Source organism: Nocardioides daedukensis, assembly GCF_013408415.1.
Taxonomy (GTDB): domain Bacteria; phylum Actinomycetota; class Actinomycetes; order Propionibacteriales; family Nocardioidaceae; genus Nocardioides; species Nocardioides daedukensis.
In genome coordinates, this window is the sequence record NZ_JACCAA010000001.1 from 3,228,163 (window position 1) to 3,285,458 (window position 57,296).

The window sequence follows — 57,296 nt, forward strand, 5'->3', positions numbered from 1 at the left end:
CATGGCCAAGATCCTCTACACCTACACCGACGAGGCGCCGATGCTGGCGACTCACTCCTTCCTCCCGATCATCTCGGCCTACGCCTCCACCGCCGGCGTGGACGTGGAGACCCGCGACATCTCCCTGGCCGCGCGCATCCTGGCCCAGTTCACCGACCTCCTCCCTGCGGAGCAGCAGGTCGAGGACACGCTCGCCGAGCTCGGCGCGCTGGCCAAGACCCCCGAGGCCAACATCATCAAGCTGCCCAACGTGAGCGCCTCGATCCCGCAGCTCAAGGCCGCGGTCAAGGAGCTCCAGGCCCAGGGTTACGCCCTGCCCGACTATCCCGACGAGGTCCGCTCGGACGAGGACAAGGACATCCGGGCCCGCTACGACAAGGTCAAGGGCTCGGCCGTCAACCCAGTCCTGCGTGAGGGCAACTCGGACCGCCGCGCCCCCGCCTCGGTCAAGGCCTACGCCCGCAAGAACCCGCACTCGATGGGTGCCTGGACCGCGGACTCCAAGACCAACGTGGCCACGATGGAGGACGGCGACTTCCGGCACAACGAGAAGTCGGTGATCATCGCGGCCGATGACGAGCTGCGCATCCAGCACGTCGCCGAGGACGGCACCACCACCGTCCTGCGCGAGTCCGTCCCGGTCCTGGCCGGCGAGGTCATCGACGGCACGGTCATGCACGTGGCCCAGCTGCAGGAGTTCCTCAAGGCCCAGATCGAGCGCGCCAAGGCCGACGACGTCCTGTTCTCGGTGCACCTCAAGGCGACGATGATGAAGGTCTCGGACCCGATCATCTTCGGTCACGTCGTCAAGGCATTCTTCGCCGACGTCTTCGAGCAGTACGGCGACCAGCTCGCCGCCGCCGGCCTCTCGGCCAACGACGGTCTCGGTGGCATCCTGGCCGGCCTCGACAAGCTCGAGAACGGTGCCGAGATCAAGGCCGCGTTCGACAAGGGCATTGCCGAGGGTCCCCGCCTGGCGATGGTCGACTCCGACAAGGGCATCACCAACCTGCACGTGCCGAGCGACGTGATCGTCGACGCCTCCATGCCGGCGATGATCCGCACGTCGGGTCACATGTGGGGCCCCGACGGCAACGAGGCCGACACCCTCGCCGTCCTCCCCGACAGCAGCTACGCCGGCATCTACCAGGCCGTCATCGAGGACTGCCGTGCCAACGGCGCCTACGACCCGACCACGATGGGCTCCGTGCCCAACGTCGGGCTGATGGCCCAGGCAGCCGAGGAGTACGGCTCGCACGACAAGACCTTCGAGCTGGCCTCGGCCGGCAAGGTGCAGGTGGTCAACAAGGCCGGCGAGGTGCTGATCGAGCACGACGTCGAGACCGGTGACATCTGGCGTGCCTGCCAGACCAAGGACGTCCCGATCCGCGACTGGGTCAAGCTCGCAGTGACCCGGGCCCGTGCCTCGCAGACCCCGGCCGTGTTCTGGCTCGACGAGACCCGTGCCCACGACGCCAACCTGATCGCGCTGGTCAACGAATACCTCGCCGAGCACGACATCGACGGCCTCGACATCCGGATCCTCTCGCCGATCGAGGCGACCAGGTTCTCGGTCGAGCGGATCCGCAAGGGTCAGGACACCATCTCGGTGACCGGCAACGTGCTGCGCGACTACAACACCGACCTGTTCCCGATCCTCGAGCTCGGCACCAGCGCCAAGATGCTCTCCGTCGTCCCGCTGATCAACGGCGGTGGCCTGTTCGAGACCGGCGCCGGCGGCTCTGCGCCCAAGCACGTGCAGCAGCTGGTCAAGGAGAACTACCTGCGTTGGGACAGCCTCGGTGAGTTCCTGGCACTCGCTGTCAGCTTCGAGCACTTCGCGCAGACCAACGACAACGCGCGGGCGCAGATCCTGGCCGACACCCTGGATCGCGCCACGGGCACGTTCCTCCTCGAGAACAAGTCCCCGGCGCGCAAGGTCGGCTCGATCGACAACCGTGGCTCGCACTTCTACCTCGCGCTGTTCTGGGCCGAGGAGCTCGCCAAGCAGACCGAGGACGCGGAGCTCGCCGCTGCGTTCGCGGAGCTCGCGGGTGCGCTGCGCAGCAACGAGGAGAAGATCAACGCCGAGCTGATCGGTGTGCAGGGCAGCCCGGCCGACGTGGGCGGCTACTACAAGGTCGACCAGGCCAAGGCCGACAAGGTGATGCGTCCCTCGGACACGCTCAACGCGCTGATCGACGCACTCAGCGTCTGAGCCACACCGAACCGGTCCGTCCCGACACCTGTCGCGACGGGCCGGTTCGGCATTTCAGCGGCTCAGGCACTGCAGGACCGGAACGGCAACCCGTGCGACGTGCCCGACGCCACGGAATAGGTCGGATACGCGCCGAGGTTGGAGACTGGGATGAGTATGACGACCGCAGCCCCCGCCACCCGCGACGCCACCCGATCGCACTTCGGCCTCGCCGTGCTGGCGCTGGCGATGGGCGGCTTCGCCATCGGCACCACCGAGTTCGTCACGATGGGGCTGCTGCCGCAGATCGCCGAGGGCGTCTCGGTGTCGATCCCCAGGAGCGGGCACGTGATCTCGGCGTACGCCGTGGGCGTGGTCGTCGGCGCACCCGTCCTGGCCTTCCTCGGGGCCAGGTTCCCGCGACGGGCCCTGCTGGTCGCCCTGATGGTCGCGTTCGCCGTCGGCAACGGGCTGAGCGCGCTCGCCGGGAGCTATCAGCTGCTCGCCCTCGCCCGGTTCCTCTCCGGGCTGCCGCACGGTGCCTACTTCGGGGTTGCGTCGCTGGTGGCCGCCGAGATGGCCGCGCCGGGTCGGAAGGGTCGCGCCGTTGCACTGGTCATGCTGGGTCTCTCGGTCGCGAACGTGATCGGCGTCCCGGCAGCCACCTGGATGGGGCAGAACCTCGGCTGGCGCTCGGCATACATCGCGGTTGCCGTGCTCGGGGTCGCCACCGTGGCGATGATCCTGGCCTACGTGCCGTCGTTCGCCGCCGACCGCGAGGCGACCGGGCGACGCGAGCTCGCCGCCTTCTCCCGGATCCAGGTCTGGCTGACCCTGCTGGCCGGTGCGATCGGCTTCGGTGGGATGTTCGCCGTCTACTCCTACATCGCCCCGACACTGACCGACGTCGGCGGTCTCGCTGAGTCCTCGGTGCCGATCTTCCTGCTCGCCTTCGGGCTCGGGATGACGTTCGGGACCTGGCTGGCCGGTGAGCTGGCCGACTGGTCCGTCTTCGGGACGCTGCTCGGCTCCGCACTCGGGATGGGGTTGGTGCTGCTGCTCTTCGCGCTCGTCGTTCCGCACGGCTGGTGGGCGATCCCGGTCGTCTTCGCGATCTCCACGCTCGGCTCGGTGCTCGTGGTCAATCTGCAGCTGCGGCTGATGGAGGTTGCCGGCGACGCCCAGACGCTCGGTGCGGCGATGAACCACGCGTCGCTCAACGCTGCCAACGCGCTCGGCGCCTGGCTCGGTGGTCTGGTGATCGCTGCCGGGTGGGGCTACCGCTCGCCGGCACTGGTCGGCGCCGGACTGTCCGCCGCCGGCTTCGCCGTGCTGGTCGCCGCCTGGCTGCTGCACAACCGCACGGCAGCACTCAGCGACACCGAGGGCTCGATCAGTTGGTCGACTCCCCGCTGACCGGTCGGCGGACCAGGGGCTGGGTGGCCGGGCCCTCCAGCACTGTGCCGTCGGGAGCGAACCGGGAGCCGTGCCAGGGGCAGTCCCAGGTCTGCTCCGCGTCGTTCCACTTCAAGGTGCCCCCGACGTGGGTGCACAGCGCCACCACCGGGCAGGTCTGGCCCTCGACCCGCGAGCTGCCGACCGGGAGGACACCCGCGCGGCCGACCTCGCCGGTGCCCGGCAGCAGCTCGTCCGGAGCGGTCCGCGACTCGGCACGCAGCAGCGAGAGCGCGTTCGCCCCCACCGCCCGGGCGTTCATCGAGAGGATCCGGGCGGCGCCACGCGGACGGGTCACCCGTCGGCCCAGGGTCCGCGCCCACGGGACCTGCTGGCCGAGGATCGACCCGGAGATGTTCCGTGCCGCGGCCACCCCGTTGGTCATGCCCCACTTGTCGAAGCCGGTGGCGACGTGGATCCGGCCAGCTCCACGCGGCAGCAGGCCCACATAGGGAACCGTGTCGTGCGAGGTGTAGTCCTGCGCCGACCAGGCATGGGTTTCGACGGCGCCGGGGAAGTGACGATCGGTCCACCGGCGCAGCTCCTCGACGTGCGCCAGCTCGGAGCCGGTCCGCCCGACTCCGTGCCCGCTCCCACCGACCAGCAGGTGACCGGCCTCGCCCGGGGCACCCGGTGCGTCACGAACAGAGCGCGACGAGCTCCCGGCCGACAGGTACATCGCCTCGAGCTCGCCGATGGACCCTGCGGCCCGGTAGGAGAGCACGTAGGAGCGCTTCGGCTCAAGCTTGGCGAAGTAGAGACCGCGATCCAGGACCGGGGCACCGGTCGCCAGGATGACCTCATCGGCCTCGAGCTCGGAGCTGGACGGGACATCGTTCGCGGCAGCCTCTGCTCCCGCGGTGTGCTGCAGCGTGGCCCGGGCCCGCCCCAGCCAGCTCACCCCGGTCAGCCGGACCCCCTGGTGCAGCGTGCCGCCGTGGCTGCGCAGCTGCTCGACCAACGCCTGGAGCACATCCATCGGATCGAACTGCGCCTGGTCGTCGAGGACCACGGCACCGTGGTTGGGGAAGGGGGTGTCCAGGCGCTCGTGCCAGGCCACGTCGAGCCCGAGCCGGCGGGCGGCGTCGTACTCGGCTCGCACCGACGAACGCTCGCCGGTCGAGGCCGCGAAGGTGACCGCGGCACGGGACTGCACCGGGACCTCGTGGTCGCGGCAGAACCGGAGCAACCACTGTTGGCCCTCGCGGTTTGAGTCGAGATAGGCAGCCGCCACGTCGTGGGACTGGTGCTGCAGCAGCGTGGAGAGCTTCGTGCCCTGAAGGAGGCTCAGCTTGGCCGAGGTGTTGCCGGTGGCCACGGCCCCGACGTACCGGGCTTCGACCACGGCGACGCGGCGACCCGCGCGGGCCAGCAGCAGTGCGGTGGTGAGCCCGGTGATGCCGGCTCCGACCACGAGGTCGTCGACGCCGCTCTCCGGCAGCGGGTCGCTGGCAATGGGTCGGGCGCGGTCCAGCCACAGTGAGGTCACCACAGAACTCCTCGCGTCGGGTGCGGTGTCGATCTGGTACCCCACCCCGGGGTGGGCATGCATGATCCGGTGAGCCCGGCACAGGTGAGCCCGGCACAGGTGAGCACGCATCAGGTGAGCAGAGCACCCGGTGAGCACAGGGCCCGGCGCAGTGAAAGAATGTGCCCATGTCCACCGCCGCGCCCGCTCGCCCCCGCGTCCTCTCCGGAATCCAGCCGACGGCTGACTCGTTCCACTTCGGGAACTATCTGGGTGCGCTGCGGCAGTGGGTCACCATGCAGGACGAGTTCGAGCCGTTCTTCTTCATCGCCGACCAGCACGCCATCACCGTCGAGCAGGACCCCAAGCAGCTGCGGGACCGTTGCCTGCGCGCGGCCGCCCAGCTGATCGCGGCCGGGGTCGACCCCGAGAAGTCGGCGATCTTCATGCAGAGCCACGTGCCCGCCCACGCCCAGCTGGGATGGGTGCTCCAGTGCCTGACCGGCTTCGGCGAAGCGCGCCGGATGACCCAGTTCAAGGACAAGTCCGCCAAGCAGGGCGAGGGCGCTGCCAGCGTCGGCCTGTTCACCTACCCGGTGCTGATGGCTGCCGACATCCTGCTCTACCGGCCGCAATACGTCCCTGTGGGCGAGGACCAGCGACAGCACCTCGAGCTCACCCGCGACCTGGCGCAGCGGTTCAACCACCGCTACAAGAAGACCTTCCGCCTACCCGAGCCGTTCATCACCAAGGAGACGGCGAAGATCACCGACCTGCAGGAGCCGACCGCCAAGATGTCGAAGTCGGCTTCCTCGCCGGCCGGCATCATCGACCTGCTCGACGAGCCCTCGGTCAGCGCGAAGAAGATCCGCTCCGCGGTCACCGACTCCGGCAGCGAGGTGCGCTTCGACGCGGACGAGAAGCCCGGGGTCTCCAACCTGCTGACGATCTACTCCACGATCACCGACACCCCCGTCGCAGCGCTGGAGGAGCAGTACGCCGGCAAGGGCTACGGCGACTTCAAGAAGGACCTGGCCGAGGCCGTGGTCGAGTTCGTGACGCCCTTCCGCAACCGCACCCTGGAACTGCTCGAGGACCGCGACCGGCTCAACGACGTGATCGCTGCCGGCGCGGCGAAGGCTAGCGCGGTCGCCGAACGGACCCTGGCCGACGTCTATGACCGGGTCGGATTCGTTCCCCCCGTGGGGCGTTAGAGTCCTGAACGTGTCCACCATCGGCGTATCCATCGCGATTCCCGAGCCATGGGCGACCCGGTTGCAGAATTACCGGACGTCCATCGGTGACGAGTCGGCGACGAAGATCCCGACCCACATCACGCTCGTGCCGCCCTTGGAGGCCGAGGACATGGACGCGGTCGAGAGCCACCTCAGTGCCGTCGCCGAACGAACTTCTCGCTTCGAGATCCACCTGAGGGGCACCGGCACCTTCCGTCCGGTCTCCCCGGTGGTCTTCGTCGGTGTGGTGCGCGGGATCTCCGAGTGTGAGCAGTTGGCCAACGTCGCGCGCAGCGGCCCGCTGGGACAAGAGCTGGACTTCCCCTACCACCCACACGTGACGATTGCGCACCACCTGCCCAGCGAGGCGCTGGACCGTGCCTTCTCAGAGCTCGCAGACTTCGAGTGCCAGTTCGAGGCGAGCGAGTTCCACCTCTACGTCCATGACGAACAGGTCGGCTGGCGGATCAGCCGGTCCTTCGCACTTGCCGGTGAACCAAGCGGGGTCCCGGCCCCCGACGTGCCCGCCACACCCAACTCGGAAGGGTGAGACACCGTGGCCTCTCTCAAGGAACGCCTGAGCCTCAAGGTGGCCCGACTGCGCGCCAAGCGTGCGTGGTTCGACCACCTGATGCGGATGAACGAGCACTACGGAGCGGTCAAGGGAAACCTCCAGGCAGGTGCGGTGACCTACTTCGCCTTCCTGTCGTTCTTCCCGATCCTCGCCCTCGGCTTCTTCGTGATCGGCTATGTGGCCAAGGTCTATCCCGAGGCCCAGGAGAACCTGACCGAGGCGCTCGGCTCGGTGCTGCCGGGCATGGTGGGGGAGGACGAGGGCCAGATCTCCCTGGAGGCCATCCAGGACGCCGCCGGTGCCGTCGGGCTCATCGGTCTGGCCGGTGTGCTCTATGCCGGCCTCGGGTGGTTGTCCGGCATGCGTGAAGCGCTGCTGGTGATGTTCGAGACCCCCCAGCGCGAGCAGCCCAACTTCGTGATCGGCAAGGCCCGCGACCTGGTCTCGCTGGCGCTGATCGGCGTGGTGATGATCGTCAGCGTCGCGGTCTCCAGCCTGATCTCCCGGTTCTCCCGCGAGGTCCTGGAGCTGCTCGGGCTCGGTCTCGGGCTCAGCCCACTGCTGATGGTGATCTCGGTGCTCGTGGGCGTCGCGGCCAGCATGGTGCTGTTCTTCGCGATCTTCCGGCTCTTGGCGGACCCGGACGTGCCGAAGCGGTCGCTGTGGTCGGGGGCGCTCCTCGGCGCGGTCGGCTTCGAGATCCTCAAGCAGATCTCCACGCTGCTGATCGCCTCGACGAAGTCCCAGCCGGCCTTCCAGGCCTTCGGCATCGCGCTCATCCTCGTGGTGTGGATCAACTACTTCTCCCGCGTGGTGATGTATGCCGCGGCCTGGGCGCACACCTCCCGGGAGGCCCGGGCCCATCGCGCAGGCGTGCAGAGCGGCCACGTGGCCAAGGTCGCCGCCGCGACGCCCGCGCCGACGGCTGCTGGGCAGAACGGCGCGACCGCTGGCGCGAGCTCTGCCAAGACATCTGCCGGGACAGCCGGAGACCGGCCCTCACCCACGCTCGCCTTCGCGGCAGGTGGGGGAGCGATGCTCGGGCTCGTGGCGCTCGTACGACGGCTCTCGCGCCGCTGACGGCCCAACCGGACTCGACCCCCGGCCGAGCCCGACTGGTCCCCTGCCCAGCCGTCCAGCCCCGGCGGCTCAGCCCGGCCGGCCCCAGGCATTCGGCTCCACGCAAAGCACTGAGGGCACCCACCGCCAACGCGGTGGGTGCCCTCTGTGGTGGTGCGTGGATCAGCGACCGTGCAGCATCGCGGTGCGCAGGTCCTTGTTCAGCTGCGAGATCACGTCGAGCGGGATGCCCTTGGGGCAGGCCGCCGTGCACTCGCCGATGTTGGTGCAGCCGCCGAAGCCCTCGTGGTCGTGCTGGGCGACCATGTCGACCACGCGGGACTCCCGCTCGGGCTGGCCCTGGGGGAGCTCGCCGAGGTGGGTGATCTTCGCGCCGAGGAACAGCGAGGCGGAGCCGTTGGGGCAGGCCGCGACGCAGGCGCCACACCCGATGCAGGTGGCGACGTCGAAGGCGCGGTCGGCCTTGGCCTTCTCCACCGGGAGGTTGTTGGCTTCCGGTGCAGATCCGGTGTTGACCGAGATGTAGCCACCCGACTGGATGATCCGGTCGAAGGCGGACCGGTCCACGATCAGGTCCTTGAGCACCGGGAACGGCTCGGCGCGCCACGGCTCGACGGTGATCGTGTCGCCGTCCTTGAACGACCGCATGTGCAGCTGGCACGTGGTGGTGACCTCGGGACCGTGCGCCTCACCGTTGATCATGAGGGAGCATGTGCCACAGATGCCCTCGCGGCAGTCCGAGTCGAAGGCGACCGGGTCCTCGCCCTTCTCGTTGAGGTTCTCGTTGAGGAGGTCGAGCATCTCGAGGAACGACATGTCCTCGGAGACGTCGTCGAGGTCGTACTTCTGCATCGCGCCCTTGGACGAGGCGTTGGCCTGGCGCCAGATGTTGAGTGTGATCTTCACTTGTAGCTCCGTGCCTTCATCTCGATGGCTTCGTATGCGAGGGATTCCTGGTGGAGGACCGGCATGTGGCCGTCCTCGCCGGCCCACTCCCAGGCAGCGACGTAGGCGAACTCCTCGTCGATGCGGGCCGCTTCACCATCAGGTGTCGCGGACTCGGCACGGAAGTGACCACCACAGGACTCGCGGCGGTTGAGGGCGTCGATGCACATCAGCTCTCCGAGCTCGAAGAAGTCGGCCACACGGCCGGCCCGCTCGAGGCTCTGGTTGAGGCTCTCCGCGCTGCCCAGCACCTTGACGTTCTTCCAGAAGTCGGCCTTCAGTTCACGGATGAGACCGATGGCCTTAGTCAGGCCCTCCTTGGTCCGCTCCATGCCGCAGTACTCCCACATGATGTGGCCGAGTTCCTTGTGGTAGCTGTCGACCGAGCGGGTGCCGTTGACGGTGAGGAAGTGGTTGATCCGCTCCTCGACGTCCTTCTTGGCCTCGATGACCGCCGGGTGGGACTCGTCGATCCGCTCGTGGCTGTCAGCCAGGTAGTTGGCGATCGTGTAGGGGAGGACGAAGTAGCCGTCTGCGAGCCCCTGCATCAGTGCCGAGGCACCGAGGCGGTTGGCGCCCTGGTCGGAGAAGTTGGCCTCACCGGCCACGAACAGGCCCTTGACGTTGCTCTCCAGGTCGTAGTCGACCCACAGGCCACCCATCACGTAGTGCACGGCCGGGTAGACGCGCATCGGGACCTCGTAGGGGTTCTCCGCGGTGATCTGCGCATACATGTCGAACAGGTTGCCGTACTTGGCCTCGACGGTGTCGCGGCCCACGCGCTCGATGATGTCGGCGAAGTCGAGGTAGACACCACGGCGTACGCCGTCGACCTCGGGACCGACACCGCGGCCCTCGTCGCACATGTACTTCGCCTGACGCGAGGCGATGTCGCGGGGGACCAGGTTGCCGAACGCCGGGTAGATCCGCTCCAGGTAGTAGTCGCGGTCCTCCTCCGGGATGTCGCGCGGGTCCTTGGCGCAGTCTTCCTTCTTCTTCGGCACCCAGATCCGGCCGTCGTTGCGCAGCGACTCCGACATCAGGGTCAGCTTCGACTGGTTCTCACCGGAGACCGGGATGCAGGTCGGGTGGATCTGCGTGTAGCAGGGGTTGCCCATGTAGGCGCCCTTGCGGTGCGCACGCCACGCGGCGGTGACGTTGGAGCCCATAGCGTTGGTGGACAGGAAGTAGACGTTGCCGTAGCCGCCCGTGGCCAGGACGACGGCGTCACCGAGGTGGGTCTCGATCTCGCCGGTGACCATGTCGCGGACGATGATGCCCTTGGCGACGTTGTCCACCACGATCAGCTCGAGCATCTCGTGGCGGGTGTGGGTGGTGACCGTGCCGGCTGCGACCTGGCGTTCGAGGGCCTGGTAGGCGCCGATCAACAGCTGCTGGCCGGTCTGGCCGCGGGCATAGAAGGTGCGGGAGACCTGCACGCCACCGAAGGACCGGTTGTCGAGGAGGCCGCCGTACTCGCGCGCGAACGGAACGCCCTGCGCGACGCACTGGTCGATGATGCTCGCCGAGACCTCGGCCAGTCGGTAGGAGTTGGACTCCCGTGAGCGGAAGTCGCCGCCCTTCACGGTGTCGTAGAAGAGGCGGTAGGTCGAGTCGCCGTCGTTGCGGTAGTTCTTTGCGGCGTTGATGCCGCCCTGGGCGGCGATCGAGTGGGCGCGGCGGGGGGAGTCCTGGTAGCAGAAGCTCTCCACCTGGTAGCCGGCCTCACCGAGCGTGGCACCGGCGGCGGCGCCGGCCAGGCCGGTCCCGACGATGATCACCTTGATCTTGCGACGGTTGGCCGGGTTGACCAGCTTGGCGTGGGCCTTGCGCTCTTCCCACCGCTGGGGGACGGGGACGTCGGCCGGTGCCTTGGTGTCTGCGATCGGTTCGCCGAGGGTGAAGAAGCCCGCGGCGTCGCTCGTCACGTTCGTGTCAGTCATGGGGATATCAGCCTTCAGTCAACGATGCCGGTGAGGATGGACAGCGGGACCAGCGCGAATCCGCCGGCGATCACCACGGCCAGGAAGACGCCGGCGAAGTTTGCCCGCGCGCGGCTCTTGGCGGTGTTGGTGAGGCCGAGGGTCTGGCTGGCACTCCACACGCCGTGGCGCAGGTGCATGGCCAGCGCGATCATCGCGAGCAGGTAGACCACTGCGACCCACCACTGCTCGGGCTGGAAGGAGCTGACCACGCGCTCGTACGGCGACTCGGGGTCCCCGTTGACGTTGATGGTGTGGGTGGTCAGGTGCAGCAGGTGGAAGACCACGAAGAGCAGCAGCGCGACACCACCCCAGCGCATCATCTTCGACGAGAGGGTCGCGGCCACGGCCTTCTTCACGACGTACTTCTGGGTGCGGGCCTTGGAGGCGCGCGCCCAGAGTGCGAAGGCGGCGTACGCGTGCCCGATCACGGACAGCAGGAGCACCACGCGGAGCACCCACAGCAGACCTTCGTAGGGGAGCATCGGCTCCCCGAAGGTGCGCAGGTGGTGCGCGTACTCATCAAAGGCTTCCTGGCCGGCGAAGACCTTGAGGTTGCCGTACATATGGAGCAGCACATAGCCGATGAAGACCAGGCCGGTGACGGCCATGAGGAGCTTCAGCGCGATCGTGGATCGCGTCGACCGGCTGCCTTTCACGAGAGTCGGAGTTGCCACGGAGGGCAACTTACTCCCATTCGTCGGCGGTGGGCAGCGAAGGTCAGCCTTAGACGATGTGACATTCGCCCGGTTACTGGCCGGTCACAACTTTTCGGGGCCCGTTCACGGTCAGTGCCGCGATCGCCGTCGTGGCCGGAACCGCGAGCACCAGACCGATCGCGGAGGCCAGGGTGCGCATGATCTCGGCGGCGATGTTCTCGTCCGGCAGGGTGTCGAGCAGCGGCCGCTCATAGAGCGAGAGGAGCATCAGCACCGCCAGCGCCGTGCCGGCATAGGCGAACACGATCGTGTAGATCGTCGAGGCGATGTGGTCCCGCCCGATCCGCATGCCGCTGATGAACAGCTGCAGCCGCGTCATCTCCGGGGCCGCGGCCCGCAGCTCCCACACCGCGGAGGACTGGGTGATCGTGACGTCGTTCAGCACGCCGAGCCCGGCGATGATCACCGCCGAGGTGAGCAGCCCCTGGTAGTTCAGGTCCGGCGCATAGAGCATCAGGTATTCGTTGGTGTCGTCGCTGACCCCGCTGAGCCGGGCCGCATGGACCCCCCACATCCCGATCGCCGTGATGATCGCGATCCCGAACAGGGTCCCGGCCAGCGCCGTGCTGGTCCGCACCGAGAGGCCATGGGTCAGGTAGAGCACCACGAACATGATCACGCTCGACCCGACCAGCGCGATCCCGATCCCCGAGCCGCCCTCGAGCAGTCCGGGCAGCATGAACTTCGCCACCACGAAGCCCGCGAAGACCAGGCCGACCAGCGCCATCAGGCCGCGCAGTCGTGCCACCACCAGGGTGACCAGGACGAAGGCGACCAGGAGCAGCCCCAGTGGCGCGTTGCGCTGGGTGCCGACCCAGCCCCACGACGGCTCGGCCCCGTCGACGCCGGCGATCCGGGCCAGCTTCACCTCGTCGCCCTTCTGCAGCCCCGACTTCGCGACGTACGGCGGGACCTGGATGACGACGCGGTCCTTGCCGACCTGTGCGGTCAGCTCGTTGCAGTGCTCCGGGAAGTCCTCGCCCGAGCCCGGCGGGGCGTTCGGGTCGGCCACGATCACCGGGCACGGCTCGCTCACCGAGACCACCTTGCCGACCGGGAAGGTGGTGCCGTCAGCGGCGTACTGCGGGGGCGTCGGCTTCTCGCCGTCCCCGGGCCACAGCACGAACAGTCCGATGATCGTGGCCAGTGCGACCAGGGCGAGCGCGGTCAGCAGGAAGAACCGCGACACGAGCCCGACCTCGACGTCGGGGAGGTCGTGGGAGTGAGAGTGAGAGTGTGCGCCGCCCATGGCGCGAATCCTGCCTCAGTCGCCAAGCGTGCGTGGTGGAAGCTCGCCGCGCTGGATGGCTTCGGCGAGCTGGGCGATCCGGTCGCGGCTGTCGCCCCACCCACCTGCGGCGATCTCGAACCAGGGCGTGAAGCCCTTGCGCGCCTCGACGGTCCAGTGCCGTCCGAACGCGATCCGGCCCAGGATCGCGAACGGCAGCACGGCCAGCAGGAGCAGCAGCTCGAGGCCGAAGAGGACCGCGAGGATCAGGAAGGGGATGGCCAGGATGAACCAGAGGAAGTCGTCGAACATCGAGTCGGGCGCCCAGTCGAATGCGTCGGAGCCGAACCTGCGGCGCCACGGCACCCATCGACGGGTCACGCGCCAGGTGTTGCCCTGCGGATCACGAACCTTCATGGACGCCACCCTGCCCACGCGCGACCGCCTCGACACCTGTGGGGTCGCCGGGCGGCGACGAAGGACTCAGACGGCCACCGGGTGGGCCAGCCGGTAGTGGTCCGCGAAGAGCTCGTCGCAGGCCTCGACCCAGCTCCGTCCCACGGCCAGCTCACGGCCCCGCTCGCCGAGGAGCCGGCGCTGCCGGTCGGCGACGATGCTGGCGATCGCACTGCGCAGGCCTCCCGGAGCAGGGTCGTGGAGGAGTCCCGTCTCCAGGTTGCGCACGGCATCGACGGCGCCGCCGGTGCGCGGTGCCACGACGGGTACGCCGCTGGCCGATGCCTCGCGCAGGGCGTGGGCGCAGGTCTGCTGCTCACCGGGGTGGACCAGCACGTCGAGGGTGGCCATCGCCGTGGCCAGGTCACCCGGCTCGACCTCGCCGAGGAACTTGGCGTCTCCCAGGCGCTCCTCGAGCCAACCGCGCTGTGGGCCGTCGCCGATGACCACGAGCCGCACGCCGGGCACCGAGGCGACCTCGACCAGACGACGTACGCCGTGGCGCTTGTGCAGGCTTCCGACGAATCCGACGACGACGCGCGGTGTGCGCTCCTTGTTCCAGCGCGACCACGAGGCGTGCAGGAAGTCGTCGCGCAGGTTGGGGTTCCAGGCGGCCACGTCCACGCCGGGGCGCCACACGGGAGCCTCGACGCCGAGGGTGTCGAGTCGCTGCTGCATCCAGTCGCAGGTGACCACGACCGTGTCCGCGCGGGCGTGCACCTTGCGCAGCCAGTGCTCCGCGGTCAGCGGCTGGACGGGGGACTGCTGCACCACCAGCGTCTCGGCCCCGAGGCGCTGGGCGTGCTTGAGGGCCTTGCGGCCGAGGATCCCGGGGGAGGCCACGTGGACCAGGTCGGGAGCGAAATCGGCGAGCGCGGCGTGAACCTGGCGGCCGGGCTTGTCGAGGGGACGGATCCGCGAGACGGGCGCATTGCGATAGGTCGCGAGTCCGGGACCGGGCGCGATGATGCGTACGTCGTGGCCCAGCGTGATCAGCCGGTCCACCACCTGCTTGTTGGTGCGCGTGGTGCCGTCGACGGCCGGATAGAAGGACTCGGTGACGATCGCGATCCGGCGGGGACTGCTGTGGAGTTGATCCATGCCCCAAGGCTGCGGCGGCCGGGTGACGCACGGGTGACACGTGCACGAACTGTGGTCGTCGAGTGTCCACCAGATGGGAGATCTCACATCGAGTGGCCCGAGATCGCGGCTTTCCCTATTGTGCGAGCCATGACTTCTGGCCCTGATCCGGACACCGCCCAGGACTCCTTGAGCCTGGCCGGTCCCGAGGACCAGCACTCCGCCGCGGATTGGGAAAAGGCCACCGCGGCCGTGCTGCGCAAGACCCGTCAGCTCAGCGACGACGCACCCGACTCGGCGGTGTGGGAGAAGCTGACCCGGACCACGCTCGACGGGATCGACGTGCTGCCGATCGGTTCGCCGGACACGGCCTCCGGGCTGCCCGCGACCGGCGTCCCGGGTGCCGCGCCGTTCACCCGCGGCCGTCTCGCGGAGAAGCCGGAGCTCGGCTGGGACATCCGCCCGGCGCTCTACGGTCTGCCGGTCAAGGAGCTGAACGAGGCCGTCCTGGCCGACCTCGAGAACGGGTCCACCTCGCTGTGGCTCGAGCTCGGGGCCACGGTTGCCGCGAGCGACCTGCCGGCCGCCCTGGACGGCGTACTCCTCGACCTCGCGCCGGTCGTGCTGGACGCTCCCGGCGACCCGGTCGCCGCAGCCGAGGCCCTGGCCGCACTCTTCGCCGACCGCGGAGTCACTCCCGCCGAGGGCACCAACCTCGGTGCCGACCCGATCGGCGCGCAGGTGCGCGGCGAGGGTGCCATCTCGCTCGAGACGCTCGACGTGGTCGCCCCCATCGCCCGCGAGCTCGGCGCCCTGGCTGTCGTCGTCGACGGCACCGCGGTGCATGACCTCGGCGCCTCCGATGCCCAGGAGCTCGGCTACAGCCTGGCCGTCGGAGCGGCCTACCTGCGTCGGCTCGTGGCCAGCGGCCTCTCCGTCGACGAGGCCCTGGGCCTGCTCGAGTTCCGCTATGCCGCGACCGACGAGCAGTTCCCGACCATCGCCAAGTTCCGCGCCGCTCGCCGCCTCTGGTCGCGGGTCGCCGAGCTCTCCGGTGCCTCGGCCGAGGCCGGTGGCCAGCGACAGCACGCGGTCACGTCGCGACCGATGATGAGCAAGTACGACCCCTACGTGAACATGCTGCGCACCACGGTCGCCTCGTTCGCCGCGGGCGTCGGGGGAGCCGAGGCAGTCACGGTGCTGCCCTTCGACTCCGCGCTCGGCGTCCCGGACGCCTTCTCGCGACGGATCGCGCGCAACACCAGCTCGCTGCTGATCTCCGAGTCCCACGTCGCCAAGGTCGTCGACCCGGCGGGCGGCTCCTATGCCGTGGAGCGGCTCACCGACGACCTGGCCAAGGCGGCCTGGGCCGAGTTCGATCGCATCGAGGCCGTCGGCGGCATCGTCGTCGCCCTGGAGGACGGCTCGTTGAGGTCCCGCATCGATGCGGTGGTCGCCGAGCGCGACGACCAGATCGCGCACCGCACGCGCCCCCTCACCGGCGTCAGCGAGTTCCCGAACCTGGCCGAGGTGCTGCCCGAGCGTGCGCCGCACCCGAACACGGACGTACGCCGCTACGGCGCCGCCTTCGAGGCCCTGCGTGACCAGCCCGCCTCGGCTCCGGTCTTCCTGGCCACGCTGGGACCGATCGCCTCGCACACCGCACGGGCCACTTTTGCGGCCAACCTGTTCGCCGCAGGTGGCGTCGCGGTCGAGGTCGCCGGTGCGACCAAGGACGCCGACGAGCTCGTCGCGGCCTATGCCGGCCAGTCGGTGGTCTGCCTGGCCGGTGCCGACAAGACCTACGCCGAGTGGGGCGCCGACGCGATCGCGAAGCTGCGCGCGGCCGGCGCGGAGCACGTCGTCCTGGCCGGCAAGCCGGGCGACAAGACGGTCCCGGCCGACCTGGTCGACGACTCGGCCGCGGTCGGTGTCGACGCCCTCACCTTCCTCAACACCACCCGGGAGAAGCTGGCATGAGCATTCCTGAATCCTTCGCTGGTCTTCCGCTCTCCCCGGACTCGACTGCGCCCGCCGAGGCTGCCGGGCTCGCTGGGACCGGTGAGCCGTGGCAGAGCCCCGAGGGCATCGGGGTGCTGCCGGTCTACGGGCCCGAGCACCTCGAGGGCCTCGACGCCCTGGGCACCTGGCCGGGCCTGAGCCCGTTCCTGCGCGGCCCCTACCCGACGATGTACACCACCCAGCCGTGGACGATCCGTCAATATGCCGGGTTCTCCACCGCCGAGGAGTCCAACGCCTTCTACCGCCGCAACCTGGCCGCCGGCCAGAAGGGCCTCTCGGTCGCCTTCGACCTGGCCACCCACCGCGGCTACGACTCCGACCACCCGCGCGTGCGCGGCGACGTCGGGATGGCCGGTGTCGCGATCGACTCGATCTATGACACCCGCACCCTCTTCGACGGCATCCCGCTCGACGAGATGTCGGTCTCGATGACGATGAACGGCGCCGTGCTGCCGGTGCTCGCGCTCTACATCGCTGCCGCCGAGGAGCAGGGGGTGAAGCCGGAACAGCTCGCGGGGACGATCCAGAACGACATCCTCAAGGAGTTCATGGTCCGCAACACCTACATCTATCCGCCGGCGCCGTCGATGCGGATCATCTCCGACATCTTCAGCTACACGTCGGCGAAGATGCCGCGGTTCAACTCGATCTCGATCTCCGGCTACCACATCCAGGAGGCCGGGGCGACCAACGACCTCGAGCTCGCCTACACGTTGGCCGACGGCGTGGAATACATCCGGGCCGGCCTGGACACCGGGATGACGATCGACCAGTTCGCCCCGCGCCTGAGCTTCTTCTGGGCGATCGGGATGAACTTCTTCATGGAGGTCGCCAAGATGCGCGCCGCCCGTGCCCTGTGGGCGCGGTTGGTGGGCCAGTTCGAGCCGCAGAACCCCAAGTCGCTCTCGCTGCGCACGCACTCGCAGACCTCCGGCTGGTCGCTGACCGCCCAGGACGTCTACAACAACGTGCAGCGGACCGCGATCGAGGCGATGGCCGCGACCCAGGGCCACACCCAGTCGCTGCACACGAACGCCCTCGACGAGGCGATCGCGCTGCCGACCGACTTCTCGGCCCGGATCGCGCGCAACACCCAGCTGCTGCTGCAGCAGGAGTCGCGCACCACCGAGATCATCGACCCGTGGGCCGGTTCCTACTACGTCGAGAAGCTCACCCACGACCTCGCCGAGCGGGCCTGGGCGCACATCCAGGAGGCCGAGGCCGCCGGCGGCATGGCCGCCGCGATCGAGCAGGGCATCCCCAAGATGCGCATCGAGGAGGCCGCCGCCCGCACCCAGGCCCGGATCGACTCCGGCGCCCAGCGGGTGATCGGCGTGAACACCTACCGGTTGGCCGCCGAGGACAAGCTCGACGTGCTCAAGGTCGACAACGACGACGTCTACCGCCAGCAGATCGCCAAGCTGGAGCGGCTCCGCGCCGAGCGCAACGACGACGACGTACACCGTAGCCTCGAGGCCCTCACCAACTCCGCCGAGCGCGGCGCCACCAAGGGCTCACTGGACGGCAACCTGCTCGCGCTGGCCGTCGACGCGGCACGCGCCAAGGCCACCGTCGGTGAGATCTCCGAGGCGCTGGAGAAGGTCTACGGCCGCCACCAGGCCGTGATCCGTACGATCAGCGGTGTGTACCGCACCGAAGCCTCCGAGGGGGGCAACGACTCCATCGACGCAGTCCTCGCCGCGACCGAGAAGTTCGAGGAGGAGGAAGGGCGCCGTCCCCGCATCCTGGTCGCCAAGATGGGCCAGGACGGTCACGACCGTGGCCAGAAGGTCGTGGTCACCGCCTTTGCCGACCTCGGCTTCGACGTCGACGTCGGCCCGCTGTTCTCCACCCCCGAGGAGGTGGCCCAGCAGGCGGTCGACGCGGACGTGCACATCGTCGGCGTCTCCTCGCTCGCGGCCGGCCACCTCACCCTGCTTCCCGCGTTGAAGCAGGCCCTGGCCGACCTCGGCCGCCCGGACATCATGATCGTGATCGGCGGGGTCATCCCGCCCGATGACGTCGAGACCCTCAAGCAGATGGGGGCCGCGGCGGTGTTCCTGCCCGGGACGGTGATCGCGGAGTCCGCCATCGACCTGCTGGAGAAGCTGTCGTCGTGACCTCCGAGGCTGGTCGAGCAGGGCAAGCCACGAGTCCGGCCGAGAGCCCGGCCAAGAACCCGGTCAGTCCGGACCGGGGCAGTGCCCGGCGACAGGTCGACGTGGACGCCCTCGTCGAGGGCGTCCTGGCCGGCCAGCGCGCCGCGGTGTCCCGATCGATCACCCTGGTCGAGTCCTCGCGGCCCGACCACCGCCAGGCCGCCCGCGAGCTGCTGACCCGGCTCACCCCGCATGCCGGGGGAGCGGTCCGGGTCGGGATCTCCGGGGTGCCCGGGGTCGGGAAGTCCACCTTCATCGAGTCGCTGGGGATGCAGCTGGTCGATGCGGGCCACCAGGTCGGTGTGCTCGCCGTCGACCCGTCCTCGGTCCGCACCGGCGGATCCGTCCTCGGCGACAAGACCCGGATGTCGCGGCTCTCGGCCAGCCCCGGTGCCTACATCCGGCCCTCACCCTCGGCAGGCACCCTGGGCGGTGTCGCCCGGGCCACCACCCAGGCGATGCTGGTCCTGGAGGCCGCGGGCTATGACATCGTGCTCGTCGAGACCGTGGGCGTGGGACAGTCCGAGGTCACCGTGGCCGGCATGGTCGACTCCTTCCTCTTCCTGACCCTGGCGCGCACGGGTGACCAGTTGCAGGGGATCAAGAAGGGCATCCTGGAGATCGTCGATGTGGTCGCGGTCAACAAGGCCGACGACCAGGGCGGCCACACGTCGGGGGAACCCGAGGCGCGCGTCGCTGCCCGCGAGCTGGCCGGAGCCCTGCGCCTGGTCCAGGGGCGCGGCGAGTGGGCCTCGCCGGTCGTCACCTGCTCCGGCCTGACCGGTGTCGGCGTCGAGGACGTGTGGGACCGGATCATCAGCCACCGCGACAGCCTCGGCCCCGACGGCATCGCCCGCAAGCGTGCCGACCAGCAGCTCGAGTTCACCTGGGCGCTGGTCCGTGACGAGCTGGCTGAGCGGCTCAAGCGCTCACCCGGCGTGGCCGCGGTGCGTGAGGAGGTCCGCAGCTCGGTCCTCGCCGGTGAGATGGCCGCCCCGGAGGCGGCCGACCGGATCCTTGCGGCCTACGACCAGTCCTGAGACCCGCTGGGGGCGGGACACTCGCGGGCTCGCCCGCGCCGACCACTAGGCTGGACCGATCATGTCGGAAGCCAGTGAACTGATCGCGAACGTCATCGAGAAGTGCTCCGCCGAGCTGATCGAGGTCCGGCGGGACCTGCACGCCCACCCGGAGCTCTCCTGGACCGAGGCGCGCACCACCGAGATGATCGCGAGCCGCCTCGAGCAGGCAGGGCTTCGGGTACGCCGCCTCCCGCGTTCGGGCCTGCTGGCTGAGGTGGGGGACGCCGGACCGTGCATCGCCCTGCGCGGCGACCTGGATGCGCTCCCGGTCGAGGACCGCACCGAGGACCCGTGGCGCTCCACGGTCCCCGGAGTCGCGCACGCCTGCGGCCATGACGTGCACACCGCGGCCCTGCTCGGCGCCGGGCTGGCGCTCTCTGAGCTGCACGCCCAAGGGCTGCTCCCCGGCCGGGTCCGCCTGCTCTTCCAGCCGGCCGAGGAGGTGATGCCCGGAGGCGCCCTTGAGCTGGTCGCCCAGGGTGCGCTCAACGGCGTGAGCCAGGTCTACTGCCTGCACTGCGACCCCACCCTCGACGTCGGTGAGATCGGTGTGCGCGAAGGCGCACTGACCGGCGCGGCCGACTCCCTCGACGTACACCTGATCGGCAAGGGCGGCCACACCTCCCGCCCGCACCTGACCGAGGACCTCACCTTCGCGCTCGGCAAGCTGGTCACCGAGCTGCCCGCGATCCTGTCGCGGCGCCTCGATCCCCGCGCCGGGGTCAGCGTGGTGTGGGGAATGATCCGCGCCGGCGCCACCCACAACGTGATCCCCGCAACCGGGCACGTGGCCGGAACCGTGCGGATGCTCGACGCAGGTGCCTGGGCCGTGGCCGAGGACCTGGTCCGCGAGTCGGTCGAGCAGATCGTCGCGCCCTACGGCGTCACTGCCGAGATCACCTATCAACGCGGGGTGCCTCCCGTGGTCAACGACCACGTCGCGACCACCGTGCTGGCCCGGGCCGTCGAGCGGGTGCTCGGCCCCGAGGGAGTCGTGCCGACGCTGCAGAGCCTCGGCGGCGAGGACTTCGGGTGGTACCTCGAGCACGTTCCCGGCGCGATGGCCCGGCTCGGGACCCGCACACCCGGGGGACCGACGTACGACCTCCACCAGGGGAACCTGCGCATCGACGAGCGTGCCACCGCGATCGCCGCGGCGCTTCTCGCCGAGGTCGCCGTGGGCGCTTTGGGTTGACGTCGAGCAGCGATCAGGTCACCGGCTGGTAACAGTTCGGATGGGTCGTCCTCGAATGCACCCCCACGGGCTTAGGGTGACGTCGATTGCGCCCGGACCCGAGCGCCGAACGTAGAACATCTGGAGGACGTCGTGAAGAAGACCCTACGCATTGCGGCCGTGACGAGCGCAGTCGTGCTGACGCTGGCAAGTTGCGGATCGCGACCCTCGGACAAGGCCGACGACGAGGTCGAGAAGGGCACCCAGTACCCGGACTTCAAGGCGTGCATGGTCTCCGACTCGGGCGGCTTCGACGACAAGTCCTTCAACCAGACCTCCTACGCCGGTCTGGTCAACGCCAAGGAGAAGCACGGCCTGAAGACCGCCGAGGTCGAGTCGAACTCCGACGCCGAATATGACGGCAACCTCAAGGAGCTGGTCAACGCCGACTGCAACCAGATCACCACCGTCGGCTTCAAGCTCGCAGCCGCGACCCTCAAGTCGGCCAAGGCCAACCCCGACGTCGACTACGCGATCGTCGACTCCACCTACATCGACGAGTCCGGTAAGAACACCGCGCCGGCCAACGTCAAGGGTCTCTCCTTCAAGACCGACGAGGCTGCGTTCCTCGCCGGCTACCTCGGCGCCTCGCAGTCGAAGACCGGCAAGGTCGGCACCTTTGGTGGGATGAACATCCCGACCGTCACGATCTTCATGAACGGCTTCGCCAAGGGCGTCGCGAAGTACAACGAGGACAACGACGCGAACGTCCAGGTCATCGGCTGGGACGAGGCGAAGCAGAAGGGCTCGTTCACCAACGACTTCGAGACCCAGTCCAAGGGTCAGTCCGTGGCCAAGACCCTGATCCGTCAGGGTGCCGACGTGGTCATGCCGGTCGCAGGGCCGGCCGGTCTCGGCGGGCTCAAGGCCGTCAAGGACGCCGGCGTGATGGGCATCTGGGTGGACACCGACGGTTGTGTCTCCGCCGCTGAGTACTGCGACGTGCTGCTGAGCTCGGTCGTCAAGGCCATGGACGTCGCCGTGCAGCAGGCGATCACCGACTCCGCCGAGGACAAGTTCACCAACGAGGTCTACGAGGGCACCCTGGCCAACGAGGGCGTCTCGCTGGCACCGTTCCACGAGTTCGACTCCAAGATCGACCAGAAGGTCAAGGACGAGCTGAAGGCTCTCCAGGAGCAGATCATCTCCGGGGACCTCAAGGTCAACTGATCGCAGGGGGCCGGGGTCGGGCATCCGCCCGGCCCCGGCCCTTGCGTTCTAGGGTGTTGCCAGGCATTCCGCAGCTCGAGGAGATCCATGAAGCTGGAGATCAAGGACCTGACCAAGCGGTTCGGTTCGTTCACCGCCAACGACGGCATCGACCTCACCATCGAACCCGGTGAGATCCACTGCCTGCTCGGGGAGAACGGCGCCGGCAAGTCGACCTTGATGAACATGCTCTACGGGTTGCTCGACCCGACCTCGGGGCAGATCGTCATCGACGGTGAGCCGGTCACCTTCGCCACCCCGAAGGACGCCATCGCCGCCGGCATCGGGATGGTCCACCAGCACTTCATGCTGGTCCCGGTCTTCACCGTGGCCGAGAACGTGATGCTCGGGCGTGAGCAGACCTCCGCGCCGGGGGTGCTCAGCCGCCGCCGCGCGTCCGCCAGGGTGCGTGAGCTCTCCAGCGCGTTCAACCTCGCCGTCGACCCGGACCGCCTGGTCGAGGACCTCCCGGTCGGCGTGCAGCAGCGGGTCGAGATCCTCAAGGCATTGGCGAACGAGGCCAAGGTGCTGATCCTCGATGAGCCGACCGCCGTGCTCACGCCGCAGGAGATCGACGAGCTGATGGCGATCATGCGCCGGCTCAAGGAGCAGGGCACCTCCATCATCTTCATCACCCACAAGCTGCGCGAGGTCAAGGCGATCGGCGACCGGATCAGCGTCATCCGCCGCGGCAAGCTGGTCGGCACCGCCGACCCGTCGGCCAGCGAGGCCGAGCTGGCCGAGATGATGGTCGGCCGGTCGGTATCGCTCCGCGTCGAGAAGGAGAACCGCACCGGGGGAGACGTGGTGCTCCGGGCCGACCAGGTCACCGTGATCGACCCGCGCGGCCACCAGGTGGTCAAGGACGTCTCGTTCGAGGCCCGCGCCGGCGAGGTCGTCGGGATCGCCGGTGTGCAGGGCAACGGACAGACCGAGCTGATCAAGTCGCTGCTCGGCCTGGTCAAGCCCGACGCCGGCAAGGTCCTGCTCAACGGCGAGGACATCTCCCGCCACGGCACCCGCAAGAGCCTCGAGGCCGGCATCGGCTACGTGCCCGAGGACCGCGGACACGACGGCTTCGTGGGCGAGTTCAGCGTCCGCGAGAACCTCGTCCTCGACCTCTACCGCAGCTCGGAGTTCTCGCACGCCGGCACGCTGCGCCACGACGCGATCACCGCCAACGCCCGGCACCGGATCGAGGAGTTCGACATCCGCACCGAGTCCATGGAGACGCCGGTCGGCTCGCTGTCGGGTGGCAACCAGCAGAAGGTCGTGGTGGCCCGTGAGTTCTCCCGGCCACTGGAGGTGCTGATCGCCTCGCAACCCACCCGCGGCGTCGACGTGGGTTCGATCGAGTTCATCCACAAACGGATCATCGAGGAGCGGGACACCGGCACCGCGGTGGTGATCGTGTCGACCGAGCTCGACGAAATCTATGCCCTCGCCGACCGGATCCTGGTGATGTTCGACGGCAGGATCGTCGGCGAGGCCGGGCCGGACACCCCTCGAGAGGAGATCGGCCTGATGATGGCCGGAGCGCACCAGTCCACGGAGGAGTCGGCATGACCGGCGACCAGCCCAGCAAGGACGGGGCCACCGGCACCGCGGGGCAGCCCGAGAAGAGGACAGGTCCCGAGCCCCGGCTCGTCGGCACCGGCATCTTCTCCGCGACGGTCAAGGACACCATCGTCACCACGGTGCTGGCCATCATCCTGGCGTTGCTCATCGGCGCCGTGCTGATCGCGATCAGCAACAGTGACGTCCTCGACGCGCTCGGCTACTTCGGGGTCTACCCGTGGGACACCTTCACCCGCGCAGGGGACGCGATCTGGGTCTCCTACACCTCGCTGCTCAAGGGCTCCATCGGGTCGCTCGACGCGATCCAGGCGACGCTGGCCAAGTCGGCCCCGCTGATCTGCGCAGGCCTGGGCGTGGCCCTGGCCTTCAAGGCCGGCCTGTTCAACATCGGCGCGCAGGGACAGATCATCGCCGGCGCGCTGGCCGCGGGCTACGTCGGTTTCACCTGGACCTCGCTCCCGATCGGCCTGCACCTGCTGGTCTCGGTCGTGGCCGGCGTGGTGGCCGGCGGCATCTATGGCGGGATCGCAGGTGTGCTCAAGGCCCGGACCGGCGCGCACGAGGTGATCACCACGATCATGCTCAACCACGTCGCCGGCTTCGCGTTGGCCTATGCGTTGGCCCGCGAGATCTATCAGGTGACCGGCTCCGACGAGCGGGTCTCGCCGCCGGTGGCCGACTCCGCGACCTATCCCTCCCTGCTGGGCGTCCACTCCGGAGTCGTGGTCGCCCTGTTGGCGGCGATGCTCGTGTGGTGGATCCTCGAGCGCAGCACCCTCGGCTTCGAGCTCAAGGCGGTGGGTGCGAACCCCGACGCCGCCCAGACCGCCGGGATGAACGTCGCGAAGGTCTACACGGTCGCGATGCTGCTGGCCGGTGCCTTCGCGGGCCTTGCTGCCACCATGCAGATCAACGGTGACCAGGCCCAGATCAGCGACACCTTGATCGGGACCATCGGCTTCGACGCGATCACCGTCGCGCTGCTCGGACGGGGCAGTCCTCTGGGCACCGTGCTGGCAGGCCTGCTCTTCGGCGCCCTGCAGGTCGGTGGCGTCTCGATGCAGGCCAGCACCGCATCCACCCCGCCCGAGCTGGCGCTCGTGCTGCAGTCGTTGATCGTGCTGTTCGTCGCGGCGCCTGCCGTGGTGCGACACCTGGTCCGGTTGCGTGACGAGAAACAGGATTCGACCTTTGCAGCGAAGGGACTGAGCGCATGAGCATCTCGGCCGATTCCACCGAGCTCCGCACCGCACCCGATGCACCGCGGGTCCGGGACCGGGCCGACCTGCGACGCCAGGTCAAGCTCGTGGTGCTCTTCGCGATCGCCGCGGTGATCCTGCTGCTGTTCGCGCTGAGCATCGACGAGCCCACCGTGCGCTACTCGCTCAGCGACGTCTACGACCCCAGCCAGAACCACGACGCCAACGGACGGGCGGTGGTCTGGGTGACCTTCGCGCTGGCCGCTGCGGCCATGCTGGGCTCGCTGCTCAACGTGATCCCCAAGGGTTGGCCCACGGCGCTGGTCAGTGTCGTGGTGGGTCTCGGCTTCTATGTCGGGCTGACCTTCTGGTACTTCGCCGATCAGCCCGGCGACCTGGCCTCCTCGTTCGTGGTCACCAACCCCCTCCCGCAGGCCGTCAACTACGCGACTCCGCTGGTTCTCGGTGCCCTGGCCGGGGTGCTCTGCGAGCGGGCCGGCGTGATCAACATCGCGATCGAGGCACAGCTGCTGGCCGGGGCGTTCTTCGCCTCCGTGGCCTCGTCGATGGCGTTCTCCTCGGCGGCCGGACTGCTCGGCGGGATCCTGGCCGGGGTCGCGTTCGCTGCCCTGCTCGGCGTCTTCGCGCTGAAATATCAGGTCAACCAGGTCGTGCTCGGCGTCGTGCTGATCGCCTTGGCACTCGGTCTGACCGACTTCCTGCTGGGCCAGATCCCGTCGAGCGGCGAGAACAAGGACCTCAACCAGCTGCTCAGCGCACCGGTCACGATGGAGAAGGTCCCGCTCGGCGCGCTGGCCGACATCCCCATCCTCGGCTCGGCGCTGTTCAACCAGACCGTGCTGGTCTACATCATGTATGTCTCGGTCATCCTGGTCTGGTTCCTGCTTTACCACACCACCTGGGGCCTGCGGGTCCGTGCAGTCGGGGAGCACCCGAAGGCAGCCGACACCGTCGGGATCCGGGTCAACCGGGTCCGCTGGTCGGCAGTGCTGCTGGGTGGTGTCTTCGCCGGGCTGGGTGGGGTCTTCTTCACCGTCGGCTCGACCGGAGCATTCACGAACAACGCCTCCAACGGCGCGGGCTTCATGGCCCTCGCCGCGGTGATCATGGGTCGCTGGCACCCGGTCGGGGCCACCTGCGCCGCGCTGTTCTTCGGCCTGATGCTCACCACCCAGGACCAGTTCGGGGTGATGACCAAGTTCCCCACCGAGCTTCTCGGGGCTGCTCCCTACCTGGCCACGCTGATCGCGGTGGCTGGCGTGATCGGCCGGGTACGTCCCCCGGCGGCCGACGGCGAACCCTATGTGAAGGGCTGAGCCGTGGCCTTCGACTGGCAGCCCCTGATCGACGCCGCAACCCGGATCGCCGACAGCGCCTACGCGCCGTACTCGAACTATCGGGTCGGTGCGGCTGCGATGGTCGAGGACGGGCGGGTCGTGGTCGGCTGCAACGTCGAGAATGCGGCTTACGGCGTGACACTGTGCGCGGAGTGCGGCCTGGTCAGCACCCTGCACGCCACCGGCGGTGGGCGGCTGACCCACTTCGTGTGCGTGAACGGTGCCGGCGAGGTGATCATGCCGTGCGGGCGTTGTCGCCAGCTCTTGTTCGAGCACGGTGGTCGCGAGCTGCTGCTGCTGACCGTCTCCGGCATCCGGCGCATGGATGAGGTGCTCCCGGACCCGTTCGGACCCGACGACCTGGACCACGTGTCGCCACGACCGCCCACGAGCAACGAATGAGGGAACAGTGAACCAGCACGACGCAGTCGAAGTGATCACCGCGAAGCGTGACGGTGGTGAGCTCAGCGACAGCCAGATCGACTGGGTGATCGCCAACTACACCAGCGGCGAGGTGGCCGACGAACAGATGTCGTCGCTGGCGATGGCGATCCTCCTCAACGGGATGAACCGCCGCGAGATCGGCCGGTGGACCAACGCGATGATCGCCTCGGGGGAGCGGATGGACTTCTCCTCGCTGTCCCGCCCGACCGCCGACAAGCACTCGACAGGCGGTGTCGGTGACAAGATCACCCTGCCGCTGGCCCCATTGGTCGCCGCGTGCGGCGTGGCCGTCCCGCAGCTGTCGGGTCGCGGCCTGGGCCACACCGGCGGCACCCTGGACAAGCTCGAGGCGATCCCCGGCTGGCGGGCCGCGCTGAGCAACGAGGAGATGCTCGACCAGCTCGAGGAGCTCGGCGCAGTGATCTGCGCGGCCGGTTCCGGACTGGCCCCGGCCGACAAGAAGCTCTACGCGCTGCGCGATGTCACCGGCACCGTGGAGGCGATCCCGCTGATCGCGTCCTCGATCATGTCCAAGAAGATCGCCGAGGGCACCGGCTCGCTGGTCCTCGACGTCAAGGTCGGCACGGGTGCCTTCATGAAGGACCTCGAGAAGGCGCGTGAGCTGGCCTCCACCATGGTGGAGCTCGGCAAGGGCGCCGGCGTGAACACCGTCGCGCTGCTCACCGACATGTCCACCCCGCTCGGCTTCACCGCCGGCAACGCGATCGAGGTCGCCGAGTCGGTCGAGGTCCTGGCCGGTGGCGGCCCCGCCGACGTCGTGGAGCTGACCGTCGCCCTGGCCCGGGAGATGCTCGCCGGCGCCGGTGTCACGGACATCGACCCGGCGGACCGTCTCACCGACGGTTCCGCGATGGACGTGTGGCGCAAGATGATCCGGTCGCAGGACGGCGACCCGGACGCGGCGATGCCCGAGGCACGCGAGAAGCACGTCGTGAACGCTCCCGGCTCAGGTGTCCTGACCCGCCTCGACGCGATGGCCGTGGGCCTGGCCTCGTGGCGACTGGGCGCCGGACGGGCCAAGCAGGGAGCCGAGGTGCAGGCCGGCGCCGGAATCGTCTGGCATGCCCGCCCCGGTGACGAGGTCACCGAGGGCCAGCCGCTGTTCACCCTGCTCACCGACGAGTCGGAGCGCTTCGACCGGGCGCTCGCCTCCCTGGAGGGCGGCTTCGACATCGCACCCACCGGCAGCGACGAGGCGACGTCGTACTCGCCCGACCCCTTGGTGATCGACCGCCTGGCCTGAACGCACATCGACCCGTCGCGAATGAGCATCCTGCTGAGGCAGGACGCCCGCTCGCGGCGGGCCGAAGTGACAGGCTGTGTCTTCGCCGGAGCGTCAGTCGACGATCCGCACACCCAGCGTCGAGGGAACCGTGACGCTCCGGGTCTTCTGCCAGCGGATCTTGGTGCCGCTGTAGGTGTAGGGCTGCACCGAGAAGACCACGTGGCTGTAGATCCGCTGGCAGACAACCTTCTCGCCCGGCTTCAGGGTCACCGTGCCGCCGGCGGACTTCGCCTGGGCCGAGGACATCCGCACGCTGGCGTGAAGGGTGTAGGTCGCCGAGACTGACGCCTTGGCGATCTTCATGAACGAGGCCTCGGCAGAGGTGGTGACCGAGGCGGAACCGCCCGCGGTGATCTCCTTGGTGATCGTCGAACTGAAGTTGCAGGTCATCGTGACCCGCTTGCTGCTCCGGTTGATCAGCGGCACCGCGTCGACGACCCTGACCTTCTTCACGACCGCGCTGCGCTGCTTGTAGCAACGACCCGAGGAGGTTCCGCTGCCCTTCTCGCAGACCGTCTTGTACGACGCTGCGTGGGACGTGGACTGAGTGATGAAGGGGAGCACCGCGGCCACCATCAGGGTGAGCAGGGCAAGAGTGATTTTGCGCATGGCGAATAGACCTTCCGAGACAGAGGAGTGTCGCCGCGAGTGCGGCTCTGCGGGCGACGCCCGCGTGCAGGCTCTTGTCTCCCCGACGAGCGCGCGGCAAACCTCACACTTGTCGCAAAATTCTGTTCGGGCCCGCGTGGATCAGTGCAGGCTCGCGAGACTCCGCCGGGGTCGTGAGTCCCGGGGCAGGAGGCTCAGGGCAGGAGGCTCAGGGCAACATTCTCAGGGCAACATTCTCAGGGCAGCAGCAGGACCACGGTCTCGGCCACGCAGGCGGGCTTCTCCTCGTCCTCGATCTCGACCGTGTGCCGCACGGTCAGCTGCTTGCCCTTGGGGATGTCGACGACGTCGGCGATCGCGACGTGCAACCGGATCCGCTTGCCCACCAGCAACGGGTTCGGGAAGCGGACCTTGTTCACCCCGTAGTTCAGCTTGGCACCGGGGGTGGCCAGCTTGAAGACCTGGCTGCCGAGCCACGGGATCAACGACAGCGTCAGGTAGCCGTGGGCGATGGTGCCACCGAACGGTCCTTGCTTGGCCCGCTCCATGTCCACGTGGATCCACTGGTGGTCCCCGGTGGCCTCCGCGAAGGAATTGACCCGCCGCTGATCGACAGTGATCCAGTCGCTGGTGCCCAGCTCGGTCCCGGCTGCCTCTGACAACTCATCAAATGTTGTGAAGACTCGCATGTCCTCGACCCTAGCGACCGACTGGCATGATGAACATGTGTTGCTGAGCCCAGATGTCGTACGCCGTGTCCCGAAGGTCCTCCTGCACGACCACCTGGACGGAGGTGTGAGACCGGAGACGGTGGCCGAGCTGGCCGCCGAGATCCGCCACGACCTGCCCGTCGACGACCCGGCCGACCTCGGGAGATGGTTCGCCGATGCCGCGGACTCCGGCTCCCTGGTGCGCTACCTGGAGACCTTCGACCACACGGTGGCAGTCATGCAGACCGCCGAGGCACTCAGCCGGGTTGCCCGCGAGTGCGTCGAGGACCTGGTCGCGGACGGCGTCATCTATGCCGAGATCCGCTATGCGCCCGAACAGCACCTCGAGGGTGGCTTGACGCTCGATGAGGTGGTCGAGGCCGTGCGCGCAGGGTTCGAAGAGGGGATGCAGGCGGCGACGACCCCGATCGTCGTGCGCCAGCTGCTCACCGCGATGCGGCACCAGGCCCGTTCGATGGAGATCGCCCGGCTCGCCGTCGACTGGCGTGACCGTGGGGTTGCCGGCTTCGACATCGCCGGCGCCGAGGACGGTTATCCGCCCACCCGGCACCTCGACGCCTTCGAATATCTCCAGCGCGAGAACGCCCACTTCACCATCCACGCCGGCGAGGCGTTCGGCCTGCCCTCGATCTGGCAGGCGATCCAGTGGTGCGGTGCCGAGCGGCTCGGTCATGGGGTGCGGATCATCGACGACATCACCATCGACGACGACGGCAACGCGAAGCTCGGCCGGCTCGCGTCCTACGTCCGCGACATGCGGATCCCGCTCGAGATGTGCCCGTGGTCCAACGTGCAGACCGGTGCCGCGGCGTCGATCGAGGAGCACCCCATCGGCCTGCTCACCGCGCTCCGCTTCCGGGTCACGGTCAACACCGACAACCGGTTGATGAGCGGCACCTCGATGACTCGGGAGATGAGCTCCCTGGTCGAGGCGTTCGGCTATGGCCTCGACGAATTGCAGTGGTTCACGATCAACGCGATGAAGTCGGCCTTCCTGCCCTTCGACGAGCGACTGGCGCTGATCAACGAGGTGATCAAGCCCGGCTATGCGGCACTGGCCGAGCCGGGACCGGGAGCACGCTGAACCAGGGCTGCGACCAGCCGGCCAGGTCCAGGTCGCCGGAGACGAAGCCCTCGGTTCGGGCCTGTCGGGCCTGCCCGCTGGTGGGTTCATAGCAGTTCAGCTCGCTGTCCAGCACGAGCACCACGTGGCGAGGTAGCCACCGGCTGCCGATGAACAGGGGCACCCGATGGCCGTCGGCGGCCGCGGCACGGATCGCGGCGAGGGCTCCCTCGCGACGACCGGGCAGGATCGGGTGGGGGCGGTACGTCGTACCGCGCACGCCGGAGGAGCTGCTCATCTGGTGTGCGATCGACCAGGGTGGCGTGCCCAGGGCCCGGGGCCACGGGACCTGCAGCCGACCGGCGACGTCGACACTGCTCGTCGTACGTCGGTGCATCGCCAGTGACTCCCGCTCGAACGCGGCCGGGTCCTCCACCAGCGCTGCGTAGTTGGGGTCATTGAGCATCCGGGCGGCGACCAGGACCGATGCGCCGCAGGTGGTCCGATCGGGTTGCCGCAGGCTCCCGGAGACGAGACGCTCAAGCGTCGAGATCATGCGCGTGCCTGGGCGAGGCGCCGGGTGATCTCGGCATGGGCGCGGTCGGAGGACATCGTCCGGCAGCCCTTGCCGACCGCGTCGGCGACCACGCGGCGCTGCTCGCGGGCCAGCACGAGACCGCGCCGGATGAGGACCAGCGGCGGCTTGCGGTGCTCGCGCAGGTCGCGGACCAGTCGGCGCCAGAACGTCAGCAGGGGGTGCTGGGTGATGCAGTAGGCCTCGGCGAGCAGGCCCCGCTCCCGGGCCGGCGCGACGATGTCCTGGGCGAAGATCCCCTCGGCCACGAACAACGGGGAGCCGGCCAGGTCGAGCATCCTGTGGCCGAAGTGGGCGCTGCGGGAGATGTCATAGCAGGGCACGTCCGCGCTCCCGTCGCGACACAGCTTCTCCAGCGTGGCCAGGGCCTCCTCGGGGAGCCACGAGTCGGGGTGGTCCCAGTCGACCAGCCCGGCATTCGCGCCTTCGGTGATCAACGGCAGCGAGAGATCGGTGCCGTCCTTGTAGAAGTCGTCGAGGCGCAGCACCGGCAGTCCCAGCCGCTCGGCCAGTCGGGACTTCCCGGAGCCCGAGGGCCCGGCGACGATGATGGCGAGGGAAGGCACCCCGCCATTCTGCCTGATCCGTGGTGCACCCCCGCATCCGATGTGCACTACGCTGACGTGGTTTTGCAATCATGCGTAGGGAGGCGTCATGAGCGCTGGACATCATGCTCGGGACCGGGAATCCACGAGTCGACGTCCGCTCGTCATCGGTCTGGTAGTCCTGGCCGCGGTGCTTGCTGCCCTGATCACCCGTGAAGCGGTCAGCTCCGACGAGGCCGCTGCGTGCACGTCCCGTCCGGAGGCAACGATCGTGGCCGCGCCCGGGCTTGCGCCCGCGCTGAAGGATGTCGCCGCCGCGATGACCGAGGAGGGCCGGTGCTCGCGGATCACGGTCAAGGCCCAGGAGTCCAGCACGGTCTTCGCCCAGCTGCTCGCCACCGACGAGGACAGCCCCACCCTGTGGGTGCCCGACTCCGATGTCTGGGTCGACCAGCTCGCGGCCGAGGGGATCGAGACCGAGGTGCTCGCCGCGGCCCTGGCCTCCTCGCCGATCGTGCTGGCCGGCGGCCCGTCGACCACCGCCCCGAGCAACTGGTTTGCCGCACTCTCCAGCGGCCGCGTCGTCATGGCGGACCCACAGGCCGACTCCGCCTCGGCGATGGCGCTGGTCGCCCCTCGCGCCGAGCGGGAGACCTCGGGGGTCTCGGACGCGGAGGTCCAGGCCCGCCTGGTCCCGCTCGCCCAGCACTACGGCGAGCGAGCCAGTGCCCAGCAACCGGTCGCCGAACGGCTCGCCGCCGTCTCCTCGACCACCAAGCAGATGGTCCCGGTCTCCGAGCAGGTCTGGCTCGAGGCCCGTCGGGCGAACCGACGGGTGCATGCGGTGGTGCCGCAGACCGGCACGTTCCTGCAGCGATATCCGCTCCTCGGTGTCTCCGCGGGCACGGACGCGGGGGACTCGCCGGCAGTTGCGGAGTTTCTGGACTACCTCTCACGTCCCCAGGGTGCACTCGTCCTGGCCGATCACGACCTGCGTGACAAGACCGGCGCGGCCCTGCCGGGCGGGGTGGGGATCGGCTACGTGAGCGAGCTGGCACGACCGAGCGCCGCCGAGATCCGGGCGGACCTGCGGATGTGGGACGTGCTGACCGTTCCCTCGAGTCTGCTGGCCGTCGTCGACGCCTCCGGCTCGATGGACTTCAAGGCTGGTGCGAACACCCGGATGCAGCTGGCCATGTCGGCTGCCGGTACGGCGCTGCAGGCATTCCCCGACAACGCTCGCGTCGGGCTGTGGCTCTTCTCGATCGACCTGGGTGACGGCACCGATCATCGTGAGCTGGTCCCGCTGCGCCGCCTCGACAAGTCGGTCGGCTCGGACACCCAACGCGACACCTTGCGGTCGTGGCTGGGCAAGGCGCTGGACCTGACAGGCGGCGGCACCGGCCTCTATGACACGACGCTGGCGGCCTTCCGCAGCGCGCAGAAGGACTACGACCCCGACTACTTCAACGCGGTGGTGCTGCTCAGCGACGGGGCCAACGACGACCCGGGATCGATGCGCCAGGCCGACCTGCTCAAGGCCCTGCGCGACGAGGCGGACCCCGAGCGCCCGGTGCGGATCATCGCGATCGGGATCTCCGAGGACGCCGACATGAAGTCGCTGGAGAAGATCGCCGAGGCGACCAACGGCGGCGCCTACGAGGCGCGCGACCCCCGCGACATCCTCGAGGTGATCTCGAAGGCGTTGCTGGCCCGCTGAACCCCGACCGGTGAGCCCAGGGCCCCCACTGCTGGGGGCCCTGGGCCAGGCTCAGATCCCGACCGGGTGCCAGACCGTCTTGGTCTCGAGGACGTCGGTCATCCTCGAGATGCCCGGGTCCTGCGACCAGTCCGGCTCGGCCGCGGGAGCACGGCGTACCCGCTTGAGGTTCTCTGCGGCAGCCACCTCCAGGTCGCGGGCCAGGTCGGCGTCACCGGCCACACCGGTGAGGTCGATCGCGTTGACGTCCATGTGCGAGGCCAGCCACGGCGCGACGCTGGCCGCGGAGCCGGTGAGCAGGTTGACCACGCCGCCGGGCACGTCGGAGGTGGCCAGCACCTCGGCGAACGTGACCGCAGGCAACGGCCGCTCGTAGGACGAGACCACGACGACGGTGTTGCCGACGACGATGGCCGGGGCGACGACGCTGATCAGGCCGAGCAGGCTCGACTCCTGGGGCGCCAGGACGGCCACCACACCAGTCGGCTCGGGGGAGGAGAGGTTGAAGAAGGGACCGGCGACCGGGTTGGCGCCCCCGGTGACCTGGGCGATCTTGTCCGCCCAGCCGGCGTACCAGACCAGGCGGTCGATCGCCTCGTCGACGACCTTGTCCGCCCGAGCAGCGCTCAGTCCCTCGGACTTCTGCACGGCGTCGACGAACTGCGGGCGGCGGTCCTCGGCGACCTCCGCGATCCGGTAGAGGATCTGCGCGCGGTTGTAGGCGGTGCGCGCGGACCATCCGCCGAATGCCTTCCGGGCGGCCGTCACGGCGTCGCGGGCGTCCTTGCGGGAGGCAAGGGAGGCGTTGGCCATGAACTTTCCCTTCGCGTCGTTGACCACATAGGAATAGCCGGACTCCGAGCGCGGGAACGCGCCACCGATGTAGAGCTTGTAGGTCTTGCGTACGTCGATGCGGGCCATCAGTCCTGTGCTCCCTTGAGATAGGCCTCGAGGCCGTGGCGGCCGCCCTCGCGGCCGTAGCCCGACTCCTTGTAGCCGCCGAACGGGCTGGTCGGGTCGAACTTGTTGAAGGTGTTGGCCCAGACCACTCCGGCACGGAGCTGGTCGGCCATCCAGAGGATCCGCGAACCCTTGTCGGTCCAGACCCCGGCCGAGAGGCCGTACGGCGTGTTGTTGGCCTTCTCGACCGCCTCTGCGGGCGTGCGGAAGGTCAGCACCGAGAGCACCGGGCCGAAGATCTCCTCGCGGGCGACCCGGTGCGCCTGGGTGACGCCGGTGAAGAGCGTCGGAGCGAACCAGAATCCGTTGCTGGGCAGGTCGCAGGCCGGCGACCAGCGGCCGGCGCCCTCCTGCTCGCCAACCTCCACGAGCTCCTTGATCCGGGTCAGCTGGGCCTGCGAGTTGATCGCGCCCACGTCGGTGTTCTTGTCGAGTGGATCGCCCACGCGCAGGGTGGACATCCGGCGCTTGAGGCGCTCGAGGACCTCGTCGGCCACGCTCTCCTGCACGAGCAGACGGCTGCCGGCGCAGCAGACGTGGCCCTGGTTGAAGAAGATGCCGTTGACGATGCCCTCGATCGCCTGGTCCATCGGCGCGTCGTCGAAGACGATGTTGGCGGCCTTGCCGCCGAGCTCGAGGGTGACCTTCTTGTCGGTGCCGGCCACGGACTTGGCAATGGCGCGACCGACGTCGGTGGAGCCGGTGAAGGCGACCTTGTCGACGTTGTCGTGACCGACCAGGTGCCGGCCGGTCTCACCGGCGCCGGTGATGATGTTGACCACCCCGGCCGGGAGGTCGGCCTGCTGGCAGATCTCGGCGAAGAGCAGCGCGGTCAGCGGCGTGGTCTCGGCGGGCTTGAGCACGACGGTGTTGCCGGCAGCCAGTGCCGGGGCGATCTTCCAGGCCAGCATCAGCAGCGGGAAGTTCCACGGGATCACCTGGGCGGCGACACCCAGGCTGCGGGTGCCGTAGCCGCTGTACTCCAGCTTGTCGGCCCACCCGGCGTAGTAGAAGAAGTGCGCAGCGGCGATGGGTACGTCGACGTCGCGTGACTCCTTGATCGGCTTGCCGTTGTCGATCGACTCGAGGACGGCGAGCTCGCGCCCGCGCTCCTGGATGATCCGGGCGATGCGGTAGAGATACTTCGCGCGCTCCTTGCCGGGCATCGGGCCCCAGACGCGGCTGTGGGCGCGACGGGCAGCCTTCACGGCTGCGTCGACATCGGCCTCGCTGGCCTCGGAGACCTCAGCCAGGACCTCTTCGGTGGCCGGGTTGATCGTCTTGAACCGGGTGCCGGTGCCGTCGACGAACTCACCGTTGATGAACAGGCCGTAGGACGCCTTGATGTCGACGATGCTGCGCGACTCGGGGGCGGGTGCATAGTCGAAGGCCGCTGCCTTCGACACGGCGGTGCCGGTGGTCTTCTTGGTAGCCATCTTCGTCTCAGTCCAGGGTGAAGTAGTCGGGGCCGGAGTAGCGGCCGGTGGTCATCTTGGTGCGCTGCATCAACAGGTCGTTGAGCAGCGTGGAGGCGCCGAAGCGGAACCAGTCGGGGTCGAGCCAGTCCTGGCCGGCGACCTCGTTGACCATCACGAGATATTTGATCGCGTCCTTGGTGGTCCGGATGCCGCCCGCCGGCTTGACCCCGACCATCGCACCGGTCGCCTCACGGAAGTCGCGCACCGCCTCGAGCATGATCATCGTCACCGGCAGGGTGGCAGCAGGCTGCACCTTGCCGGTGGAGGTCTTGATGAAGTGACCGCCGGCCATCATCGCCAGCCACGAGGCACGACGTACGTTGTCGTAGGTCTGCAGCTCGCCGGTCTCGAAGATGACCTTGAGGTGGGCGCTCTCCCCGTTGGCCCTGGCGCAGGCCTGCTTGACTGCGACGATCTCGTCGAAGACGTCGAGGTAGCGCCCGGAGAGGAAGGCGCCCCGGTCGATGACCATGTCGATCTCGTCGGCGCCGGCCTCGACCGCGTCGCGGGTGTCGGCCAGCTTGATGTCCAGGGCGGCGCGGCCGCTGGGGAAGGCGGTCGCCACGGCAGCGACGTTGACCCCGCTGTCGCCGAGGGTCTCCTTGGCGATGCCGACCATGTCGGGATAGACGCAGACCGCGGCGGTGGGCGGACACGTCGGGTCCGCAGGGTCCGGACGCATCGCCTTGTTGGCCAGGGCGCGGACCTTGCCCGCGGTGTCCTGTCCCTCAAGGGTGGTCAGGTCGACCATGCGGATCGCGAGATCGATCGCGAACTCCTTGGCAGTGGTCTTGATCGAACGTGTGCCGAGCGAGGCTGCGCGGGATTCCGCGCCGACCTGGTCGACACCGGGCAGGCCATGCAGGAAGCGTGTCAGCGAGGCGTTCGACGACGTGGTGTCGGCGAACACGGAATCGGCTGCACTCGACGCTGAGGCGGGAGCGGCGGGGGTGGTCGTCACCGGTCCAGCATAGGGTTGATCGGGCCACTATCGACAACACAGCAGGAGGGACGATGGCGCCCGAGGCCATCCACGAGTTCGGCCCGAACAACGGACGCCTGATCGCATGGGCGGGACTCGTCGCCACCGGGTTCGTCGTCGTCTCCGTGCTGGGCAACGGCGTCGAGCAGGCCGACGCCGCCGTGCTCACCTGGTGCGCCCTGGTCGCGGTCTTCCTGTGGTGCATGTTCCTGCGCCCCAAGATCATCGTTGAGGGGCCCGTCCTGCGGCTGCGCAACGGGTTCAGCGACGTCAGGATCCCACTCGTGCGGGTGGAGTACGCCGCGGTGACGATGTTCACCAACGTGGTCACCGACGAGCGGACCTTTCGCTCGACGGCGGTCACCCGCACCCGCAAGCAGAACGTGCAGCGGGGCACGTCCGAGCCGGACCCGATGAACAGTCTCGCCGACCTGGTGGAGACGACGCTCAATCAGGTCATCGACGACGCCAAGGCACAGAGGCAACCCGAGGGCGAGATCACACGTGCCCCGGCCGTGGTGGAGTTGGCGCTGCTGGCCGGACTCCTCGTGCTCAGTGTGGTGCTCGTCCTCGTGGTGGGCTGATCCTCAGATCCCGGCGGCCTGCTTGATCCCGATCCGCAGGGCGTCCAAGCGTCCGGCCGCCACGATCCGGGCGGCCTCGACAGCTCGGCGTACGCCCTCTCCTGCCGAGGCGTCCTCGACCGGTACGACGACCTCGAGATAGCACTTGATCTTCGGCTCGGTCCCGCTCGGACGCACGATCACGCGGGCGCCGTCGGCGAGCTGGTAGCGCAGCCCGTCGGTGGGTGGCAGCGCCTCCGAACCGATGCTGAGATCCTCGACGGACTCGACGGCCAAGCCACCGAGCTCGGTCGGGGGAGTGGCGCGGAGTCGTTCCATCGCGGCGCCGATCTCGGCCAGGTCCGAGACCCGGGCCGAGAGCTGGTCGGTGGCATGCAGGCCGTGGCGTACGGCGATGTCGTCGAGCAGGTCCACGAGAGTCCGACCCTCGGCCTTTGTCTTCGCGGCGACCTCGCACAGCAGCAACAGTGCCGAGACCCCGTCCTTGTCCTTGACCTGGTCGGGGTCGACGCAGTAGCCCAGCGCCTCCTCATAGCCGAAGGCCAGCCCCTCCAGGCGGCCGATCCACTTGAAGCCGGTGAGGGTGTCGACGTAGGGCTGACCGGCGGCGCGGGCGAGCTTGCCGAGCAGGGAGGAGGAGACGATCGAGGCGGCATAGATGCCCTGCTTCCCCTTGCGCAGCAGGTGATCGCCGAGCAGGGCGCCCACCTCGTCGCCGCGCAGCATCTGCCAGCCGTGCGGCCCGGGGACGGCAGCCGCACATCGGTCTGCGTCCGGGTCGTTGGCGACGACCAGGTCGGCGTCGACCTCGGAGGCAAGTGCCATCGCCAGGTCCATCGCCCCCGGTTCCTCTGGGTTGGGGAAGACGACGGTGGAGAACTCGGGGTCGGGGTCCTGCTGCTCGGAAACGACAGCGGGGGCAGGGAATCCGGCCTCGTCGAGAACCCGGAGGACGGTGCCGTTCCCGACGCCGTGCAGGGGTGTGTAGACGAGCTTGAGGGCGCGTGGTCCGTCACCGACCACGCCGAGCACCGAGGCCACGTAGTCGTCGACGATCGCGTCGTCGAGCTGCTGGCCGGGTTCCCCGCGCGGCACGTCGGCAAGTGCTCCGACAGCGGTGATCTGCTCGGCGATCTCCACGTCGGCGGGGGACACGATCTGGCTCCCGTCGCCGAGGTAGACCTTGTAGCCGTTGTCCTGCGGAGGATTGTGGCTCGCGGTCACCATCACGCCGGCCACGCAGCCGAGCTTGCGGATCGCATAGGCCAGCAGGGGAGTGGGCAGTTGGCCGGGCAGGAGCAGTGCTCGCAGCCCGGCTCCGGTCATCACCTCGGCGGTGTCGCGGGCGAAGACGTCAGAGTTGTGCCGGGCGTCATAGCCGATCACGACGGCGTCGTCGGCGGTCGCCCCGTTGACCCGCAGATAGGCCGCCAGGCCGGCCGCCGCGCGGGTCACGACGACCCGGTTCATCCGGTTGGGACCCGCACCGAGTGCCCCGCGAAGCCCCGCGGTTCCGAACTCCAGAGTGCCCGCGAAGCGGTCCGCCAGGTCGCTCGCAGCGGCCTCGTCACCGGCCTCCACGGCCGCGAGCACCTGCTCGAGCTCGGCGCGGGTGGCGGGGTCGGGGTCCTGGCACGCCCACTCGCGGGCCTGGTCCAGCAGCGATTCGCTCATGACCCGACACTATCCATCCTCTGCGGCGGGTCAGAGCTCACACGGCGGCGGTGTCGTGTGACTCGCGCTCGATGAGGGCGGCGCTGCGCACGCTGGCGACCAGGTCCCAGACCAGGATCACGAGCGCGCTGATGATGACGATCGTGTTGACGTGACCGGGATCGACCTCGGTCCCGGCTCGGGCGAGCTCATCGAAGATCGCCGGGTTGAGGAGCTGGTCGGTTGCGGCGAGGACGACCAGCGGTGCGGTGAGGGCGAGTCCCAGCGCGGCGTTGACGACGAGCAGGGGTCGTGTCCAGTGGCCGGTGCGGAACTTGGCGAACTCGAATCCGATGGACAGCGCCAGCACGAGCAGGAGCAGCGGGAGCCAGCCCGACCACAGTCCCGGGTCGAGGGTCGGCACGGGCTCGTCGGCGGTGTCGTGGACCCAGGAGAGGAAGTGCTGCCCGACGATCCACGCGCCCATCGCCGTGAGCGCGACGATCGAGAAGGCGACGTCGGGCAGGGCGAAGTGGGTCTGACGGGGCGGCTCGGGGAGGTCGTCCGGAGTCCACTTCGCCGTCAGCCTCTCCTCGACCTGATCCGGCCCTGAGCCGCGCTCGGCCAGCACCCAGATCAGGGTGACCCAGAAGAACAGGTGCACGACGACGTTGAACGTCGTCCAGGCGGTGTGGCCGACCACCGCGCCGAACGGGCGGTCGGTGAGGATCGCGGTCACGAGCACCACCACGGCGACGATCGGCACGATGGTGGTCATCAGCGCCTTCATCAGGCGGATGTACGACGGATAGCTCGCCGGCCCGATCAGGTGCAAGCTGCGGCCGGTGTATTCGGCTGCGAGCCGGTCGGGATCGTCGAGCTCGGCGATGGCCGCGTGCTCTGCCTCGTCGGGGGAGCGCTGCTCGTCACGAACCAGACTGTCGACCCGGTCGGCGATGGTGGCGCGGAGCTCGTCGGCCACGTCGAGGCGCTGGTCCTCGGGGAGGGATCGGGTGACCGCGTGGACATACTTCTCGGTGAGCGTGGTTGCCATGGGACTACCTCAACTTCTCGATGGACTGGTGGAGCTCGCGCCACTCGGCGAGCAGGTCGTCGAGGATCGAGCGACCCTCGGGACTGGTGCGGTAGAACTTCCGGGGCCGTGACTCCTCGGTGTTCCACTCGCTGACCAGCAGTCCCTGCTTCTCGAGGCGTCGGAGCAGGGGATAGAGCGTGTTGCCGTCGACGGCGAACCCGGCCCGGTCGAGTGATTCGAGCAGCGCATAGCCATAGGTCGGCGTGCCGAGGATGGCCAGCGCGGCCATCACGACGGTGCCGCGCCGCAGCTCCTGCAGGTGAGTGGCGAGGACGTCGGAGGAGTTCACGCGTCACACGATAGTGTGCGAGACACACTATCGTCAATGGCACAGGGCTGTGGTGCGAGGCGTCCAATCGGTGGCTTCTTCTAGTCATTTGGGACTTGTCCTGCCCCCCGTTTTTCGGTCCATCTTGTGTGTGAGGGCTCGGAACTATGAGAGTCCTTGTGGAGGTGTTTGATGGCGGCAGCGAAGCGGTTCACTACTGAGCAGATCGTGGCGAAGTTGCGCGAGGCGGAGAAGCTTCAGGCGCAGGGGTCGACGATCCCGCAGGTGGTCAAGCGGTTACAGGTCAGTGAGCAGACGTTCTATCGGTGGCGGTCCAAGTACGGGGCGTTGAAGGAGGACGAGGCGCACCGGTTGAAGGCGCTCGAGGCCGAGAACGCCCGTCTGAAGCGGATTGTGGCCGAGCAGGCCTTGGACATCTCGATGTTGAAGGACCTGCAAAAGGGAAACTGGTGAGCCCGGCTCGGCGCCGGGCTGCCACCACGCACTTGGTCCGTAAGTTCAAGGTCTCCGAGCGTCGCGCCTGCAAAGTCACTGGTCAGCATCGCTCGTCCAACCGGTACGTCCCGGTCCCGTCCGACTTCGAGCAGCGGTTGGTTGCGGCGATGAACAAGATCGCTGATCGGTACCCGCGGTTCGGGTATCGCCGGGTCCACGCACTGCTCGTCGCGGACGGCTGGGAGGTCAACGTCAAACGCGTGGAGCGGTTGTGGCGCCGAGAGGGGCTTCGGGTCCCGCCGCCGCGGTCCAAGGCGTCAGGGCAGAAGGCACTGGGCACTGACGCCCATTCGTTGTGGATGCTCCCGGCAACCAGCCAGGGCCATGTGTGGTCCTACGACTTCATGAGCCTGCGCACCGCAAAGGGGGCCGGGCTGCGGGTGTTGAACGTGATCGATGAGTTCACCCGCATCTGCGTGGGTGCTCATGTCGGGTACTCGATTGGTGCGACCGAGGTCCGCCACGTTCTGGAACGGATCTTTGAGGATCACGGCCGGCCGCAGATGATCCGCTCGGACAACGGCCGCGAGTTCATCGCCGCCAGCTTGCTGAACTGGCTCAAGGACGACCAGGGCGTCGCGCCGGTCCAGGTCGCGAAGGCGAGCCCGCAGCAGAACGGGTTCATCGAACGCTTCAACGGCTCGATGCGCGATGAGCTCTTGAATCGCGAGGTCTTCCACTCCCTGGCCGAGGCGCGGGTCGTGATCGGGCAATGGGTCGAGCACTACAACCACGAGCGGCCTCACTCAGGCCTTCAGATGCGCACACCGATCGGCTACGCCGCGTATATTGCGACCCAGCCGTCGTTGTCGACGGCGCCTTGTGAGAGGGGTGAATGAGAGTGCCTACCACCACCGAGTGTGGACCAGTCGCGACCATGAACCCCGACCAGATCCAGACCGAGTTCTCTCACATCATGTGGACCAACTTCTCGGGGCTGGACACCGCCACCACCGACCCCGCCACCGGCGACGGCACCATCGCCACCTACACCGAGTACACCGAATACGGCCTACCCCGCGACCCCACGACCAGCAGGCCAGACCGGTATGGCTGGCTCGGCACCCACGCCCGCGAAAATGTCGGCATCACCGGTGGACTCACCCTCATGGGCGCCCGCCTTTACAACCCGGTCACCGGGCGCTTCCTGTCCATGGACCCCGTCCGCGGCGGCAACGACAACATCTACATCTACCCTCCGGATCCAATCAACGGGCTGGACCTAGCCCCGGTCTTTCATGAGGATGGCGCCGTGATGAGCTCGACCGCGTGATGGTGGCCGTGACCGTGAGGTGTGTGCTCGGGTACGAAGCAGTGCCGGCTGGCGCTGCCGGGCTGCGGTTCTCCGGGTCGTGATCTCGTGGCGGACGGGCGTGGTCAGGCTGGTTGTGGGATCGCGGCGATGTTCGCGAAGACCGCAACGATCGCGGCTGCCCAGGGCCACGACTCAGGGATCCGCAGCCGTCGTCGGCGGGCACCGTGGGTGAGTCGGGCCGGGACGTGGAGGAACCGGTAGCGCAACGCCTTGGGCTCACAAGTGGCGAGGACCTCGGCGTCGCCGACCAGGGCAAGCAGACGGGTCCAGGCCACGAGGTCGGCGGCGATCATCACCGTGGCTAGCCAGGCCTGGTTGATCTTGAACTCCCGCGACGGGAAGCGGCCAAGGCCGCTGTCTTTGGCGTGCCGGATCCGGTCCTCGACTCGGGCGTGGGCACGATGCCGGGCTTCGAGGAACGCCAACTGTCCGGTGGTCGTGTTGGTGGCGATCGCTTGGTAGCGCCACCCGTCACGTTCTTCGAACAACGACAGCTGGGCGCCGGGGTGGGGTCGTTCGCGGCGCACGATGATCCGCATCCCTTCGGGCCAGCCCGTGAGGTCGAGCAGGCCGGTCAGTTCAGCGACGTCGCCGCCTTCGCGGACACCGCCGTCGGCATCGGATGCGGGGGTCCAGGTCTTGGCCGGGACGAGCTTGATGGCCTCGCGGATCTTCTCGGTGACCGCGAACCCGACGCTGTACTCGACCCGACGGCCACGGACCCGGTTCTGTTCGGTGAGCCAGTCCAGGAGCTTGTGGGAGGACCCGGCGCCGTCGGCGCGGATCAGCAGATCCTTGCGATGCGCGGCCGGGACCTGCGCGATCGCGTCGGTGAGGACCGTGATGTGGTCGGTGGCGGTGTTCGATCCGGCTTTCCCGGTCCGCAGTTGCGCTGCCAGGAACTCACTGGTGTTGTCGCACCACACGCCGAGCGGGTGGAACCCGAAGGTCTTCTTGAACGTGGGCGAAGCGTTCTCTTTCTCGGAGTGTGCGATCACGATCGTGGCGTCGATGTCGAGCACGACCGTCGCGCCGAGGTCGGTCCCGGCGACCCGGGACGCCGGCAACCCACCGGGCAGTTGTGCCCAGACATGACGCCGGGCGCGGGCGCGCGCGGTCGCGATCTTCTTCAACCGGCCACCGGTGACCTCGTCCAAGGTGCGCCACACCGTGGGTGGCGACGCGACACGGCCGAGGACTGGAGCCTGGTGGCGCAACACGTCGATGTCGGCGATCGCCTCACCGCCGTCGGCGAGCATGATCGCGACGTCGACCAGGACTCGGCCGCGGTCATGGACCGGGGTGAACGAGCGTCGGGTCATCGCCTTCGACAACTCCGTCGTGAGGCCAGTCCGGTCGGCCAGAAGGCGGAGTCCAACACTGCCCGCGTGGGCCACTACGCCGACACCATCAGCGGACACGGACAAGCCAGCAGACCACGAAGTACGCTTCACCTACGGAGTGCCTTCCGGTTCGAGAATCTTGTGACGTCGCAATCCCAAGTTTCCCCTGCTGGGCAGGCACTTCCGTGTTTCTACGCGCCGATCACGCCGCGGGCTCGTGAACGATCCGGGCTAGACGGGAGAATCTCATCTAAAACGTGGAAGCGGGTCGCCAAAATTTTGGGAAAGGCCTCAGCTGCAGCGGGTCTCATACCCCTGTGTCCTTCTTGCGAAGTTGCCTCCACTGTCTTGGGGCTCGGACAGGTTGCTGCTCTCGTGCTGGCAAAATCCTACAAGAAAGCAGCAAAAGCAGCGGTCGGCCTGCTCCGGGATTCGTCACTCGGACGCCTGTCCAAACTTTTTCGAAAGCATTCCAAGAAGATCGACAAGCCGATCATCGCCGTATTTGGGGATCGAAAGGGGCGTGATATATCCAGGAGTATGAAACGTTGGTTAAATGTGTACTCATTAATGTCTCTTCTTGCCTCAAAGTATCCATCTGTGCGCGAATTGATATGACCAGAAGGGTGAGTTAATGTCATTCGACCCGGTAGGCGCTCGGGCATTGTTTGATCTCATCGCTCTGATGCTGCTCATAGCTGGGTTATGGAGAGCCAGGGAGTTTCTTACACCGGCTCAAGTCGCTACGGGCTTCACGGCGACCGTGAGCGTACTGGCGGCGTACTTCTTCGGTGTGGCGGAGGGTTGGCGACCAAAGATTCAGGTTGACCTACTCTATGCGTCGGTGATCATTTCTGCCTTCATCATGACTCGTGGTTCCTTAGAGAGGCTTTTGACATCACGTTCGGGAGTGGAGGAGCCTGAAAAGGATCAGCGAGCCAGACATCTTTGGGCCTCATGTGCACTCGTGGGAATTGTTCTGTATTTCTGTGTTGAAACACTCCTAACCCGGATCGCTCACGTCGGTCGGGCGTGATCGGCGCGTAGAAACACCGAAGTGCCCTCTGAACAGGGAAGACTTGGACTTGTCTAACCCGGATCGTTCACCGCGCCGCGGCGTGATCGGCGAGTAGAAACACGGAAGTGCCTGCCCAGCAGGGGAAACTTGGACTTGCGACGGTTCAAGATCTCCAGCTTGGAAGGCACTCTGAATCGCCCCGGGTTTCGTAGAGGCTCGGTTAGTTGGATCCGACCTCGGTGAGGACCGGGTTCTGACGGTAGTGCTTCGCGGGCTGTGACGCCCAGTGGTTGGCCTCGAACTCGGCGGGCGGGACGAGCCCGATCTCGCCGTGAAGGCGCCTGTGGTTGAACCAGTCGACGTATTCGGCAACGGCGATCTCGACGTCGCCGACGTTCTTCCAGCCGCCCTTGGGCCTCATTACCGGGTTGCGGATGCATTCGGCCTTGAACAGCGAGTTCAGCGCCTCGGCCATCGCGTTGTCGTAGCTGTCGCCCTTGGATCCGACGGATGCGACGGCCTCGGCTTCTGCGAGCCGCTCGGTGTAGCGAATCGCTCGATATTGGACTCCTCTGTCGCTGTGGTGGATCAGGCCGGTGACGTCCTGGCCGGCGCGCTGCCGGGCCCACAGGCCCATGTCGAGGGCGTCCAACGCCAAGTCGGTCCGCAGGCTGGTGGACACCTGCCAGCCCACGATCATCCTGCTGAAGACGTCGAGGACGAACGCGACGTAGGTCCAGCCCGCGTGCGTGCGGACGTAGGTCAGGTCGGCCACCCACAGTTGGTTCGGCGCCGTGGCGACGAACTTCCGGTTGACCTTGTCTTCGGGGCGCTCGGTCTCCGCTCCGTCGCCGATGGTGGTCTTGCGGGTCTTCTCCCGCGGGATCCCGCGCAGGCCCTCGGCTCGCATCAACCGCTCCACGGTGCAGCGGGCGACCTTGACGCCCTCACGGTTGAGCTCGGCGTGGACCTTCCGGACGCCGTAGACACCCAGATTCGCCCTGTGAGCGGTCTTGATGTCGACGACCAACTCGGCATCGCGGACCGCGCGTGCGGACGGTGGCCTGGTCTTGGCGGCGTAGTAGGTGCTCGGGGCGATCTGGACGCCGGCGTCCTTCAGGACGGCGCAGATCGGCTCGACCCCGAACTCCTCGCGGTGCTGGTCGATGTAGTCGACCACCACCGCGGTGGGCACCTCTACTTGATCCTGCGGTCGAGCTCCGCAGCCGCGAAAAAAGCTGCGCTCGTCTTCAGGATCTCGTTCGCCCGACGCAGCTCGCGGACCTCGCGCTCGAGCTCGGCCAGCCTGGTCGCATCGTCGGTGGTCGTGCCGGGCCGCACACCGCCGTCGATCTCGCCCTGACGTACCCAGTTTCTCAACGCCTCGGGGTGAACCCCGAGCTGGTCAGCGACCCGCTTGATCGCCCCACGCGCCGACTCCGGGTCCTTCCTCGCGTCCATCGCCATCCGCGTGGCTCGCTGCTGGAGCTCGACGCTGTACTTCCTCGGTGCTGCCATGACTCTCATCATCCTTCCCAGGATTGAGAGCCTCCATCAGACCCGGGGCGATTCACTCCGTAGGTGAAGCGTACTTCGTGGTCTGCCGACTTGTCTGTGTCCGCCGATGGTGTCGGCGTGGTGGCCCACGCGGGCAGCGTCGGGCTCCGTCTGTTGGCTGACCGGACTGGTCTTACCAGTGAACTCTCCAAGGCGATGGCACGCCGGTCGTTCACCCCGCTCCACGACCGCGGCCGGGTCCTGATTGATGTTGCGGTGATGCTCGCCGACGGGGGTGAGGCGATCGCTGACATCGATGTGCTGCGTCACCAGTCCGGCGTGCTCGGTCCGGTCGCGTCGCCACCGACGGTGTGGCGCGCCTTGGACGAAGTCACGCCCGGGCGGTTGAACAAGATCGCCACCGCACGAGCACGGGTCCGTCGTCATGTGTGGGCCCAACTGCCGTTCGGGGTGCCGGCCAGTCGGGTCGCCGGGACCGGCCTCGGCGCCACTGTGCTGCTCGATGTCGATGTCACGAGTGTGATCGCCCATTCCGAGAAGGAGCAGGCAGCGCCCACGTTCAAGCGGACCTTCGGGTTCCACCCGCTCGGCGTGTGGTGTGACAACACGAGTGTGTTCCTGGCGGCAAAGCTGCGCACCGGCCGGGCGGGGTCGAACACCGCGACCGATCACATTGAGGTGTTTGACCGATGCGATCGCCCAGGTCCCCGGCACCCACCGCAGGGATCTGCTGATCCGTCCCGATGGCGCCGGAGCCTCGCACGACTTGCTGAACTGGCCACCGACCAGGACAAGGTCCGGGGCCGCAAGCTCGAGTACTCCGTGGGTTTCGCGGTCACCGAGAAGATCCGCGACGCGATCAAGCTGGTCCCGAAAAGTATCTGGACGCCCGCCACCGATGCCGACGGCGGTGTGGATGAAGGAGGCGATGTCGCCGAACTGACCGGTCTGCTGGACCTGGCCCACAGGGATGCGCGTCATCGTCCGTCGTGAGCGACCCCATCCAGGCGCACAACTGTCGTCGTTCGAAGAGGCCGACGGTTGGCGCTACCAGGCGTTCGTCACCAACACGAAGCACGGCCAACTTGCGTTCCTCGAGGCACGACACCGTGCCCACGCCAGAGTCGAGGACCGCATCCGCCACGCCAAGGACACTGGCATGGGCAGGTTCCCTTCGCGGGAGTTCGCGATCAACCAGACCTGGTTCGCGTTGACCGCAGTCGCCGCCGACCTCATCGCGTGGACCCGGCTGCTTGCGTTGACCGGCGACGCCACGGTACTCGCCGCCTGCGAGCCCAAAGCACTGCGCTACCGCTTCCTGCACGTGCCAGCCGGCCCAGCGTCCTACCCGTACACCGTCATCGAGTCACCTCACGCAGCGATGTCGTCGTCCGCAGCGTCATGAAAGAACGGGGCTAACCTGACCGCGAACTCGCTCGCAGCACGCGGAAGAGGTTCGTTGGATTCGTTCGTGCGTGCGATCGAGATTGAAAGTGTCCGTGGCCATGAAAAAGTCCCCACTGGTGGCCAGGTAGCGGTCCCCAGTGGTGGCCAGTAGAAAGTCCCCACTCTTCGTCGTGTCGTGAGAGCCCGTGAGGTCCTGCGTGGTGACGGTGGCGGTAACCAGCCAGCCGACCGCCACCACGCAGGAGTCTCCATTGAAGAGCGCGAGGGAACGTATGGACGTCATTTCGGCCTATCGAGAGGTAGGCACTTATCGGGGAGCCGCAGAAATGTGCGGCACTACCCACAAGACCGTGAAGCGGGTCATCGACGCGCACAACGCAGCGAGTGGGGCTGCGAGCACCGCTGGGGCCGTCGTGGCGCCGCGGGTCCGGCACTACGACGAGGTCGCCGATCTTGTCGCGAAGCGTGTCGAGGCGACGACTGGGCGGATCACGGCGAAGCGGCTGCTGCCCGAATCGACCGCTGCGGGGTATGCGGGATCGGCACGGAACATCCGTCGTCTGGTCGCAGATGCCAAGCAGGCATGGCGAAACGGCCATGCCGAGCACCGCGGTCGCAGGCCGGCGGTGTGGACCCCGGGTGAGACGTTGATGATCGACTGGGGCGTGTTGAAGGTCGACGGCGTGATGCTGCACGTCTTCTGCGCAGTTCTGGCGTGGTCGCGGTTCCGGTTCGTCCGCTTCGCTGTCGATGAGAAGTCGGCCACCACGATGGGGATGCTGGCCGAGTGCTTCGAGAAGCTCGGTGGGGTCCCGAAGGTTGTCCTGGCCGACCGAATGGGCTGCTTGAAGGCCGGCGTCGTCGCGAACATCGTCGTGCCGACCCCGGACTACTTCCGCTTCGCCAGCCACTACCGGTTCCGACCCGACTTCTGTGAGGCCGCGGACCCGCAGTCGAAAGGGATGGTCGAGACCCTCGTCGGCTACGCCAAGACCGACCTGATGGTCCCGCTCATCGGCAGCACCTCGACCAACTTGGCGGAGCGCAACCGCTCTGCTGCGACGTGGTGTGGTGAGGTCAACGCGAACCCGCATTCGGAGATCTGCGCGGTGCCCGTCGAGCGGCTCGCAGTCGAGCAGCCCCTGCTGGGTGAGCTGCCGTCGCTGCGTGCCGAGTTCGGTGCCAGGCCCACGACGAGGAAGGTCGACAAACTGTCGTGTGTCCGGTTCGCATCGGGTCGCTACTCGGTCCCGAACCGGCTGATCGGCACGGTCGTGACCGTCCTGGTCGACGACACCGTGTTGCGTGTCGTGGAGCCCGTCACCGGCCAGATCCACGCCGAACATGACCTGGTCGCACCCGGTGAGGTCAGCATCGTCGATGCCCACTACGACCACCCGCGACCCGACAAACCATCACGTGCCGCGCGGCCCAGAACGAAGGCAGAGAAGGACTTTCTCTGGGACCGGTCGCTCAGGCGTTCTTGACCGGTGCCGCCGCAGCCGGCGTGACGAAACTGTCCAGCGAGATCGCCACGGTCCTCGACCTGGGCGCAGCCCACGGCGCTGACGCCCTCATCGCAGCGTTGGGGCGGGCTGTGGAGCTCAGCCGCTGGCGTGCCGGTGACATCCGCTCGATCCTCGCCACCCACGGGCAGGCACCCACACCACGACCCGCCGGGCAGGCCTTCGACGACGCCGTCGTGCTGACGTTGCCGACCGTTCCGACCAGGTCGCTGGACGCCTACAAGATCGGCGCCGGCACCGATGGTGGTGAGACCTCGTAACCGCATCGACACCGCCGCTTGCGGCCGATCTGACCGAAGGGCTCAAACGGTTGAAGATGGCCGCGATGCGCCAGCTCGCACCCGCGCTCCTCGTCACCGCCAAGACCCAACGCTGGTCGCCCGAGGAGTTCCTCCGCACCCTCGTCGAGGCAGAGATAACCGCGCGCGATGAGTCCAACGCCAAAGCCAGGTTGAAGGCCGCCGGATTCCCCGTCGCCAAGACCCTCGACGGCTTCGACGTCACCGCCTCCACGATCCCCGCCGCGACGTTCGACTACCTCTCCTCACTCGAGTGGATCCGCGCCGCCGAGAACGTCTGCCTCATCGGCCCCGCTGGGACAGGGAAGTCCCACGTCCTCGTCGCACTCGGCCACGCCGCAGTCGAAGCAGGGCACCGAGTCCGGTACTTCACCGCCGCCGACCTCGTCGAGACCCTCTACCGAAGCCTGGCCGACAACTCCGTCGGCAAGACCCTCGACACCCTGCTCCGCAACGACGTCATCCTGCTCGATGAGCTCGGCTTCGCCCCGCTCGACGACACCGGAGCACAGCTGCTGTTCCGGTTCATCGCAGCCGTCTACGAACGCCGCTCACTTGGCGTCGTCAGCCACTGGCCCTTCGAATCCTGGGGCCGGTTCCTACCCGAACACACGACCGCAGTCAGCATGCTCGACCGGCTCCTGCACCACTGCCACACAGTCGTCACCGACGGCGACTCCTACCGCATGAAACAAGCCCGTCAGAACGGAGGAAACCGCACCACAACCACCTGAGAAACCAACGCAGAGTGGGGACTTTTACTTGGCCACCAGCGGGGACGAGAAACTGGCCATTGACAGAAAGTCGGATGCGTGAGTGTGAGTCGACTAACGGTGGTCCGCGGCTCGGAACTCGGCGGCGGCATGGCATTCCGATTGTGAAACTCGAGCGCAGTGAACAGGTCCTATCTAATCGACGTTGGCTGGGGCGGCAGTGTTAGCCAGTCGGAGGAGAAGGAGCGCGCAAAGTTCTTGGTACCTCGCTACGCCGGGCGAGGCCTTCCAGGACGACCCTGGTGACGGAGAACGCGACGAGTCCGGTCCGGCGGCGTTCGAAGCAGCCCAGAGCGGCTGGATCGGCGTATGCGCGTCGCCGGCCCCGAGTGTGAAGTTCCTTCCCGGCGAACCAGTGCCTGCTGGAGTCGACCTTCTTGGGCCGACAGCGGGTCGGTGTGGACCGCGGTCGCCACTATGAGTGGTTCCTCGGCGCCTCAATTCGTTGGGGAGATGCGACCTCGTTCCAAGACTTGCAGCGTTGGTAGGGGCTGAGTTGATTGATCAGGATGCGGCTGATGTAGGCATCGGGTGGTTCTCACGGTCGCGACAATGAGCCAGCCGTGGGAGGCGTGCAGCAGAGTCTCTTGGACGAGGTCCTGGGCGAGATGGTGTCACCGGCGAGTGGAGCACGATTCGTTCGAACCACCTGCTGCGCAACGACGTCCGCCTCGGAGGTGAGCTCTTGAGAGGCAGGGTCGGGCGTCGGCGCCGGGATTGTGGCGACCATGCGTCTATGACGCGCCGACGCCGAAGAGCGTGTCAGCCATCAACAAAGTCTCTCCGCCCCGCTGATGCGCGGCCGAGCGTTTCCGAGAGTCAGCGGCGCGCGCGGGGACCGAAGATGGGGGCCACCTTCGTGAACGCGGCCGTGCGCCCGGCCCTGGTGTTGGAGGTGGCCAGCAGGAAGAGCTGCTCGGCGCGTTCCCGGGCGAAGGTGCGTCGTGCGCTGTCGGTGTAGGAGGCGTTGAAGAGACGCTTGGCGGCCGCGAGCGCGTCGGGCGAGCGGGCGGCCAGCTCGCGGGCGAAGTCCTCCGCGGCCGTGACCGGCTCTGCGGCCACCTCGGTGACCAGGCCCAGGTCGAGGGCTTCCTTGCCGGAGAGAGTCTGCGCAGTCATCGTCAGTCGCTTCGCGGTGTCGATGCCGACCACCTCGGAGAGCGAGCGGATGCCTGACATGTCGGGGATCAGTCCCCACCGTCCCTCGAGCACGGACCACTGCGAGTCGGGGGAGGCGAAGCGGAAGTCGGCGGCCAGTGCGATCTGGATGCCGCCGCCATAGCAGTGGCCCTCGACCGCGGCGATGACCGGGACCGGGAGCCTGCGCCACGCCCAGCAGGCCTCCTGGAACGTGTTGGTGCCGCGGAACGGGTTGGGCACGAAGGCGCCGACGATGCCGGCGGGCTTCTTCATCACCGAGGCGAAGTCGAGGCCCGCGCAGAACGAGTCGCCCTCGCCCGAGATGATGACCGCGCGCAGGTCCCTGTCGCGACGGAGCTCGCGGGCTGTCTCGATCAGCTCGTCCAGCGTCTGGAGGGTCAGTGCATTGAGCTTGTCCGGTCGGTTGAGCCGGACATGGGCGATGCCCTCTGAGACGGAGGTGGTGACGAGTGCAGTCGCGGGATCGGGCATGTCGTCCACACTAGGTGCTGATCACCGGCCAACCGTCATGATGGGCGACGTGATCCCTGCCCCACCACGGTTCCGCTTCCACGGCGAATGGCTGCTGGAGCGACCGCGCCACGACGTACACGCACAGCTCGTCGACCTGGAGCACTATCCGGACTGGTGGCCAGAGGTCCGGGCCGTCGCCAGCCTCGGCCCCGACGATGCACGGGTGCTGATCAGTTCGAGGCTGCCGTGGACGCTCGATCTCGTGCTGCACGCCGTCAGTCGTGAGCTGGAGTGTCTCGAGACGACGCTGAGCGGCGACCTCGACGGAGTGGTGCGGTGGCGTCTGGAGGAGGCCGGTGAGGGGACCAGGCTGCTCTTCGAGCAGGAGGTCGAGGTCACCGGGCGCCTGCTGGGCCTCGCGTCGTACGCCGCCCGCCCGGTGCTGGTCTGGAACCACGACCGGATGGTCGCCTCCGCGGTGGCTCGGCTACGGTCGGCGCCGTGGCGATGACACCGACCAGGCTCAGGCGCACTATGAACCTGTGGCCGCCCTACGTGGCTGCCGGGATCAAGGTCCTCGACATCGCCGACGACTGGACCAGCGCCTCGGTGCGGATGCGGGTGGGTCGGTTCAACGCCAACTACTTCGGTACGGCGTTCGGTGGCTCGCTCTCGGCGATGAGCGACCCGTTCTACACGTTGCTCGCCACCAACCAGCTCGGGCGCGACTACCTGGTGTGGGACACCGCTGGCGAGATCGAGTTCGTCACGCCCGGAACCGGTGAGGTCTTCGGGACCTACCACCTCTCCCATGCGGTGGCCGACGAGATCCGTGCCGAGGCAGCGAACGGCCAGAAGCACCTGCGTTGGTTCGAGACGGACCTGACCCACGCCGACGGCACCGTGGTCGCCCGGGTGCGCCGCCAGGTCTATGTGCGCCTCAAGCGGCGCTGAGGCTCAGCCGATGCAGAACTCGTTGCCCTCGGGGTCCGCCATCACCACGAAGTAGCCCTCGACCTCGCCCGCCTCGGGGAAGTCCGCCGGGAAGCGGCGCAGCACGCTGGCACCGGCGAGCTGCACCTGCTCGACCTTCTCCTCGACGATCCGGGCGCGCTCGTCCAGGGAGAGGCCCTGGTCGCGACCGGTGGGATAGACGTCCAGGTGCAGGCGGTTCTTGTCGACCTTCTTCTCCCGGACGGCCTGGAACCAGATCGTCGGCCCGGCACCGGTCGGGTCATAGATCCGGTCCGCGCCGTCGCCGTCGTGGTCGAGCTCGTCCTCGGGCACACCGATGGAGACGTAGTAGGCATTCCAGCTCTCGAAGCCGTCCGGCGCAGGCTGCACCCGGTAGTCGAGCAGCGGCGCCCAGAACGCGACCTGCCGCTTGGGATCGATCGAGTCGATGGTCAGCTGCCAGTCAGTCACGGTCGTCTCCTAGCGGGCGTCGAGAGCGGGGCGGTGGAACTGGGCCAGGGCGAACGGGCCGCCGACGTAGGCGGCTTCAGCCTCGTCGCCGGCCGCCACCGGGACCTGGTCGAGGAAGGCCTCGGCGTCGTCCTGGGGGTGATAGCCCAGCGCGCGCCCGGGGGCGAGGTCCCACCAGGCGCGGGTGTTGTTCGAGATGCCGTAGAGGATCGCGAAGCCGGGCGCCGGTGCGGTCAGGGCCGCCTCGACCATCCGCACGCAGTCGTCGTGGGAGAGCCACGTCGAGAGGCCCCTGGTGCTGGTCGGCTCGGCCAGGAAGGACCCGATCCGGCAGGCGATCGCATCGATGTCGTAGCGGTCGGCATAGAGGCTGAGCAGTGCCTCGGCGCTCACCTTCGCGACGCCGTAGAACGTGTCCGGGCGGGGTCGGGTGTCGACGCCGAGGTCGTCGGTGCGCGGCGTACGACCGACCGCGTGGTTGGAGGACGCGTGCACGATGCGGGTGACCTGGTGGGCGACCATCGCATCGAGCAGGGCGGCCGTGGTCACCACGTGCGAGTGGAACGTGTCCGGAAGGCTTGCCTCGGTCGGGTTGGAAGCGAGGTGGACGACGCCGTCGAGCCGTTGCGCTGCGAAGACCTCACTCACCGCGTCGGGATCGGCGCAGTCCTCGGTGTGCCAGGTGCCCTCGAAGCCGTCAGGAGCCGGGGCCCGGTCGAGGCCGACGACCTCGTGACCCCGGTCCGCGAGACCCACGGTGACCACCTGGCCGATGCTTCCGGCTGCTCCTGTGACGAGAACGCGCATAACCCCACCCTAGACAGGTGGGGCCACGGGTCTGGGTGAGCGGGAGCCAGCGTCGGTAGGCGTCGATGGTGCGCTCGCCCGACCCGATCCACCCAGTGGCGGAGGTCGTTGTCGGTCCGCGCCAGACGCTCGAGGGACGGGGCAAGTACGCCTGTCACCGCGGGTCGGCGGTCAGGTCATGGGTCAGGGGAAGCTCAGCGGATCGGCGTGTGCGGCAGCAGCGTCTCCGGGTGCGCAGCGAACCACTCGGGCGCGCGGTCCTCGTTGACCGTTCGCCACAGGCGTGCCCCGGCAACGTCGTCGAGGAAGACCACGCTCTGCTGCCCGACCCGGCCGGCGCCCCGGACCGGGGCTGTGGTGAAGAAGAAGTTGTCCCGCTCCACTTCTGAGATCTGCCGGAGCAGATGGCGGACCTGGCCGATGGCCCAGCCGTCGTCCAGGCTCAGGTTGGACGTCACCGCGTCCAGCACCCGATATCGGCCGATCGGATCGGCCCACAGGTCCTGAGCGAGGGCCTTGGTGAGGATGGCCCGGAGCACGAGCTGCTGGCGGCGGACCCGATCCAGATCGCCGCCGGGAAGTCCATAGCGCTGCCGGACGAACTGGAGCGCAGCCTCGCCATCGAGGCGATGCCGGCCGGCGGTCCAGGTCTTGTCACGTGCGCTGTCGTGCACGGTGTCCTCGATCGTCACCTCGATCGGGCCGAGTGAGTCGATCATCGCCTTGAAACCGTCCCAGTCGACGACAGCGAGGTGATCGATCCGCACACCGGTGAGCTCCTCGACGGTGCGGATGGCCAGCGAGGGCCCACCGAAGGAGAACCCGGCGTTGATCTTCGCACTGCCGTGCCCGGGGACGCGGACCCACGAATCGCGAGGTATCGACACCACGGTCACGTTGTCGCGGTCGCCGGAGATGTGCACCAGCATCAGTGTGTCGCTGCGTTGGGCTCCGGGTAGCCAGGTCGGTGCCGTCGCGTCCTCGCCGGTGGTCTTGTCCTCGGAGCGACGGTCCGTGCCGATGACGAGAATGTTGGTGGCCTTCTTCGCCGTCCCGACCGGGGGCTTGACCGGGCGGTGGGTGAGACCGGTGAACACGTCAGGGATCCGCTCGATCTGGCTGGTCACCTTGTGATTGAGATACCAGGCGCCGCCCGCGCTCAGCCCCAGACAGAGGACCAGGCACACGCCCACGGCCAGCAGTACCCGGCGTCGTCGGCGCCGCCGCCGGGCGGCCGGTGACGGATCGACCTGGATGTCGGTCTGCCCGGTGGTCTGCCTGTGGGTCCTCATGTCAGTCCGGCTGCAACAGGAAGCGCGGGGGAGCACTGTCCCGGACAGCAGTCATGAGGGCCGCGCGGTGCAGACCCTCTGCGGTCAGGTCGTCCGGGTCGGACCACACGGCGAGTCCACGGCGGCCGAGCTCCATGGCGATCAGCCGCTGGTGGTCATCGGTGTGCTCGCCCAGGTCGCTGCGCCGTGGCAGCATGACCGGGCACTTGCCGTGCTCCAGGGTGAGCAGGGCGGTGCCCACCCCGGAATGGCTGATCACCAGGTCGGCCTCGGCCACGGCGTCGACGAGGACATTGGCCGGAACGCTTTCCACCGCGGGGATCCGCAGCCCGTTGGTGTCGGTCGCCCCGGTCTGCCACAAGATCGTGGGCGACGTCGTGCACACGTCGGGCAACAGCGACACCAAGCGCTCCGCCGCGCGCCGGAAGCCGAAGTCACGCTGGGTCCCGAAGGTCACCACGACCTTGTCGATGGGACGCGGAGATCGCTGTGAGCCGGGGGCGAAGCCGTCGAGGACCGATCCTCGGAACTGCCAGCGACCAGCTGTCCAGCCGGGATATTGGCCATAGAGGCGGACACCGGGGATCCGACTCACGACGGATCCGGAGACGCTCGACCCCTCGCTGCGCGCGGCACTCTCGATGTAGTGCGCAGCCAATCCGAGGGCCCGCGCTCTGGCCAGGAACGGTATGGCGACCGCGGCGCCAGTGGACACCACGCGGGTGAACCGATGATGGTCCCCACCGAGGAGGCGTGCAGCCGCCGTGCTGTTGAGCACGGTGCCACGGAGGTCCTTCGGTCTGACGAACGGGATGTGGTGGACCGTCTCGCCGGAGAGAAGGTGGCGTGACTGGGGGGTGTCGAAGGTCGCCCACTCGACGTCATCCAACTGGGGCAGGAAGCGGGGGCGGAGTCGCAGCATCTGCTCGAGGTGTCCACCGTTCGAGGTGACCAGAAGCGTCCTTCCCGGGCGGATCCAGCACGGATCGGCAGTGATGCCCGCGGTCGTCCCCGGGGCCGGTTCCAGCGTGGGCGCAGCGCTCGGGACAGTCCCGTCGCGGCGATGATCCAGCATGGTCATCCGATGCCTCCCCTCGTGAGTGCCACGTTGCAAACCTAAGGACGCTGGGACCTGTGCAGCGTCGCCCATTTCGGGGAAGTCCTTCGAATCGCCTGTCCAGGCAAGGAATTCCCTCATTTCGATGACCTCGATGGCCACGGGTCGTGCCTAGGATCCGGGCAGGCTGTCACGCCAGTCACCCGACGTCGTTGACGAGAGAAGAGCCATGAACGCCGCACCACTGCCAGTCCCGATCGATCCTGACCTCTCTGCGGAACGAGGCGCCAACGGGCAACCCGATCACGTGGTCTCGGCCGTGGTGCCCACCCGGGACCGCCCGATCATGGTCCGCCGGGCCATCGAGTCGATTCTGGCCCAGGACCATCCCGGACCGATCGAGGTGATCGTGGTCTTCGACGGCACCGAGCCCGACCAGAGCCTGGTCAGCACCCGACCGGGACGCACCGTCCGGGTTCTCGGCAACGCACGCACCCCCGGGCTTGCGGGTGGTCGCAACACCGGGATCCTGGCGGCCCGCGGAAACGTCATCGCGTTCTGCGACGACGACGACCACTGGCTCCCGGGCAAGCTCCGGGCCCAACTCGACGCGCTCGACGACGACCCCCATGCGGAGTTCGTGACGACCGCGATGACCGTCGACTATGACGGTCGGCGCACCGACCGGCTCGCCGGCTGCGACCAGGTCAGCCATCAACAGCTGATCAGTTCACGGATGGCGATGCTCCACTCCTCCACGTTCGTGGTGCGTCGTGATGCACTGGTCGACGACATCGGCCTGGTCGACGAGACACTTCCGCGCAGCATGGCCGAGGACTGGGACCTACTGCTGCGCGCGGCGCGGCGTCGCCCGATCGTGCACGTCGACCGTCCCCTGGTCGACGTGACGTGGGGGGCGACCTCCTACTTCGCCGATCAGTGGCAGATCCGCAACGAAGCACGGTTGTGGTTGCTCGAGCATCATCCCGAGATCAGCCGGGACGAGCGTGGAGCCGCGCTGCACTTCAGCAAGTTGGCCTTCGGGCACGCCGCGCTCGGCCAGCGTCGCGAGGCCATGCGATGGTCGGCCCG

51 protein-coding genes, 1 pseudogene and 1 other annotated feature (1 of these 53 running past the window's edge) are annotated in these 57,296 nt (G+C 68.1%); of the genes and pseudogenes, 28 read left to right on the top strand and 24 right to left on the bottom strand.

The features are described from left to right. Position 1: 1 nt before the first annotated feature. Both BJ980_RS15780 and BJ980_RS15785 read left to right on the top strand, forming a co-directional pair. Positions 2 to 2,218 (top strand): NADP-dependent isocitrate dehydrogenase, encoded by a 2,217-nt coding sequence (locus tag BJ980_RS15780; protein ID WP_179503168.1) that lies wholly within the window; start codon positions 2 to 4, stop codon positions 2,216 to 2,218. A gap of 150 nt (positions 2,219 to 2,368) precedes the next feature. Continuing rightward, on the top strand, positions 2,369 to 3,613 hold the full coding sequence (locus tag BJ980_RS15785) for an MFS transporter (RefSeq protein ID WP_218855543.1): 1,245 nt from the start codon (positions 2,369 to 2,371) through the stop codon (positions 3,611 to 3,613). Here the strand turns inward: BJ980_RS15785 and BJ980_RS15790 are convergent. Then, positions 3,591 to 5,141, bottom strand: coding sequence for an FAD-dependent oxidoreductase (locus BJ980_RS15790; protein ID WP_179503169.1), 1,551 nt, complete (start codon positions 5,139 to 5,141; stop codon positions 3,591 to 3,593). The genes BJ980_RS15785 and BJ980_RS15790 overlap by 23 nt on opposite strands. A 167-nt stretch (positions 5,142 to 5,308) precedes the next feature. On the opposite strand from BJ980_RS15790, the gene trpS reads away from it, so the two are divergent. From trpS to BJ980_RS15805, 3 genes are read left to right on the top strand one after another with little or no spacing between them, the layout of a single operon-like run. Then, a complete protein-coding gene (gene trpS / locus BJ980_RS15795; RefSeq protein ID WP_179503170.1) occupies positions 5,309 to 6,334 on the top strand; it encodes a tryptophan--tRNA ligase in 1,026 nt (341 codons plus the stop codon). A 10-nt stretch (positions 6,335 to 6,344) separates the two neighbouring features. Continuing rightward, positions 6,345 to 6,905 carry a 2'-5' RNA ligase family protein gene (locus BJ980_RS15800; protein ID WP_179503171.1) on the top strand — a complete coding sequence of 187 codons (561 nt, stop codon included), beginning with the start codon at positions 6,345 to 6,347 and terminating at the stop codon, positions 6,903 to 6,905. 6 nt (positions 6,906 to 6,911) lie between these two features. Beyond that, a complete protein-coding gene (locus tag BJ980_RS15805; protein WP_343047836.1) occupies positions 6,912 to 8,009 on the top strand; it encodes a YihY/virulence factor BrkB family protein in 1,098 nt (365 codons plus the stop codon). A gap of 162 nt (positions 8,010 to 8,171) precedes the next feature. Here BJ980_RS15805 and BJ980_RS15810 read toward each other — a convergent pair whose 3' ends face one another. From BJ980_RS15810 to BJ980_RS15835, 6 genes are all read right to left on the bottom strand, one after another. Continuing rightward, complete coding sequence (locus tag BJ980_RS15810; protein WP_179503172.1) at positions 8,172 to 8,915, bottom strand: succinate dehydrogenase/fumarate reductase iron-sulfur subunit; 744 nt, start codon at positions 8,913 to 8,915, stop codon at positions 8,172 to 8,174. Further along, entirely contained in the window at positions 8,912 to 10,897 is a 1,986-nt protein-coding gene (locus BJ980_RS15815) for a fumarate reductase/succinate dehydrogenase flavoprotein subunit (RefSeq protein WP_179503173.1), read from the bottom strand. The genes BJ980_RS15810 and BJ980_RS15815 overlap by 4 nt, the downstream gene beginning before the upstream one ends. 14 nt (positions 10,898 to 10,911) lie before the next feature. After that, positions 10,912 to 11,613 (bottom strand): succinate dehydrogenase/fumarate reductase transmembrane subunit, encoded by a 702-nt coding sequence (locus BJ980_RS15820; protein WP_179503174.1) that lies wholly within the window; start codon positions 11,611 to 11,613, stop codon positions 10,912 to 10,914. Positions 11,614 to 11,686: 73 nt separating this feature from the next. Beyond that, positions 11,687 to 12,904, bottom strand: a complete 1,218-nt coding sequence (locus tag BJ980_RS15825; RefSeq protein WP_179503175.1) for a YibE/F family protein — start codon at positions 12,902 to 12,904, stop codon at positions 11,687 to 11,689. 15 nt (positions 12,905 to 12,919) lie between these two features. After that, complete coding sequence (locus BJ980_RS15830; protein ID WP_179503176.1) at positions 12,920 to 13,300, bottom strand: hypothetical protein; 381 nt, start codon at positions 13,298 to 13,300, stop codon at positions 12,920 to 12,922. 66 nt (positions 13,301 to 13,366) lie between these two features. After that, positions 13,367 to 14,440: a glycosyltransferase gene (locus BJ980_RS15835; RefSeq protein ID WP_179503177.1), complete on the bottom strand. Its 1,074-nt coding sequence runs from the start codon at positions 14,438 to 14,440 to the stop codon at positions 13,367 to 13,369. A 129-nt stretch (positions 14,441 to 14,569) separates the two neighbouring features. Here BJ980_RS15835 and BJ980_RS15840 point away from each other — a divergent pair, with 129 nt between their 5' ends. From BJ980_RS15840 to BJ980_RS15885, 10 genes are all read left to right on the top strand, one after another. After that, on the top strand, positions 14,570 to 16,399 hold the full coding sequence (locus BJ980_RS15840; RefSeq protein ID WP_179503178.1) for a methylmalonyl-CoA mutase subunit beta: 1,830 nt from the start codon (positions 14,570 to 14,572) through the stop codon (positions 16,397 to 16,399). Then, the gene (gene scpA, locus BJ980_RS15845) at positions 16,396 to 18,561 is read left to right on the top strand and encodes a methylmalonyl-CoA mutase (protein WP_179503179.1); all 2,166 of its coding nucleotides are present in this window, start codon (positions 16,396 to 16,398) and stop codon (positions 18,559 to 18,561) included. The genes BJ980_RS15840 and scpA overlap by 4 nt, the downstream gene beginning before the upstream one ends. Continuing rightward, on the top strand, positions 18,558 to 19,640 hold the full coding sequence (gene meaB / locus BJ980_RS15850) for a methylmalonyl Co-A mutase-associated GTPase MeaB (RefSeq protein ID WP_179503180.1): 1,083 nt from the start codon (positions 18,558 to 18,560) through the stop codon (positions 19,638 to 19,640). The genes scpA and meaB overlap by 4 nt, the downstream gene beginning before the upstream one ends. A gap of 61 nt (positions 19,641 to 19,701) precedes the next feature. Further along, positions 19,702 to 20,877: an amidohydrolase gene (locus BJ980_RS15855; RefSeq protein WP_179503181.1), complete on the top strand. Its 1,176-nt coding sequence runs from the start codon at positions 19,702 to 19,704 to the stop codon at positions 20,875 to 20,877. 132 nt (positions 20,878 to 21,009) lie between these two features. Then, positions 21,010 to 22,086, top strand: a complete 1,077-nt coding sequence (locus tag BJ980_RS15860; protein WP_179503182.1) for a BMP family ABC transporter substrate-binding protein — start codon at positions 21,010 to 21,012, stop codon at positions 22,084 to 22,086. Positions 22,087 to 22,173: 87 nt separating this feature from the next. Next, complete coding sequence (locus tag BJ980_RS15865) at positions 22,174 to 23,691, top strand: ABC transporter ATP-binding protein (RefSeq protein WP_179503183.1); 1,518 nt, start codon at positions 22,174 to 22,176, stop codon at positions 23,689 to 23,691. After that, on the top strand, positions 23,688 to 24,920 hold the full coding sequence (locus BJ980_RS15870) for an ABC transporter permease (RefSeq protein ID WP_179503184.1): 1,233 nt from the start codon (positions 23,688 to 23,690) through the stop codon (positions 24,918 to 24,920). The genes BJ980_RS15865 and BJ980_RS15870 overlap by 4 nt, the downstream gene beginning before the upstream one ends. Further along, entirely contained in the window at positions 24,917 to 26,239 is a 1,323-nt protein-coding gene (locus tag BJ980_RS15875; protein ID WP_179503185.1) for an ABC transporter permease, read from the top strand. The genes BJ980_RS15870 and BJ980_RS15875 overlap by 4 nt, the downstream gene beginning before the upstream one ends. A gap of 3 nt (positions 26,240 to 26,242) precedes the next feature. Then, positions 26,243 to 26,662, top strand: coding sequence for a cytidine deaminase (locus BJ980_RS15880; RefSeq protein ID WP_179503186.1), 420 nt, complete (start codon positions 26,243 to 26,245; stop codon positions 26,660 to 26,662). 7 nt (positions 26,663 to 26,669) lie between these two features. Then, positions 26,670 to 27,968 (top strand): thymidine phosphorylase, encoded by a 1,299-nt coding sequence (locus BJ980_RS15885; RefSeq protein WP_343047837.1) that lies wholly within the window; start codon positions 26,670 to 26,672, stop codon positions 27,966 to 27,968. A 93-nt stretch (positions 27,969 to 28,061) separates the two neighbouring features. On the opposite strand, the gene BJ980_RS15890 is transcribed toward BJ980_RS15885, so the two are convergent. Then, complete coding sequence (locus BJ980_RS15890) at positions 28,062 to 28,619, bottom strand: hypothetical protein (RefSeq protein WP_179503188.1); 558 nt, start codon at positions 28,617 to 28,619, stop codon at positions 28,062 to 28,064. 236 nt (positions 28,620 to 28,855) lie between these two features. Beyond that, on the bottom strand, positions 28,856 to 29,308 hold the full coding sequence (locus BJ980_RS15895; RefSeq protein WP_179503189.1) for a MaoC family dehydratase: 453 nt from the start codon (positions 29,306 to 29,308) through the stop codon (positions 28,856 to 28,858). Between the two features lie 40 nt (positions 29,309 to 29,348). Here BJ980_RS15895 and BJ980_RS15900 point away from each other — a divergent pair, with 40 nt between their 5' ends. Next, positions 29,349 to 30,434, top strand: coding sequence for an adenosine deaminase (locus tag BJ980_RS15900; RefSeq protein WP_246280427.1), 1,086 nt, complete (start codon positions 29,349 to 29,351; stop codon positions 30,432 to 30,434). Here BJ980_RS15900 and BJ980_RS15905 read toward each other — a convergent pair. Both BJ980_RS15905 and BJ980_RS15910 read right to left on the bottom strand, forming a co-directional pair. Next, on the bottom strand, positions 30,385 to 30,969 hold the full coding sequence (locus BJ980_RS15905) for a hypothetical protein (protein ID WP_179503191.1): 585 nt from the start codon (positions 30,967 to 30,969) through the stop codon (positions 30,385 to 30,387). The two genes, BJ980_RS15900 and BJ980_RS15905, sit on opposite strands and share 50 nt — an antisense overlap. Next, positions 30,966 to 31,574 carry an ATP-binding protein gene (locus BJ980_RS15910; RefSeq protein WP_179503192.1) on the bottom strand — a complete coding sequence of 203 codons (609 nt, stop codon included), beginning with the start codon at positions 31,572 to 31,574 and terminating at the stop codon, positions 30,966 to 30,968. The genes BJ980_RS15905 and BJ980_RS15910 overlap by 4 nt, the downstream gene beginning before the upstream one ends. Before the next feature lie 88 nt (positions 31,575 to 31,662). Between BJ980_RS15910 and BJ980_RS15915 the strand changes: the two genes are divergently transcribed. Then, entirely contained in the window at positions 31,663 to 33,273 is a 1,611-nt protein-coding gene (locus BJ980_RS15915) for a substrate-binding and VWA domain-containing protein (RefSeq protein WP_179503193.1), read from the top strand. 51 nt (positions 33,274 to 33,324) lie between these two features. On the opposite strand, the gene BJ980_RS15920 is transcribed toward BJ980_RS15915, so the two are convergent. Genes BJ980_RS15920 through deoC form a run of 3 tightly spaced genes read right to left on the bottom strand, consistent with a single transcriptional unit; the run spans position 33,325 to position 36,672 of the window. Next, entirely contained in the window at positions 33,325 to 34,194 is an 870-nt protein-coding gene (locus BJ980_RS15920) for an aldehyde dehydrogenase family protein (protein ID WP_179503194.1), read from the bottom strand. After that, complete coding sequence (locus tag BJ980_RS15925; RefSeq protein WP_179503195.1) at positions 34,194 to 35,669, bottom strand: aldehyde dehydrogenase family protein; 1,476 nt, start codon at positions 35,667 to 35,669, stop codon at positions 34,194 to 34,196. The genes BJ980_RS15920 and BJ980_RS15925 overlap by 1 nt, the downstream gene beginning before the upstream one ends. 7 nt (positions 35,670 to 35,676) lie before the next feature. Continuing rightward, positions 35,677 to 36,672 carry a deoxyribose-phosphate aldolase gene (gene deoC, locus BJ980_RS15930; protein WP_179503196.1) on the bottom strand — a complete coding sequence of 332 codons (996 nt, stop codon included), beginning with the start codon at positions 36,670 to 36,672 and terminating at the stop codon, positions 35,677 to 35,679. A gap of 53 nt (positions 36,673 to 36,725) precedes the next feature. Here deoC and BJ980_RS15935 point away from each other — a divergent pair, with 53 nt between their 5' ends. Continuing rightward, positions 36,726 to 37,277: a hypothetical protein gene (locus BJ980_RS15935; RefSeq protein ID WP_179503197.1), complete on the top strand. Its 552-nt coding sequence runs from the start codon at positions 36,726 to 36,728 to the stop codon at positions 37,275 to 37,277. A 3-nt stretch (positions 37,278 to 37,280) separates the two neighbouring features. On the opposite strand, the gene BJ980_RS15940 is transcribed toward BJ980_RS15935, so the two are convergent. Genes BJ980_RS15940 through BJ980_RS15950 form a run of 3 tightly spaced genes read right to left on the bottom strand, consistent with a single transcriptional unit; the run spans position 37,281 to position 40,315 of the window. Then, positions 37,281 to 38,951: a phospho-sugar mutase gene (locus BJ980_RS15940; protein WP_179503198.1), complete on the bottom strand. Its 1,671-nt coding sequence runs from the start codon at positions 38,949 to 38,951 to the stop codon at positions 37,281 to 37,283. A 37-nt stretch (positions 38,952 to 38,988) separates the two neighbouring features. Continuing rightward, complete coding sequence (locus tag BJ980_RS15945) at positions 38,989 to 39,984, bottom strand: permease prefix domain 1-containing protein (protein ID WP_179503199.1); 996 nt, start codon at positions 39,982 to 39,984, stop codon at positions 38,989 to 38,991. Positions 39,985 to 39,988: 4 nt separating this feature from the next. Then, positions 39,989 to 40,315 carry a PadR family transcriptional regulator gene (locus BJ980_RS15950; protein WP_343047838.1) on the bottom strand — a complete coding sequence of 109 codons (327 nt, stop codon included), beginning with the start codon at positions 40,313 to 40,315 and terminating at the stop codon, positions 39,989 to 39,991. A 171-nt stretch (positions 40,316 to 40,486) separates the two neighbouring features. Between BJ980_RS15950 and BJ980_RS15955 the strand changes: the two genes are divergently transcribed. The 3 genes from BJ980_RS15955 to BJ980_RS15965 are packed head-to-tail and all read left to right on the top strand — an operon-like array spanning position 40,487 to position 42,083. Then, entirely contained in the window at positions 40,487 to 40,768 is a 282-nt protein-coding gene (locus tag BJ980_RS15955; RefSeq protein WP_179500766.1) for a transposase, read from the top strand. After that, positions 40,765 to 41,649 carry an IS3 family transposase gene (locus BJ980_RS15960; protein WP_179501807.1) on the top strand — a complete coding sequence of 295 codons (885 nt, stop codon included), beginning with the start codon at positions 40,765 to 40,767 and terminating at the stop codon, positions 41,647 to 41,649. The genes BJ980_RS15955 and BJ980_RS15960 overlap by 4 nt, the downstream gene beginning before the upstream one ends. A gap of 38 nt (positions 41,650 to 41,687) precedes the next feature. Next, positions 41,688 to 42,083, top strand: a complete 396-nt coding sequence (locus tag BJ980_RS15965) for an RHS repeat-associated core domain-containing protein (protein ID WP_246279990.1) — start codon at positions 41,688 to 41,690, stop codon at positions 42,081 to 42,083. 104 nt (positions 42,084 to 42,187) lie between these two features. Here the strand turns inward: BJ980_RS15965 and BJ980_RS15970 are convergent, their stop codons facing one another. Together BJ980_RS15970 and BJ980_RS15975 are read right to left on the bottom strand one after the other, a co-directional pair. Next, the gene (locus BJ980_RS15970) at positions 42,188 to 43,579 is read right to left on the bottom strand and encodes an IS1380 family transposase (protein ID WP_179503201.1); all 1,392 of its coding nucleotides are present in this window, start codon (positions 43,577 to 43,579) and stop codon (positions 42,188 to 42,190) included. Between the two features lie 1,127 nt (positions 43,580 to 44,706). Beyond that, positions 44,707 to 46,004, bottom strand: a protein-coding gene (locus tag BJ980_RS15975; protein WP_246279909.1) for an IS3 family transposase whose coding sequence is annotated in 2 segments (ribosomal slippage) — positions 44,707 to 45,710 and positions 45,710 to 46,004 — 1,299 coding nt in all. Because the reading frame shifts where the segments join, the coding sequence is not laid out codon by codon here. Beyond that, positions 45,577 to 45,726, bottom strand: a sequence feature (AL1L pseudoknot). It overlaps the preceding gene by 150 nt. Positions 46,005 to 46,100: 96 nt before the next feature. On the opposite strand from BJ980_RS15975, the gene BJ980_RS18720 reads away from it, so the two are divergent. From BJ980_RS18720 to istB, 4 genes and pseudogenes are all read left to right on the top strand, one after another. Further along, positions 46,101 to 46,997: a transposase gene (locus tag BJ980_RS18720; protein WP_425490362.1), complete on the top strand. Its 897-nt coding sequence runs from the start codon at positions 46,101 to 46,103 to the stop codon at positions 46,995 to 46,997. Further along, on the top strand, positions 46,975 to 47,409 hold the full coding sequence (locus tag BJ980_RS18725; protein ID WP_218855548.1) for a transposase: 435 nt from the start codon (positions 46,975 to 46,977) through the stop codon (positions 47,407 to 47,409). Before BJ980_RS18720 ends, BJ980_RS18725 begins: the two co-directional genes overlap by 23 nt. 253 nt (positions 47,410 to 47,662) lie before the next feature. Further along, positions 47,663 to 49,197: pseudogene (gene istA / locus BJ980_RS15985) on the top strand (IS21 family transposase). Between the two features lie 50 nt (positions 49,198 to 49,247). Then, positions 49,248 to 49,970 carry an IS21-like element helper ATPase IstB gene (gene istB / locus BJ980_RS15990; RefSeq protein WP_281363729.1) on the top strand — a complete coding sequence of 241 codons (723 nt, stop codon included), beginning with the start codon at positions 49,248 to 49,250 and terminating at the stop codon, positions 49,968 to 49,970. A gap of 858 nt (positions 49,971 to 50,828) precedes the next feature. On the opposite strand, the gene BJ980_RS15995 is transcribed toward istB, so the two are convergent. Further along, entirely contained in the window at positions 50,829 to 51,641 is an 813-nt protein-coding gene (locus BJ980_RS15995; RefSeq protein ID WP_179503203.1) for a crotonase/enoyl-CoA hydratase family protein, read from the bottom strand. Between the two features lie 49 nt (positions 51,642 to 51,690). Between BJ980_RS15995 and BJ980_RS16000 the strand changes: the two genes are divergently transcribed. Both BJ980_RS16000 and BJ980_RS16005 read left to right on the top strand, forming a co-directional pair. Continuing rightward, on the top strand, positions 51,691 to 52,134 hold the full coding sequence (locus BJ980_RS16000; protein ID WP_343047839.1) for an SRPBCC family protein: 444 nt from the start codon (positions 51,691 to 51,693) through the stop codon (positions 52,132 to 52,134). Between the two features lie 23 nt (positions 52,135 to 52,157). Then, the gene (locus BJ980_RS16005) at positions 52,158 to 52,577 is read left to right on the top strand and encodes a PaaI family thioesterase (protein ID WP_218855549.1); all 420 of its coding nucleotides are present in this window, start codon (positions 52,158 to 52,160) and stop codon (positions 52,575 to 52,577) included. Positions 52,578 to 52,580: 3 nt separating this feature from the next. Here BJ980_RS16005 and BJ980_RS16010 read toward each other — a convergent pair whose 3' ends face one another. The 4 genes from BJ980_RS16010 to BJ980_RS16025 all read right to left on the bottom strand — a co-directional run bounded on the left by BJ980_RS16010 (position 52,581) and on the right by BJ980_RS16025 (position 56,228). Continuing rightward, positions 52,581 to 53,048, bottom strand: coding sequence for a VOC family protein (locus BJ980_RS16010; protein WP_179503204.1), 468 nt, complete (start codon positions 53,046 to 53,048; stop codon positions 52,581 to 52,583). 9 nt (positions 53,049 to 53,057) lie between these two features. Next, positions 53,058 to 53,855 carry an NAD-dependent epimerase/dehydratase family protein gene (locus tag BJ980_RS16015; protein ID WP_179503205.1) on the bottom strand — a complete coding sequence of 266 codons (798 nt, stop codon included), beginning with the start codon at positions 53,853 to 53,855 and terminating at the stop codon, positions 53,058 to 53,060. Positions 53,856 to 54,049: 194 nt separating this feature from the next. Continuing rightward, complete coding sequence (locus BJ980_RS16020) at positions 54,050 to 55,147, bottom strand: LCP family protein (RefSeq protein WP_179503206.1); 1,098 nt, start codon at positions 55,145 to 55,147, stop codon at positions 54,050 to 54,052. Position 55,148: 1 nt separating this feature from the next. Further along, positions 55,149 to 56,228 carry a glycosyltransferase gene (locus BJ980_RS16025; RefSeq protein WP_179503207.1) on the bottom strand — a complete coding sequence of 360 codons (1,080 nt, stop codon included), beginning with the start codon at positions 56,226 to 56,228 and terminating at the stop codon, positions 55,149 to 55,151. A gap of 205 nt (positions 56,229 to 56,433) precedes the next feature. Here BJ980_RS16025 and BJ980_RS16030 point away from each other — a divergent pair, with 205 nt between their 5' ends. Further along, positions 56,434 to 57,296, top strand: partial view of a glycosyltransferase family 2 protein gene (locus BJ980_RS16030; RefSeq protein WP_179503208.1) — the 5' portion only. The gene runs 118 nt beyond the window's last position; 863 of the gene's 981 nt are visible here — the first part of the coding sequence; the start codon lies at positions 56,434 to 56,436; the stop codon falls past the right edge of the window.

Excerpts from the sequence above, each read along its gene's own strand:
- BJ980_RS15780 (WP_179503168.1), top strand. The coding sequence starts at position 2 with ATGGCCAAGATCCTCTACACCTACACCGACGAGGCGCCGATGCTGGCG.
- BJ980_RS15785 (WP_218855543.1), top strand. The coding sequence starts at position 2,369 with ATGAGTATGACGACCGCAGCCCCCGCCACCCGCGACGCCACCCGATCG.
- trpS (WP_179503170.1), top strand. The coding sequence starts at position 5,309 with ATGTCCACCGCCGCGCCCGCTCGCCCCCGCGTCCTCTCCGGAATCCAG.
- BJ980_RS15815 (WP_179503173.1), bottom strand. The coding sequence starts at position 10,897 with ATGACTGACACGAACGTGACGAGCGACGCCGCGGGCTTCTTCACCCTC.
- BJ980_RS15825 (WP_179503175.1), bottom strand. The coding sequence starts at position 12,904 with ATGGGCGGCGCACACTCTCACTCTCACTCCCACGACCTCCCCGACGTC.
- BJ980_RS15830 (WP_179503176.1), bottom strand. The coding sequence starts at position 13,300 with ATGAAGGTTCGTGATCCGCAGGGCAACACCTGGCGCGTGACCCGTCGA.
- BJ980_RS15835 (WP_179503177.1), bottom strand. The coding sequence starts at position 14,440 with ATGGATCAACTCCACAGCAGTCCCCGCCGGATCGCGATCGTCACCGAG.
- BJ980_RS15840 (WP_179503178.1), top strand. The coding sequence starts at position 14,570 with ATGACTTCTGGCCCTGATCCGGACACCGCCCAGGACTCCTTGAGCCTG.
- scpA (WP_179503179.1), top strand. The coding sequence starts at position 16,396 with ATGAGCATTCCTGAATCCTTCGCTGGTCTTCCGCTCTCCCCGGACTCG.
- BJ980_RS15855 (WP_179503181.1), top strand. The coding sequence starts at position 19,702 with ATGTCGGAAGCCAGTGAACTGATCGCGAACGTCATCGAGAAGTGCTCC.
- BJ980_RS15865 (WP_179503183.1), top strand. The coding sequence starts at position 22,174 with ATGAAGCTGGAGATCAAGGACCTGACCAAGCGGTTCGGTTCGTTCACC.
- BJ980_RS15870 (WP_179503184.1), top strand. The coding sequence starts at position 23,688 with ATGACCGGCGACCAGCCCAGCAAGGACGGGGCCACCGGCACCGCGGGG.
- BJ980_RS15875 (WP_179503185.1), top strand. The coding sequence starts at position 24,917 with ATGAGCATCTCGGCCGATTCCACCGAGCTCCGCACCGCACCCGATGCA.
- BJ980_RS15890 (WP_179503188.1), bottom strand. The coding sequence starts at position 28,619 with ATGCGCAAAATCACTCTTGCCCTGCTCACCCTGATGGTGGCCGCGGTG.
- BJ980_RS15895 (WP_179503189.1), bottom strand. The coding sequence starts at position 29,308 with ATGCGAGTCTTCACAACATTTGATGAGTTGTCAGAGGCAGCCGGGACC.
- BJ980_RS15905 (WP_179503191.1), bottom strand. The coding sequence starts at position 30,969 with ATGATCTCGACGCTTGAGCGTCTCGTCTCCGGGAGCCTGCGGCAACCC.
- BJ980_RS15915 (WP_179503193.1), top strand. The coding sequence starts at position 31,663 with ATGAGCGCTGGACATCATGCTCGGGACCGGGAATCCACGAGTCGACGT.
- BJ980_RS15920 (WP_179503194.1), bottom strand. The coding sequence starts at position 34,194 with ATGGCCCGCATCGACGTACGCAAGACCTACAAGCTCTACATCGGTGGC.
- BJ980_RS15925 (WP_179503195.1), bottom strand. The coding sequence starts at position 35,669 with ATGGCTACCAAGAAGACCACCGGCACCGCCGTGTCGAAGGCAGCGGCC.
- BJ980_RS15935 (WP_179503197.1), top strand. The coding sequence starts at position 36,726 with ATGGCGCCCGAGGCCATCCACGAGTTCGGCCCGAACAACGGACGCCTG.
- BJ980_RS15940 (WP_179503198.1), bottom strand. The coding sequence starts at position 38,951 with ATGAGCGAATCGCTGCTGGACCAGGCCCGCGAGTGGGCGTGCCAGGAC.
- BJ980_RS15945 (WP_179503199.1), bottom strand. The coding sequence starts at position 39,984 with ATGGCAACCACGCTCACCGAGAAGTATGTCCACGCGGTCACCCGATCC.
- BJ980_RS15955 (WP_179500766.1), top strand. The coding sequence starts at position 40,487 with ATGGCGGCAGCGAAGCGGTTCACTACTGAGCAGATCGTGGCGAAGTTG.
- BJ980_RS15965 (WP_246279990.1), top strand. The coding sequence starts at position 41,688 with ATGAACCCCGACCAGATCCAGACCGAGTTCTCTCACATCATGTGGACC.
- BJ980_RS18725 (WP_218855548.1), top strand. The coding sequence starts at position 46,975 with ATGCGCGTCATCGTCCGTCGTGAGCGACCCCATCCAGGCGCACAACTG.
- BJ980_RS15995 (WP_179503203.1), bottom strand. The coding sequence starts at position 51,641 with ATGCCCGATCCCGCGACTGCACTCGTCACCACCTCCGTCTCAGAGGGC.
- BJ980_RS16005 (WP_218855549.1), top strand. The coding sequence starts at position 52,158 with ATGAACCTGTGGCCGCCCTACGTGGCTGCCGGGATCAAGGTCCTCGAC.
- BJ980_RS16015 (WP_179503205.1), bottom strand. The coding sequence starts at position 53,855 with ATGCGCGTTCTCGTCACAGGAGCAGCCGGAAGCATCGGCCAGGTGGTC.
- BJ980_RS16020 (WP_179503206.1), bottom strand. The coding sequence starts at position 55,147 with ATGAGGACCCACAGGCAGACCACCGGGCAGACCGACATCCAGGTCGAT.
- BJ980_RS16025 (WP_179503207.1), bottom strand. The coding sequence starts at position 56,228 with ATGACCATGCTGGATCATCGCCGCGACGGGACTGTCCCGAGCGCTGCG.